Source organism: Paraburkholderia nodosa DSM 21604 (assembly GCF_000519185.1).
Classification (GTDB): Bacteria; Pseudomonadota; Gammaproteobacteria; order Burkholderiales; family Burkholderiaceae; genus Paraburkholderia; species Paraburkholderia nodosa.
In genome coordinates, this window is record NZ_JAFA01000027.1 from 57,214 (window position 1) to 112,961 (window position 55,748).

Annotated in this window: 54 protein-coding genes (1 of these 54 running past the window's edge); 36 read left to right on the top strand and 18 right to left on the bottom strand. The window is 66.2% G+C overall.

The window, feature by feature from the left end; translation table 11 throughout:
- Positions 1-94 carry the beginning of an FAD-dependent oxidoreductase gene (locus tag A3CW_RS0130755; protein WP_028206987.1) on the bottom strand. It extends 1,202 nt beyond the left edge of the window, so 94 of the gene's 1,296 nt are visible here — the first part of the coding sequence; the start codon lies at positions 92-94; its stop codon lies off the left edge, out of view.
- Positions 95-436: 342 nt separating this feature from the next.
- Between A3CW_RS0130755 and purL the strand changes: the two genes are divergently transcribed.
- Together purL and A3CW_RS0130765 are read left to right on the top strand one after the other, a co-directional pair.
- Positions 437-4,513 carry a phosphoribosylformylglycinamidine synthase gene (purL, locus tag A3CW_RS0130760; protein ID WP_028206988.1) on the top strand — a complete coding sequence of 1,359 codons (4,077 nt, stop codon included), beginning with the start codon at positions 437-439 and terminating at the stop codon, positions 4,511-4,513.
- A gap of 219 nt (positions 4,514-4,732) precedes the next feature.
- Complete coding sequence (locus A3CW_RS0130765) at positions 4,733-5,848, top strand: Fic family protein (RefSeq protein ID WP_028206989.1); 1,116 nt, start codon at positions 4,733-4,735, stop codon at positions 5,846-5,848.
- Between the two features lie 91 nt (positions 5,849-5,939).
- On the opposite strand, the gene A3CW_RS0130770 is transcribed toward A3CW_RS0130765, so the two are convergent.
- From A3CW_RS0130770 to A3CW_RS0130790, 5 genes are all read right to left on the bottom strand, one after another.
- Positions 5,940-6,719, bottom strand: a complete 780-nt coding sequence (locus tag A3CW_RS0130770; protein WP_028206990.1) for a peptidylprolyl isomerase — start codon at positions 6,717-6,719, stop codon at positions 5,940-5,942.
- A gap of 69 nt (positions 6,720-6,788) precedes the next feature.
- On the bottom strand, positions 6,789-7,097 hold the full coding sequence (locus tag A3CW_RS0130775) for a BolA family protein (RefSeq protein ID WP_028206991.1): 309 nt from the start codon (positions 7,095-7,097) through the stop codon (positions 6,789-6,791).
- Positions 7,094-7,627, bottom strand: coding sequence for a septation protein A (locus A3CW_RS0130780; RefSeq protein ID WP_028206992.1), 534 nt, complete (start codon positions 7,625-7,627; stop codon positions 7,094-7,096). The genes A3CW_RS0130775 and A3CW_RS0130780 overlap by 4 nt, the downstream gene beginning before the upstream one ends.
- Positions 7,628-7,729: 102 nt before the next feature.
- Positions 7,730-8,149 carry a peptide-methionine (R)-S-oxide reductase MsrB gene (gene msrB, locus A3CW_RS0130785; protein ID WP_028206993.1) on the bottom strand — a complete coding sequence of 140 codons (420 nt, stop codon included), beginning with the start codon at positions 8,147-8,149 and terminating at the stop codon, positions 7,730-7,732.
- A gap of 50 nt (positions 8,150-8,199) precedes the next feature.
- On the bottom strand, positions 8,200-9,798 hold the full coding sequence (locus A3CW_RS0130790) for a protein adenylyltransferase SelO (protein WP_028206994.1): 1,599 nt from the start codon (positions 9,796-9,798) through the stop codon (positions 8,200-8,202).
- A 156-nt stretch (positions 9,799-9,954) separates the two neighbouring features.
- On the opposite strand from A3CW_RS0130790, the gene A3CW_RS0130795 reads away from it, so the two are divergent.
- The 9 genes from A3CW_RS0130795 to A3CW_RS0130835 all read left to right on the top strand — a co-directional run bounded on the left by A3CW_RS0130795 (position 9,955) and on the right by A3CW_RS0130835 (position 19,962).
- Positions 9,955-11,643, top strand: a complete 1,689-nt coding sequence (locus tag A3CW_RS0130795; RefSeq protein WP_028206995.1) for a 3-(methylthio)propionyl-CoA ligase — start codon at positions 9,955-9,957, stop codon at positions 11,641-11,643.
- Positions 11,644-11,888: 245 nt separating this feature from the next.
- The gene (locus A3CW_RS0130800; RefSeq protein ID WP_028206996.1) at positions 11,889-13,970 is read left to right on the top strand and encodes a 3-hydroxyacyl-CoA dehydrogenase NAD-binding domain-containing protein; all 2,082 of its coding nucleotides are present in this window, start codon (positions 11,889-11,891) and stop codon (positions 13,968-13,970) included.
- 46 nt (positions 13,971-14,016) lie between these two features.
- Positions 14,017-14,652 carry a bifunctional nicotinamidase/pyrazinamidase gene (gene pncA, locus A3CW_RS0130805; RefSeq protein WP_028206997.1) on the top strand — a complete coding sequence of 212 codons (636 nt, stop codon included), beginning with the start codon at positions 14,017-14,019 and terminating at the stop codon, positions 14,650-14,652.
- Positions 14,653-14,705: 53 nt separating this feature from the next.
- Positions 14,706-15,884 carry an acetyl-CoA C-acyltransferase gene (locus A3CW_RS0130810; protein WP_028206998.1) on the top strand — a complete coding sequence of 393 codons (1,179 nt, stop codon included), beginning with the start codon at positions 14,706-14,708 and terminating at the stop codon, positions 15,882-15,884.
- 174 nt (positions 15,885-16,058) lie between these two features.
- Entirely contained in the window at positions 16,059-16,361 is a 303-nt protein-coding gene (locus A3CW_RS0130815) for a Dabb family protein (protein WP_028206999.1), read from the top strand.
- An 8-nt stretch (positions 16,362-16,369) separates the two neighbouring features.
- A complete protein-coding gene (locus tag A3CW_RS0130820) occupies positions 16,370-16,897 on the top strand; it encodes a PaaI family thioesterase (RefSeq protein WP_081771883.1) in 528 nt (175 codons plus the stop codon).
- A gap of 110 nt (positions 16,898-17,007) precedes the next feature.
- The gene (locus A3CW_RS0130825) at positions 17,008-18,006 is read left to right on the top strand and encodes an NADP-dependent oxidoreductase (RefSeq protein ID WP_028207001.1); all 999 of its coding nucleotides are present in this window, start codon (positions 17,008-17,010) and stop codon (positions 18,004-18,006) included.
- Between the two features lie 88 nt (positions 18,007-18,094).
- Positions 18,095-18,976 carry an SDR family oxidoreductase gene (locus A3CW_RS0130830; protein ID WP_028207002.1) on the top strand — a complete coding sequence of 294 codons (882 nt, stop codon included), beginning with the start codon at positions 18,095-18,097 and terminating at the stop codon, positions 18,974-18,976.
- 23 nt (positions 18,977-18,999) lie between these two features.
- Positions 19,000-19,962 carry an alpha/beta hydrolase gene (locus tag A3CW_RS0130835; RefSeq protein WP_028207003.1) on the top strand — a complete coding sequence of 321 codons (963 nt, stop codon included), beginning with the start codon at positions 19,000-19,002 and terminating at the stop codon, positions 19,960-19,962.
- A gap of 7 nt (positions 19,963-19,969) precedes the next feature.
- Here the strand turns inward: A3CW_RS0130835 and A3CW_RS0130840 are convergent, their stop codons facing one another.
- Together A3CW_RS0130840 and ygfZ are read right to left on the bottom strand one after the other, a co-directional pair.
- Entirely contained in the window at positions 19,970-20,824 is an 855-nt protein-coding gene (locus A3CW_RS0130840; RefSeq protein ID WP_028207004.1) for an NRDE family protein, read from the bottom strand.
- Between the two features lie 91 nt (positions 20,825-20,915).
- A complete protein-coding gene (gene ygfZ, locus A3CW_RS0130845; RefSeq protein WP_028207005.1) occupies positions 20,916-21,935 on the bottom strand; it encodes a CAF17-like 4Fe-4S cluster assembly/insertion protein YgfZ in 1,020 nt (339 codons plus the stop codon).
- A 77-nt stretch (positions 21,936-22,012) separates the two neighbouring features.
- On the opposite strand from ygfZ, the gene mltG reads away from it, so the two are divergent.
- The 10 genes from mltG (at position 22,013) to A3CW_RS0130895 (ending at position 32,411) form a co-directional block, all read left to right on the top strand.
- Positions 22,013-23,023 carry an endolytic transglycosylase MltG gene (mltG, locus tag A3CW_RS0130850; RefSeq protein ID WP_028207006.1) on the top strand — a complete coding sequence of 337 codons (1,011 nt, stop codon included), beginning with the start codon at positions 22,013-22,015 and terminating at the stop codon, positions 23,021-23,023.
- Positions 23,024-23,644 (top strand): dTMP kinase, encoded by a 621-nt coding sequence (gene tmk / locus A3CW_RS0130855; RefSeq protein WP_028207007.1) that lies wholly within the window; start codon positions 23,024-23,026, stop codon positions 23,642-23,644.
- 87 nt (positions 23,645-23,731) lie between these two features.
- Positions 23,732-24,775 carry a DNA polymerase III subunit delta' gene (locus tag A3CW_RS0130860; protein WP_028207008.1) on the top strand — a complete coding sequence of 348 codons (1,044 nt, stop codon included), beginning with the start codon at positions 23,732-23,734 and terminating at the stop codon, positions 24,773-24,775.
- Between the two features lie 53 nt (positions 24,776-24,828).
- Positions 24,829-25,614: a TatD family hydrolase gene (locus tag A3CW_RS0130865; RefSeq protein ID WP_028207009.1), complete on the top strand. Its 786-nt coding sequence runs from the start codon at positions 24,829-24,831 to the stop codon at positions 25,612-25,614.
- Positions 25,615-25,681: 67 nt separating this feature from the next.
- Complete coding sequence (locus A3CW_RS48080; protein WP_051481823.1) at positions 25,682-26,407, top strand: ankyrin repeat domain-containing protein; 726 nt, start codon at positions 25,682-25,684, stop codon at positions 26,405-26,407.
- A gap of 85 nt (positions 26,408-26,492) precedes the next feature.
- Positions 26,493-26,855 carry a Rap1a/Tai family immunity protein gene (locus A3CW_RS0130875; protein WP_028207010.1) on the top strand — a complete coding sequence of 121 codons (363 nt, stop codon included), beginning with the start codon at positions 26,493-26,495 and terminating at the stop codon, positions 26,853-26,855.
- A 205-nt stretch (positions 26,856-27,060) separates the two neighbouring features.
- Positions 27,061-28,368 carry a mechanosensitive ion channel family protein gene (locus A3CW_RS48085; protein ID WP_081771884.1) on the top strand — a complete coding sequence of 436 codons (1,308 nt, stop codon included), beginning with the start codon at positions 27,061-27,063 and terminating at the stop codon, positions 28,366-28,368.
- Between the two features lie 45 nt (positions 28,369-28,413).
- A complete protein-coding gene (gene otsA / locus A3CW_RS0130885) occupies positions 28,414-29,820 on the top strand; it encodes an alpha,alpha-trehalose-phosphate synthase (UDP-forming) (protein ID WP_028207011.1) in 1,407 nt (468 codons plus the stop codon).
- A 103-nt stretch (positions 29,821-29,923) separates the two neighbouring features.
- Positions 29,924-31,090, top strand: a complete 1,167-nt coding sequence (locus A3CW_RS0130890) for an AAA family ATPase (RefSeq protein WP_028207012.1) — start codon at positions 29,924-29,926, stop codon at positions 31,088-31,090.
- A 253-nt stretch (positions 31,091-31,343) separates the two neighbouring features.
- Positions 31,344-32,411, top strand: a complete 1,068-nt coding sequence (locus A3CW_RS0130895; protein ID WP_028207013.1) for a glycosyltransferase family 4 protein — start codon at positions 31,344-31,346, stop codon at positions 32,409-32,411.
- Positions 32,412-32,434: 23 nt separating this feature from the next.
- Here A3CW_RS0130895 and A3CW_RS0130900 read toward each other — a convergent pair whose 3' ends face one another.
- The 3 genes from A3CW_RS0130900 to A3CW_RS0130910 all read right to left on the bottom strand — a co-directional run bounded on the left by A3CW_RS0130900 (position 32,435) and on the right by A3CW_RS0130910 (position 34,249).
- Positions 32,435-33,022 carry a BPSL1445 family SYLF domain-containing lipoprotein gene (locus tag A3CW_RS0130900; protein ID WP_028207014.1) on the bottom strand — a complete coding sequence of 196 codons (588 nt, stop codon included), beginning with the start codon at positions 33,020-33,022 and terminating at the stop codon, positions 32,435-32,437.
- A gap of 127 nt (positions 33,023-33,149) precedes the next feature.
- Positions 33,150-33,593 (bottom strand): hypothetical protein, encoded by a 444-nt coding sequence (locus tag A3CW_RS0130905; protein ID WP_028207015.1) that lies wholly within the window; start codon positions 33,591-33,593, stop codon positions 33,150-33,152.
- Between the two features lie 338 nt (positions 33,594-33,931).
- A complete protein-coding gene (locus tag A3CW_RS0130910) occupies positions 33,932-34,249 on the bottom strand; it encodes a PsiF family protein (RefSeq protein ID WP_028207016.1) in 318 nt (105 codons plus the stop codon).
- A gap of 205 nt (positions 34,250-34,454) precedes the next feature.
- On the opposite strand from A3CW_RS0130910, the gene A3CW_RS0130915 reads away from it, so the two are divergent.
- Positions 34,455-34,751: a YciI-like protein gene (locus tag A3CW_RS0130915; RefSeq protein WP_028207017.1), complete on the top strand. Its 297-nt coding sequence runs from the start codon at positions 34,455-34,457 to the stop codon at positions 34,749-34,751.
- 52 nt (positions 34,752-34,803) lie between these two features.
- Here A3CW_RS0130915 and A3CW_RS0130920 read toward each other — a convergent pair whose 3' ends face one another.
- On the bottom strand, positions 34,804-35,469 hold the full coding sequence (locus A3CW_RS0130920; RefSeq protein WP_028207018.1) for a phosphoribosyltransferase: 666 nt from the start codon (positions 35,467-35,469) through the stop codon (positions 34,804-34,806).
- A 271-nt stretch (positions 35,470-35,740) separates the two neighbouring features.
- Between A3CW_RS0130920 and A3CW_RS0130925 the strand changes: the two genes are divergently transcribed.
- Positions 35,741-35,962 carry a hypothetical protein gene (locus tag A3CW_RS0130925; RefSeq protein ID WP_028207019.1) on the top strand — a complete coding sequence of 74 codons (222 nt, stop codon included), beginning with the start codon at positions 35,741-35,743 and terminating at the stop codon, positions 35,960-35,962.
- A gap of 15 nt (positions 35,963-35,977) precedes the next feature.
- On the opposite strand, the gene A3CW_RS0130930 is transcribed toward A3CW_RS0130925, so the two are convergent.
- Positions 35,978-36,835 carry a LysR substrate-binding domain-containing protein gene (locus tag A3CW_RS0130930; RefSeq protein WP_028207020.1) on the bottom strand — a complete coding sequence of 286 codons (858 nt, stop codon included), beginning with the start codon at positions 36,833-36,835 and terminating at the stop codon, positions 35,978-35,980.
- 138 nt (positions 36,836-36,973) lie between these two features.
- On the opposite strand from A3CW_RS0130930, the gene A3CW_RS0130935 reads away from it, so the two are divergent.
- From A3CW_RS0130935 to A3CW_RS0130945, 3 genes are all read left to right on the top strand, one after another.
- The gene (locus tag A3CW_RS0130935) at positions 36,974-38,134 is read left to right on the top strand and encodes a 2-aminoethylphosphonate--pyruvate transaminase (protein WP_028207021.1); all 1,161 of its coding nucleotides are present in this window, start codon (positions 36,974-36,976) and stop codon (positions 38,132-38,134) included.
- 54 nt (positions 38,135-38,188) lie between these two features.
- Complete coding sequence (phnX, locus tag A3CW_RS0130940) at positions 38,189-38,992, top strand: phosphonoacetaldehyde hydrolase (protein WP_028207022.1); 804 nt, start codon at positions 38,189-38,191, stop codon at positions 38,990-38,992.
- A gap of 97 nt (positions 38,993-39,089) precedes the next feature.
- Positions 39,090-39,407, top strand: coding sequence for a YnfA family protein (locus A3CW_RS0130945; protein ID WP_028207023.1), 318 nt, complete (start codon positions 39,090-39,092; stop codon positions 39,405-39,407).
- A gap of 12 nt (positions 39,408-39,419) precedes the next feature.
- Here the strand turns inward: A3CW_RS0130945 and A3CW_RS0130950 are convergent, their stop codons facing one another.
- Entirely contained in the window at positions 39,420-39,863 is a 444-nt protein-coding gene (locus A3CW_RS0130950) for a thioesterase family protein (RefSeq protein WP_028207024.1), read from the bottom strand.
- A gap of 163 nt (positions 39,864-40,026) precedes the next feature.
- Between A3CW_RS0130950 and A3CW_RS0130955 the strand changes: the two genes are divergently transcribed.
- The 6 genes from A3CW_RS0130955 to A3CW_RS0130985 all read left to right on the top strand — a co-directional run bounded on the left by A3CW_RS0130955 (position 40,027) and on the right by A3CW_RS0130985 (position 43,866).
- Positions 40,027-40,668 (top strand): GNAT family N-acetyltransferase, encoded by a 642-nt coding sequence (locus A3CW_RS0130955; RefSeq protein WP_028207025.1) that lies wholly within the window; start codon positions 40,027-40,029, stop codon positions 40,666-40,668.
- A 439-nt stretch (positions 40,669-41,107) separates the two neighbouring features.
- Positions 41,108-41,473 (top strand): hypothetical protein, encoded by a 366-nt coding sequence (locus A3CW_RS0130965; RefSeq protein ID WP_154678077.1) that lies wholly within the window; start codon positions 41,108-41,110, stop codon positions 41,471-41,473.
- Between the two features lie 4 nt (positions 41,474-41,477).
- On the top strand, positions 41,478-42,050 hold the full coding sequence (locus A3CW_RS0130970; protein WP_154678078.1) for a cupin domain-containing protein: 573 nt from the start codon (positions 41,478-41,480) through the stop codon (positions 42,048-42,050).
- Positions 42,051-42,118: 68 nt separating this feature from the next.
- Complete coding sequence (locus A3CW_RS0130975; protein WP_051481824.1) at positions 42,119-42,562, top strand: PRC-barrel domain-containing protein; 444 nt, start codon at positions 42,119-42,121, stop codon at positions 42,560-42,562.
- A gap of 137 nt (positions 42,563-42,699) precedes the next feature.
- A complete protein-coding gene (gene ppk2, locus A3CW_RS0130980) occupies positions 42,700-43,521 on the top strand; it encodes a polyphosphate kinase 2 (protein WP_028207029.1) in 822 nt (273 codons plus the stop codon).
- 90 nt (positions 43,522-43,611) lie between these two features.
- Positions 43,612-43,866, top strand: a complete 255-nt coding sequence (locus A3CW_RS0130985) for a hypothetical protein (RefSeq protein WP_028207030.1) — start codon at positions 43,612-43,614, stop codon at positions 43,864-43,866.
- A gap of 114 nt (positions 43,867-43,980) precedes the next feature.
- On the opposite strand, the gene arcC is transcribed toward A3CW_RS0130985, so the two are convergent.
- The 4 genes from arcC to arcD form a co-directional block, all read right to left on the bottom strand.
- On the bottom strand, positions 43,981-44,910 hold the full coding sequence (gene arcC / locus A3CW_RS0130990; RefSeq protein WP_028207031.1) for a carbamate kinase: 930 nt from the start codon (positions 44,908-44,910) through the stop codon (positions 43,981-43,983).
- 65 nt (positions 44,911-44,975) lie between these two features.
- On the bottom strand, positions 44,976-45,986 hold the full coding sequence (locus tag A3CW_RS0130995; protein ID WP_028207032.1) for an ornithine carbamoyltransferase: 1,011 nt from the start codon (positions 45,984-45,986) through the stop codon (positions 44,976-44,978).
- Positions 45,987-46,035: 49 nt separating this feature from the next.
- Positions 46,036-47,295: an arginine deiminase gene (arcA, locus tag A3CW_RS0131000; RefSeq protein ID WP_407669779.1), complete on the bottom strand. Its 1,260-nt coding sequence runs from the start codon at positions 47,293-47,295 to the stop codon at positions 46,036-46,038.
- A gap of 13 nt (positions 47,296-47,308) precedes the next feature.
- Positions 47,309-48,676 carry an arginine-ornithine antiporter gene (gene arcD, locus A3CW_RS0131005; protein ID WP_051481826.1) on the bottom strand — a complete coding sequence of 456 codons (1,368 nt, stop codon included), beginning with the start codon at positions 48,674-48,676 and terminating at the stop codon, positions 47,309-47,311.
- 722 nt (positions 48,677-49,398) lie between these two features.
- Here arcD and A3CW_RS0131010 point away from each other — a divergent pair.
- The 4 genes from A3CW_RS0131010 to A3CW_RS0131025 form a co-directional block, all read left to right on the top strand.
- Complete coding sequence (locus A3CW_RS0131010; protein WP_028207035.1) at positions 49,399-51,393, top strand: acetoacetate--CoA ligase; 1,995 nt, start codon at positions 49,399-49,401, stop codon at positions 51,391-51,393.
- Between the two features lie 79 nt (positions 51,394-51,472).
- Positions 51,473-52,477, top strand: a complete 1,005-nt coding sequence (locus tag A3CW_RS0131015; RefSeq protein ID WP_028207036.1) for an AraC family transcriptional regulator — start codon at positions 51,473-51,475, stop codon at positions 52,475-52,477.
- A gap of 217 nt (positions 52,478-52,694) precedes the next feature.
- Entirely contained in the window at positions 52,695-54,485 is a 1,791-nt protein-coding gene (locus tag A3CW_RS0131020) for an acyl-CoA dehydrogenase (protein ID WP_028207037.1), read from the top strand.
- Positions 54,486-54,528: 43 nt separating this feature from the next.
- A partial coding sequence (locus tag A3CW_RS0131025; protein ID WP_035514486.1) for an NAD(P)/FAD-dependent oxidoreductase occupies positions 54,529-55,748 on the top strand: 1,220 nt, incomplete at its 3' end.

Sequence of the window (55,748 nt, forward strand, 5' to 3'; positions counted from 1 at the left end):
GGCGTTCGATCACGCAGACGCGATGCCCGGCCGCGCGCAGCTGCCAGGCGGTAGCGATGCCGGCGATTCCGCCGCCGATGACGATGACATCCATGACGATACGATCTGCAGGCAGGTGGCGCTCGCTCGGGTGAGGGCGTCCTGCCGAAGGTGGGGCGTGCAGCGCGCCGAAGCCATGCCCGGGTGCGCCGATCAGACGAAACGCGCAATCATAGCAGCGAAAGCGTCCGCATCGCCATGCGCGAGGCCGGCTTGCCACACGCGTGGTGCACGGCCGCCGGGGCGGTCAGGACAAGCCTTCCGGGTTATAATCGCGGTCTCCCTTCGCCTGACCGTCGCCATCCCCCGCGCGACGCATCGCCACCTTGCGACGTGTTTCGCGCGAGGCGAAGCCGCGACGCAACTCTGACGCAACCTCGACGCAACGCCCCAGTCCATGGCCCACTTCTCGTGTTTCCCCGGCGCTTCGGCCCTTTCCGACTTCCGTCAGACCCGCCTGCTCGAGACGCTTCAGCGTATCGACGCCAACATCGTCGGCGTGTACGGCCAGTATCTGCATTTCGTCAATTCGGCCACGGAGCTCTCCGCTGACGACAGCGCGAAGATCGAAGCGCTGATGCACTACGGCGCGCCGTTCGCGGCATCGCAGGAGCGCGGCAGCGCGCTCACGTTCCTCGTCGTGCCGCGCTTCGGGACGGTGTCGCCGTGGGCGAGCAAGGCCACGGACATCGCGCACCATTGCGGCCTCGAGAAGGTGCGCCGCATCGAGCGCGGCGTCGAATACACCGTGGTGCTGAAGTCGGGCCTGCTCGGCGGCAAGAAGACGCTTTCGGTTGAGGCGCACGCCGCTGTCGCCGCGGCGCTGCACGATCGCATGACGGAAAGCGTGGCGCCTTCGCGCGACGCGGCGCTGCATCTGTTCGACGAACTGCCGGCCCGCCCGATGCAGACGGTCGACGTGCTCGGCCACGGCCGTGCGGCGCTGGAAACGGCCAACGGCGAACTGGGCCTCGCGCTCGCCGACGATGAAATCGACTACCTCGTCGAAAACTTCAAGAAGCTCGAGCGCAACCCGACCGACGTCGAGCTGATGATGTTCGCGCAGGCCAACAGCGAGCACTGCCGCCACAAGATCTTCAACGCGAACTGGACGATCGACGGCCAGGATCAGGATATGTCGCTCTTCGCGATGATCCGCAACACCGAGAAGATCAGCCCGCAGGGCACGATCGTTGCGTACTCGGACAACTCGTCGATCATGGAAGGCGCGGTCGCGGAGCGCTGGTTCCCGCGTAAGAACAACGCCGACGGCACGCCTGGCGAACAGTACGGCCGCCACACCGAACTCACGCACACGCTGATGAAGGTGGAGACGCACAACCACCCCACGGCGATCTCGCCGTTCGCGGGCGCGGCAACGGGCTCGGGCGGCGAAATCCGCGACGAAGGCGCGACGGGCCGCGGCGCGCGTCCGAAGGCCGGCCTCACGGGCTTCACGGTTTCGAACCTCGATCTGCCCGACGCGCGCGAAGCATGGGAAGACGCCCGCGATGCGGCCGTGCCGCTCGCGCTGCGCAACCCCGCCGACACGCGGGGCGCCTACGGCCGCCCGGACCGTATCGCGTCGCCGCTGCAGATCATGATCGACGGCCCGCTCGGTGGCGCCGCGTTCAACAACGAATTCGGCCGGCCGAACCTCGGCGGCTATTTCCGTACCTACGAGCAGAACGTGGCGGGCACCGTGCGCGGCTATCACAAGCCGATCATGATCGCGGGCGGCATCGGCAACATCAGCGCGCAGCACACGCACAAGCACGACCTGCCGGCCGGCACGCTGCTGATCCAGATCGGCGGTCCGGGCATGCGCATCGGCATGGGCGGCGGCGCGGCCAGCTCGATGGCCACCGGCACCAACACCGCCGAACTCGACTTCGACTCAGTTCAGCGCGGCAACCCGGAAATCGAGCGTCGCGCGCAGGAAGTCATCAATTCGTGCTGGCAGCTGGGCGAGCGCAACCCGATCCTGAGCATTCACGACGTGGGCGCGGGCGGCCTTTCCAACGCGTTCCCGGAACTCGTCGACGGCGCGGACAAGGGCGCGCGCTTCGAGCTGCGCAAGGTGCAGCTCGAAGAGTCGGGTCTTTCGCCGCGCGAAATCTGGTCGAACGAATCGCAGGAACGCTACGTCCTCGCGATCGCACCCGCCGATCTGGCGGAGTTCCAGGCGATCTGCGAGCGTGAGCGCTGCCCGTTCGCCGTCGTGGGCGTCGCGACCGACGCGCGCGACCTGAAGCTCATCGACGCCGACGAGCAGGCGCTCGCGGCCAACGGCGGCCACCAGCCCGTCGACATGCCGATGGACATCCTGCTCGGCAAGCCCCCGCGCATGCACCGCAATGTCGAGCATGCGAGCATGCCGCTCGCGCCGGTCGAAGTCACGGGCGTCTCGCTCGACGAAGTCGCGAAGAGCGTGCTGCGCCACCCGAGCGTGGGCAGCAAGTCGTTCCTCATCACCATCGGCGACCGCTCGGTGGGCGGCACGACGGTGCGCGACCAGATGGTCGGCCCGTGGCAGGTGCCGGTGGCCGACTGCGCGATCACCGCGCTCGACTACGCCGGCTACAAGGGCGAAGCGATGACGATGGGCGAGCGCACGCCGCTCGCCGTGATCGATGCGCCCGCATCGGGCCGCATGGCCGTGGGCGAGGCGATCACCAACATCGCCAGCGCTCCGATCCTCTCGCTCGACAAGCTCAAGCTCTCCGCGAACTGGATGGCCGCGTGCGGTGCACCGGGCGAGGACGCCGCGCTGTACGACACCGTGAAGGCGATCGGCATGGAGTTGTGCCCGGCGCTGGGCATCGGCATTCCGGTAGGCAAGGATTCGCTGTCCATGCGCACGAAGTGGAATGAGGAAGGCGTGGCAAAGGAAGTGGTCGCGCCGGTCTCGCTCATCATCTCGGCGTTCGCGCCGGTCGACGATGTGCGCCGCCATCTCACGCCGCAACTGCGCCGTGCCGACGAAGTGGGCGAATCGGTGCTGATCGCGATCGATCTGGGTCGCGGCAAGAACCGCATGGGCGGCAGCATTTTCGCGCAGGTCACGCAGCAGGTCGGCGACGCGGTGCCCGACGTGGATAGCGCTGAAGACCTCAAGCAGTTCTTCACGGCCATCCAGCAACTGAACGCGAACGAGCAACTGCTCGCGTACCACGACCGCTCGGACGGCGGCCTGTGGGCGACGGTCTGCGAAATGGCCTTCGCGGGCCGCACGGGCGTGTCGCTGAACGTGGACATGCTCGCGCTCGACAGCGAGCACGAGTCCGACTACGGCGACGCCAAGGACTGGGCGAAGCAAACGAGCGGCCGCCGCGAAGACCGCACGCTGCGCGCGCTCTTCTCCGAAGAACTCGGCGCCGTGATCCAGGTGCCCGCACAGCAGCGCGACGTCGTGATGGGCGTGCTGCGCCAGCACGGCCTCTCGGTCTGCTCGCACGTGATCGGCACGCTGAACCCGCGCGACTCGATCGAAATCTACCGTGACGCCAAGCGTATCTACGGAGCGCCTCGTGCGGAACTGCAACGCGTGTGGAGCGAAGTGAGCTGGCGCATTGCGCGTCTGCGCGACAACCCCGCGTGCGCCGATTCCGAATACGACGCGCTGCTCGACGCCGCCGATCCGGGCATGCAGCCGCATCTGACGTTCGATCCGGCCGAGGACATCGCCGCGCCGTTCATCGGCAAGGGCGCGCGCCCGCGCGTGGCGATCCTGCGCGAGCAAGGCGTGAACTCGCACCTCGAAACCGCGTACGCGTTCGACCGCGCCGGCTTCGACGCGCACGACGTCCATATGAGCGACCTGCTCGAAGGCCGCGCCACGCTCGCCGACTTCGCGGGCGCGGTGGCCTGCGGCGGCTTCTCGTACGGCGACGTGCTGGGCGCGGGCGAAGGCTGGGCCAAGACTATCCGCTTCAATGCGAAGCTCGCGGACATGTTCGCGGCGTTCTTCGCGCGCGAGGACACGTTTGCGCTCGGCATCTGCAACGGCTGCCAGATGATGTCGAGCCTCGCCTCGATGATCCCGGGCGCCGAAGCCTGGCCGAAGTTCACGCGCAACAAGTCGGAGCAGTTCGAAGCGCGCTTCTCGCTGGTGGAAGTGCAGGGCTCGCCGTCGATCTTCTTCAGCGGCATGGACGGCTCGCGCATTCCGGTGGCGGTCGCGCACGGCGAAGGTTTCGCGGACTTCTCGCAGCAGGGCGACATCTCGAAGGTCGCGGTGGCGATGCGCTACGTCGACCATCGCGCCCAGGCGACCGAGGCCTACCCGTTCAATCCGAACGGCTCGCCGCAAGGCATCACCTCGGTCACGACGCCCGACGGCCGCTTCACGGTGCTGATGCCGCACACCGAGCGCGTGCAGCGCACGGTGACGATGAGCTGGCACCCCGAAGCCTGGGGCGAGGCAAGCCCGTGGATGCGTGCGTTCCAGAACGCGCGCAAGTGGGTGGGCTAACGCGCCCGGCGAAGCACGCGGACGTTTGACGCCAGGGCACGCCAAAGGCAACTCGCCCCGGCGGAAAATCCCGGTCATGCCTCGATTGCGAGTGCGGGCCGGGGTTTTTGTCTTTTGGGCGCCGATCGACGCGGCCTTGCGGCAAATAGCGGCGTTAATCACCGCATTTGTTGCGGTGATTAACTTGTGCATGCGGCGAATACGTCTCATAATCGCCGCATGAATAGCGGCGAATACACCTATATCTGGCAAGCCGGCGACTGGCCTCAGTGGCGCTTCGATCTGACGGCGCTTGCCGAGCCCATGGCCGAGGTCAGCCGCGCCCAAGGCGTGCTGGTGGGCAGGCTGGCCGATGTCGGCCTGGCGCTGCGCGATCAGGCGAGCCTCGCAGCCCTGACGGAGGACGTGCTCAAGACCAGCGAGATCGAGGGAGAGCAACTCGACGTCGCCTCCGTGCGTTCGTCCATCGCGCGTCGAATGGGCGTGGACATCGGGGCGCTCGCGCCGGTGGACCGCCACGTGGAAGGCGTGGTGGAGATGGTGCTCGACGCGACCACCAACAGCCGCGCGCCGGTTACGCGCGAGCGCCTGTTTGGCTGGCACGCCGCGCTATTTCCTACGGGCTACGCGGGCCTGTCGCGGATCAACGTCGGTGCATGGCGCGACGATGCGAGCGGGCCCATGCAGGTGATCTCGGGGCCGATCGGCCGTCAACGCGTGCATTTCGAGGCGCCGCCCGCGAACCGGCTGGAAGCCGAAACGCGGGGCTTTCTCGACTGGCTCAACGGCCCGGCGCAAGCGCCGCCGCTGATCAAGGCCGCTCTCGGCCACTTGTGGTTCGTCACGCTGCACCCGTTCGACGACGGCAACGGCCGCGTGGCAAGGGCCATCGGCGACTTGCTGCTCGCGCGCGCGGACGGCAGTGCGCAGCGCTTTTACAGCCTCTCCGCGCAGATTCAGCGGGAGCGCAAAGGCTATTACGACATTCTCGAGCGCACGCAGCGCGGCTCGATGGATGTCACGCTGTGGCTCGCCTGGTTCTTCGACGCGCTGCATCGCGCCGTCGATCAGGCGCAAATCACGCTGGACGCCGTGCTCGCCAAGGCGCGCTTCTGGCGCGAGTGGGCCACGACGCCGTTCAACGAGCGCCAGGTCAAGCTCCTGAACCGCTTGCTCGACGGCTTCGACGGCAAGCTCACGAGCGGCAAATGGGCGGCCATCGCCAAATGCTCGTCCGATACGGCGTTACGCGACATCAACGACCTGGTGACGCGCGGCGTGCTGCGCAAGGCGGAGGGGGGCGGGCGCAGCACGAGCTACGAGCTCAACGCGTAGCCGCAAACAAAAACCCCGCGCCTTCGAAGGTCGCGGGGTTTTTAGAGCAGCGAAAGCGGCAAATGCGCGGCAAACGAGCCGCCATGCAGCCTTACTGAATCTTCGCTTGCTTGCGCAGATTCTCTTCGAACGCCTGCAGCTTTTCCTGCTGGATCTGCTGGACGATCTGCGGGCGCACCTGTTCGAGCGGCGGCGGCGTGACCGGGCGGATGTCGTCCACGCGGATGATGTGCCAGCCGAACTGCGTGTGCACCGGCGTATCGGTCATCTGGCCTTTCTGGAGATGCGTGGCCGCGGTCGCGAATTCCGGCACATAAGCCTTCGGATCGGACCAGTCGAGGTCGCCGCCGTTCTTGGCCGAGCCCGGGTCCTTCGAGTACTGCTTCGCGAGGTCTTCGAAGCTGGCGCCAGCCTTGATCTTCGCGATCAGGTCCTTGGCCTGCTGCTCGTTGTCCACGAGGATGTGGTGCAGGTGGTATTCGCTGCCGCCCGCATCCTTGGTCAACTGGTCGTAGCGCGCCTTGACTTCGGCGTCGCTCGGCTGGTTGTTCTTCACGAAGTTCTGAATCAGCGCGCGCAGCACGACGGTCTGCTGGGCCACGGCGATTTGCGCCTTCACATCGGGGTTGTTCGGAATGCCTTCGCGAATGGCTTCCTGCATGAGGATTTCGCGGTTCACGAGTTCTTCGCGTACCGCCATTTGCAGTTGCGGCGAATCCTGCTGGCCTTGTTGGACAAGCTGCTGGACCAGCGCATCGGCGCGCGCTTTGGGAATCGGCGTGCCGTTCACGACGGCGATGTTCTGCGCAAAGGCGGGAGCCGCCGCGCACGCAGCCAGCAACACCCAAAGATGGGTTTTCTTCAAGGTCATCGGAAAGTCCTAACGGGGCGAACCAAAATGGCGAACAAAAGGATCAAGCAGGTCGAAATCCAACGTGGGCTACCGGGGCAGCGCCGCGGCTTCTTCGGGCGTGAGCGCCGTGATCGCGAGTGCGTGGATGCCGCGCTGCATGGCCTCGGCCAGCGCATCATACACCATGCGATGCCTTGCCACGCGGGCTTTCCCCGCGAATGCGCCCGCAACGATCGTGACATGATAGTGACCGCCGGCAGCGGCGCCCGCGTGTCCGGCGTGCTGCGCGCTGTCGTCGCGCACGTCGATGGAAACGGGGGCGAGCGCCGCGGTCAGGCGCGTTTCGATGAGCGCCATACGCTCGGCGGGGCTGGCGTTGAGAAAGACGTCGCTCATTCTTCTTCCTTCATGTAACGCGAAAGCCACAGGCTCTGGCCGACGATGAACACCACGAGGATGCCGGTCGCGCCGAACAGCTTGAAGTCGACCCACGCGTCGGTGGAAAAGTGAAACGCCACGAAGAGATTGAGAATGCCGAGCAGCGCGAAGAAGATCGACCAGACGAAGTTCAGTTGCGTCCAGATGCGCGACGGCAGGGTGATCTGCTTGCCCATCATCGCTTCGATGAGGTTCTTGCCGAATGCCACTTGCGAAACGAGCAGCACGACCGAGAACGCCCAGTAGAGCACGGTGGGTTTCCACTTGATGAAGGTCTCGTCGTGCAGCATCAGCGTGGCGCCGCCGAACACGACGACGATGCCGAGCGAAAGCCACAGCATCGGGTCGACCTTGCGGTGACGGAATGCGACCCACGCGATCTGCACGAGCGTAGCTCCAATCGCCACGGCCGTAGCCGTAAAGATGCCCCACAGCTTGAAGGCGACGAAAAAGAGGATGATCGGGAACAGATCAAACAGGAATTTCATTATCGGCCTGAGAGTTGACGAATTGAGCCCGGCAAAAGAGGGCACGACGCTGTCAAGGCCGCATTGCGCCCCGCGCTGGGCGCGGGGCTGCCTTGCCAACGTTCACTTGGGCTCGAATTGTAGCGCAGCCGAATTGATGCAATACCGAAGGCCCGTCGGGGCCGGACCATCCTCGAACACGTGGCCGAGGTGCGCGCCACAGTTCTTGCAGCGCACCTCGATGCGCAGCATGCCGTGCGCGCGGTCGGTTTTCTCCTCGATCACCTCGCCGTTGATCGGGCGGAAGTAGCTCGGCCAGCCACAGCCCGCGTCGAATTTCGTGTCGGACTCGAAGAGCGGCGTGCCGCAACACACACAGTCATAGACACCCCGATCGAAGTGGTCCCAGTACTTGCCCGTGAACGCGCGCTCGGTCGCGGCGTGGCGTGTGACCTGATACTGCGCGTCGTCGAGCTGCTCCCGCCATTGCTCGTCGGCTTTGTAGCCCGGGTAGGCGGTGGAGTTATGGTCGTCCTGGCTCATGTTGGGTTCCTGTCGGGTGGGAAACAAGGATCACGTAGATGGGGGCGCGCTCACGAAGAGCAACTGACTTCGAGCGAACTCGCCCAGTCGGGCGGCAGCCCTGCGTACGACGCGTTTTCGGGCTGCTCGTCGAATGGCCGCTCCAGCACCTTGGCGAGCCGCTCGACTTCGCTGAAGTCCTTTTGCGCGGCGCGCTCGATCGCCGTTTGCGCGAGGTGATTGCGCAGCACGTATTTCGGATTCGTGCGGTTCATCGCTGCTGCGCGCGCGGCGTCGTCGCGTGTTTCGTGCGCGAGGCGCGCGCGGTAGTCGGCGGCCCAGGCGTCGAAGGCGGCGCGATCGAGAAAAAGATCGCGCACCGGCGTGTCGCCGCTCGCGTCATGCTTCGAAACGCCCGCGAGATGGCGATATGTGAGCGTGAAATCGGCACGGTTCGCATGCATGATTTCGAACAGCTTGTTCGCGAGCGCGTCGTCGCCTTCGCGCTCGTGTTCGAGGCCGAGTTTCGCGCGCATGCGCGCTTCGAGCGCGGGCGCGAAGTGCCCCTTGAAGCGTTCGAGCACACCTTGCGCGTCGGCCACCACGCGTTCGCCGCGCTTCTTTTCGTCGGCGATCTCGTAGTGCGCGCCGAACAGCGGCACGAGCGCCTGCGCGAGGCAGAAGAGATTCCAGTACGCGATCTGCGGCTGCATGCGGTACGCGTAGCGGCCCTGCGAATCCGAATGATTGCAGATGTGGTTGGCGTCGAAGCCGTCCATGAAGCCGAACGGACCGTAATCGATCGTGAGGCCGAGGATCGACATGTTGTCGGTGTTCATCACGCCGTGGCAGAAGCCCACGGCCTGCCATTCGACCATCAGCGCCGCCGTGGTGCGCACCGCTTCGTCGAGCAGGGCGAGGTACGGGTCGTCGGCGTCACGCAGTCGCGGATAGAAGCGCGCGATCACGTGGTCGGCGAGCGCGCGCAGTGCGTCCACGTCGTCGTGCGAATAGAAGTGCTCGAAGTGGCCGAAGCGTACGAAGCTCGGCGACACGCGCGTGACGACCGCAGCCGTTTCCATGTCTTCGCGGCGCACGGGCTGATCGGAGCCGGTCACCGTGAGTGCGCGCGTAGTCGGTATGCCGAGATGGTGCATGGCCTCCGAGCACAGAAATTCGCGGATCGACGAGCGCAGCACCGCGCGGCCGTCGCCCATGCGCGAGTAGGGCGTGCGCCCCGCGCCTTTGAGCTGGATCTCGTTGCGCCTGCCCTCGTGCTCGACCTCGCCGAGCGTGAGCGCGCGGCCGTCGCCGAGCTGGCCCGCCCACACGCCGAACTGGTGGCCGGAGTAGACCGTTGCGTACGACATGGCCGAAGGCGAGCGCTCGCGCGTGAAATTTCCACTGAAGAACGCGGCGAACGCGGGATCGGCAACAGCGGACGCATCGAGCCCGAGTTGCGCGGCCATGGCCTTCGAAAAGCCGACAACGTAAGGCGAAGGCAGCGGCGCGCCGGGCAGCCGCGTGTAAAAGCGGGCGCCGAGTGCGGCGAAGGCGTCGTCGCGCGGCACGATCAATGCGCGTTCGAAGTCGGCGAGCGGACCGGTGGCGGGCGTGTGCGTAGCGGACGAGCCGCCTTGGGAGTCGGGAGTGCCTGGTGAAAACGACATATTGAGGGCCTGTTGAATAGTCGATATTGTAAGTCCGCACCCGCCGGCGTGCTGGGGCGCGTTCGAAGCTTGCCGGCGCGCCGGCCACAGACGCGAACGTAGTACGCGAAAGACAACGACACCGAACGCCGATCAAACGCGAGGAGACCGCTACCGATGAGTGCGCCGCTGCTGGGACAGATGATGGATGTGCCGCTCACGCTCCCGTCGTTGATCGCGCATGCGGCGCGCCATCATGGCAGCGCGCAGATCGTCTCGCGCCGCGTCGAGGGCGATATTCATCGTTACACGTACCGCGAGTGCGAGGTGCGCTCGAAGCAGCTTGCCGAGGCGCTCATGGCGCTGGGCGTGGCGCCGGGCGAGCGCGTCGGCACGCTGGCCTGGAACGGCTACCGGCACCTCGAAGCCTATTTCGGCGTGACCGGTTTCGGCGCCGTGTGCCACACCATCAATCCGCGGCTCTTTCCCGAGCAGATCGCGTGGATCGTCAACCACGCCGACGACCGCTACGTCCTGTTCGACATCACGTTCGCCGCGCTCGTCGATACGCTCGCGCCGCAATGCCCGAACGTGCGCGGCTGGGTCGCGCTGTGCGACGAGTCGCACCGGCCGCCAATGCGCACGGAAGTGCTCTGCTACGAAACGCTGCTCGCCGCGCAGGACGCCAACTACGCGTGGCCCGAACTCGACGAGCGCAGCGCCTCGAACCTTTGTTACACGTCCGGCACCACGGGCAACCCGAAAGGCGCGCTCTACACCCACCGCTCGTCGGTGCTGCATGCGTATGGCGCGTCGCTGCCCGACGCAATGGGGCTTTCCGCGCGCGATGCGATCTTGCCGGTCGTGCCGATGTTCCATGTGAACGCATGGGGCATTCCGCATGCGGCACCGCTCACGGGCGCGAAACTCGTGCTGCCCGGCAAGGATCTCGACGGCAAGTCGCTCTACGAACTCATGGAAGCGGAAGGCGTCACCACCTCGGCCGGCGTGCCCACGGTCTGGCTCGGCTTGCTGGCGTATGTGCGCGGAGCCGGCGTGCGTTTTACCACACTCCAGCGCACCGTGGTCGGCGGCTCGGCCTGCCCGCCGGCGATACAACGAGCCTTCGAAGACGACTACGGCGTGCAGACCATCCACGCGTGGGGCATGACGGAGATGTCGCCGCTCGGCACGCTCTCGAGGCTCAACTGGGAGCAGTCGGAGCGCCCGCGCGAAGCGCAGCAGGCGCTGCTCGAAAAGCAGGGTCGCGTGATTTTCGGCGTGGACATGAAGATCGTGGGCGAAGACGGGCGGGAATTGCCTTGGGATGGCGTGACGTTCGGCGACCTGCACGTGCGCGGGCCGTGGGTGATCGACCATTATTTCCGCCAGGAAAGCGGCTCGCCGCTCGTGGACGGCTGGTTCCCCACGGGCGACGTCGCCACGATCGACCCCGATGGCTTCCTGCACATTACCGACCGCAGCAAGGACGTGATCAAGTCGGGCGGCGAGTGGATCAGCTCGATCGACCTGGAAAACATCGCAGTGGCGCATCCGGCCATCGCGGAGGCCGCGTGCATTGCCTGCGCGCATCCGCGGTGGACCGAACGGCCGCTCATCGTCGCGGTCAAGAAGCCCGGCGCCGCGGTCACGCGTGAAGAACTGCTCGCGTACTTCGAAGGCAAGGTCGCGAAGTGGTGGCTGCCCGACGACGCCGTGTTCGTCGACGAATTGCCCCATACGGCAACGGGCAAGCTGCAAAAGCTCAAGCTGCGCGAGCAGTTCCGCGCATACGTGCTGCCGACTGCGCTCGCGGTGGAGGGCTGTCCGTTCGACCCGGCGCAAGACGCCGCGAAGCACGGGTAGGCCGCCCCGAGCCGCCCGCGCAGCCGCGCAAGGTTCTCCGGCGCAGCCATCTGGCTGCGTTTTTTTTCTTCCGACTTTTGCCCGCCGACCCGCCAGATTCGTACGTTCAGTACAAACCCTGGCGTCCGCAGCGCAGCAAAAAATTGAACGAACGTTCTTTTTTGGGTATTCTGCCTGCTGACCGGGAATGTCGGACAATGAAACCGACGACGCACATCGCGGCCCGCAAGCATGGAGGCAGGCAAATGGCAGTGGACTACACGACTCGCGACGGCGTCGCCGTCATCACGCTCAATAATCCGCCCGTCAACGGCCTCGGGCATTCGACCCGCGCAGGCATTGTCGAGGGCCTCGCGCGCGCCGCGATCGATCCGGCCGTTGCGGCCATCGTGATCACGGGCGCCGGCAAGGCGTTCTCGGGCGGCGCGGATATCACCGAATTCAACACGCCCAAGGCGATGCAGGAGCCCACGCTCCACACCGTCATCAAGGAAGTCGAAAAAAGCGCGAAGCCGGTCGTGGCCGCGATCCACAGCGTGGCCATGGGCGGCGGTCTCGAACTGGCGCTCGGCGCGCACTACCGCATCGCCGCTCCCGGCGCGCAGATCGCGCTGCCCGAAGTGAAGCTCGGTATTCTGCCGGGCGCGGGCGGCACGCAGCGTCTGCCGCGTGCGATCGGCCTTGAAGCCGCGCTCAACATGATCGTCACGGGCGCGCCGGTGATGAGCGAAAAGCTCGCGAATTCGGGGCTCTTCGACGCCATGGCGCAAGGCGACCTGCTCGACGAGGCGATCGCATTCGCGCGCAAGGCGGCCGACAAACCGGGCCCGCATCCGCTCGTACGCCACCGCAAAATCGAACATGCGAACGCCGAAGGCTTCCTGCAGTTCTCGCGCAACACCGTGGGCGCGATGGCGAAGAACTACCCCGCGCCGGTCAAGTGCGTCGACGCCATCGCGGCGGGTGTGAAGCAGGGCTTCGAAAAGGGCCTCGCCTTTGAGCGCGAATGCTTCCTCGAACTCGTGCAGACGCCGGAAAGCCGCGCGCTGCGCCACGCGTTCTTCGGCGAGCGCGCCGCGAGCAAGATTCCCGATGTGCCGTCGAGCACGCCCACGCGCGACATCCAGAAGGTCGCGGTGATCGGCGCGGGCACGATGGGCGGCGGCATCACGATGAACTTCCTCAACGCGGGCGTGCCGGTCACGCTGCTGGAAACGAAGCAGGAAGCACTCGAACGCGGCCTCGCCACGATCCGCAAGAACTACGAAGCGCAGGTCAAGAAGGGCAAGCTCACGCAGGAGAAGGTAGAAGCGCGCATGGCCCTCATCAGCCCGACGCTCTCCTACGACGACCTCAAGCAAGCCGATCTCATCATCGAAGCCGTGTTCGAAGAACTCGGCGTGAAGGAGCAGGTGTTCAAGCGCCTCGACGAAGTCGCCAAGGCTGGCGCGATCCTCGCCTCGAACACCTCGACGCTCGACGTCGACAAGATCGCGGCGTTCACGAAGCGTCCGCAGGACGTGGTCGGTCTGCACTTCTTCAGTCCTGCCAATGTAATGAAGCTGCTCGAAGTCGTGCGCGGCAAGGAAACGGGCAAAGACGTGCTCGCCACCGTCATGCAGGTCGCGAAGAAGATCCGCAAGACGGCCGTGGTTTCGGGCGTGTGCGACGGCTTCATCGGCAACCGCATGATCGAACAGTACGTGCGTCAGGCGCTCTACATGCTCGAAGAAGGCGCGCTGCCCGCGCAAGTGGACCGGGCGATCGAGAAGTTCGGCTTCGCGATGGGTCCGTTCCGCATGAGCGACCTGGCGGGCAACGATATTGGCTGGGCCATTCGCAAGCGCCGTTATCAGGAACACCCGGACATGAAGTACTCGAAGATCGCCGACCGTCTGTGCGAGACCGGCCGCTTCGGGCAGAAGACCGGCGCGGGCTGGTACGACTACAAGGCGGGCGAGCGCAACGCACTGCCGTCGAAGCTCGTCGACGAGATGATCGTGGCGTACTCGAAGGAAGCCGGTGTGGAGCGCCGCAAGATCAGCGACGAGGAAATCGTCGAGCGTCTCGTGTTCTCGCTCGTCAACGAAGGCGCGAAGATTCTCGAGGAGGGCATCGCTTCGAAGGCGTCGGACATCGACATGGTCTATCTCACGGGCTACGGCTTCCCGCTGTGGCGCGGCGGCCCGATGCTGTATGCCGACACGGTCGGCCTCTACAACGTCGAGCGCGCCATGCGCCGCTACGCGCAGCAGCGCAATGGCGAGGCGTGGGAAGTCGCGCCTTCGATCGTCGAACTGGCTGCCACGGGCGGTACGTTCAACTAAGCATCATTCACGGACGCAAAAGCGGACGAACAGGCGGACGAACATCATGAGAAGCGCAGACGACGTGCTCCTGCTGATCGACCTGCAATACGACTTCATGCCGGGCGGGGCGCTTGCTGTCGCGCATGGCGATGAAGTCGTGCCGGTCGCGAACCGGCTCGCGCAGGGCTTCAGCCACGTGGTGCTCACGCAGGACTGGCACCCGGCGCAGCACGTTTCGTTTGCGGCCAACCACGCGGGGCGCGCGCCGTTCGAGACGACGGCGCTGCCCTACGGCGAGCAGGTGCTATGGCCCGTGCATTGCGTGCAGGGCACCGAAGGCGCCGCGCTGCATCGCGACCTGAACGTGCCGCACGCGCGCGCGGTGATCCGCAAGGGCCATCACGCTGACGTGGACAGCTACTCCGCGTTTCTCGAAGCCGACCGCAAGACGCCCACGGGCCTCGCGGGTTATTTGCGCGACGTGGGCGTGAAGCGCGTGTACTGCTGCGGCCTCGCGACCGACTATTGCGTGGCGTGGTCGGCGCTCGACGCGCGCACCGCGGGCTTCGAAACCGTGCTGATCGAAGACGCCTCGCGCGCCATCGACCTGAACGGCTCGCTTGCCGCCGCGTGGCAGCAGTTGCTGGCCGCCGGTGTGAAGCGCGCGCAATCGGCCGAGGTGCTGGCATTGTCCGCCTGAACGTCCAATCAAAGCCATCCTCTGGATTCAATATTCGTAGTGGGAGACATCGCATGACTGACGCCGTAATCGTATCGACCGCCCGCACGGGCCTCGCCAAATCCTGGAAGGGCGCCTTCAACATGACGCACGGCGCCACGCTCGGCGGGCACGTGACGCAAGCCGCCGTCGAGCGCGCGAAGATCGACCCCGCGCGCGTGGAAGACGTGATCATGGGTTGCGCGAACCCCGAGGGCGCAACGGGCGCGAATATCGCGCGCCAGATCGCGCTGCGCGCGGGCCTGCCCGTGAGCGTGCCGGGCATGACCGTGAACCGCTTCTGTTCGTCTGGACTCCAGACGATTGCGCTTGCCGCGCAACGCGTGATCGCGGGTGAAGGCGACGTGTTCGTCGCGGGCGGGGTGGAATCGATCTCGTGCGTGCAGAACGAGATGAACCGCCACATGGTGGCCGAAGGCTGGCTCAACCAGCACAAGCCTGAAATCTACTGGAGCATGCTGCAAACGGCCGAGAACGTCGCGAAGCGCTATGAAATCTCGAAGGAACGCCAGGACGAGTACGGCGTGCAGTCGCAGTTGCGCGCGGCGGCCGCGCAGGCAGCGGGTCTCTTCAACGACGAAATCGTGCCGATGACGGTGCTCGCCGGGGTTGCCGACAAGGCGACGGGGCAGCTCGTCACGAAGGAAGTGACGATCGCAGCCGACGAAGGCATTCGCGCCGACACCACGCTCGAAGGCGTTGCGAAAATCCGCACGGCGATGCCGGGCGGCGTCATCACGGCCGGTAACGCGAGCCAGTTCTCGGACGGTGCGAGCGCCTGCGTCGTCATGAACGCGAAAGTCGCGGAGCGCGAAGGCCTGCAGCCGCTCGGCATCTTCCGAGGCTTCGCCGTGGCGGGCTGCGAGCCGGACGAGATGGGCATCGGTCCCGTGTTCGCCGTGCCCAAGCTGCTCAAGCAGACGGGCCTGAAGGTCGAGGACATCGGCCTGTGGGAGCTGAACGAAGCGTTCGCGGTGCAGGTGCTGTATTGCCGCGACAAGCTCGGCATTCCCGCCGACCGCCTGAACGTGAACGGCGGCGCGATTGCCGTCGGTCACCCATATGGCGTGTCGGGCGCTCGCCTCACGGGCCATGCGCTCATCGAAGGCAAGCGCCGCGGCGCGAAGTTCGTCGTGGTGACGATGTGCATCGGCGGCGGGCAGGGCGCTGCCGGCCTCTTCGAAGTCGTCTGACGCCAGGGCGCGGCAGTGGACATGCCCGCTGCCGCACTCACGATTTCATCGCTTTCCCGCTGCTTTACGCGCGCCGGGCCGCCCTCGCGCTCGAGTCGCTGCGGGTATCATGACGGCTGTCGGCGCGCACACGGTGCGGCGCCTGTTCCCATGCAGACTGAAAGAGGTGAGTTCGTGATTCGTCATATCGTGATGTGGAAGCTCAAGGAGTCGGCCGAAGGCGCGACGCGTGCCGAGAACGTCGTGAAGTTCAAGGCGCTGCTCGAAGCCTGCCGAGATCTCGTGCCGGGCACGCTGCACCTCGAAGTCGGAGTGGCCGGCCCGGGCCTCGCTTCCACGTTCGACCTCGTGCTCGTTTCCGACTTCGCCGATCAGGCCGCGCTCGACGGCTATCAGGACCACCCCGAGCATCTCGTCGTGAAGCAGTTCGCGAAGCTCGTGGTCGAGTCGCGCCAGTGCGTGGATTACGTGGTCTGAAACGCATCATGACCGGTACCGCAGATCAATCCCAGGGCGGCGGCGCGCCAAAAGGCGAAGACGCTCGACAACCGCAACCATCGCTCACGATCATCGAGAGTCCGTTCGTCGAGCATCTCGGCGCGCAACTCGTGAGCGCGCGCGACGGTGCGAGCGAAGTCGTGCTGCCGCTCGCCGAGCGGCATCTGAATACGTGGGACGTCGCGCACGGCGGCGTCACGATGACGCTCGCCGACATCGCGCTCGCCATGGCGGCGCGCAGCGTCGCCGCCGACGGCGTGGGCGTCGTCACCGTCGAAATGAAAGTGAACTTCATGCAGCCGGGGCGCGGCGAATTGCGCGCCACCGGCCGCGTGCTGCACCGTTCCACCACGATGGCCTATTGCGAAGGCGAGATTCGCGACAGCGAAGGCCATTTCGTCGCCAAGGCGCTCGGCACCTTCAAGTACATGCGCCGGCTTGCAGTGGGCCGCGACGTGACGCGTCAGCGTCTGCGCAGCGACCCCAGCGCGCGGCCGGGGCCGAGCGACGGTTAAACGCGCAATCGGGCGCGTGCGAGGGCTTTGCTCGTGCGCGCCCGGTTGCTGTTCTCTCGCGCGGCAGGCGTGCAACGCCTCGCCGCGCCCAACGAAGCAACACGGACGCCATGACCCAGACCAATCGCCAGATCCTGCTCGCTTCGCGCCCGGAAGGCGCCGCGAGCGTCGATAACTTCCGCCTCGTCAAAACGCCGCTCGCACCGCTCGAAGAGGGCCAGCTGCGCGTGCGCAACCACTACCTCTCGCTCGATCCGTACATGCGCGGGCGGATGAACGACAGCAAGTCGTATGCGGCGCCGCAGCCGCTCGACTCGGTGATGATCGGCGGCACGGTGGGCGAGGTGGTCGAGTCGCGCAACGCGAAGTTCAAGGTCGGCGACAAGGTCGTGGGCATGTTCGGCTGGCAGGAGTTCGGCACTTCGGACGGCAGTGACCTGCGGGTCGTCGATACGACCCATGTGCCGCTTTCCGCGTACCTCGGACCGGTGGGCATGCCGGGCGTCACCGCGTGGTACGGCCTGAACCGCATCATCGAGCCGAAGGCAGGGCAAACCGTCGTCGTGAGCGCGGCGAGCGGCGCGGTGGGCAGCGTCGTCGGCCAGCTCGCGAAGCGCGCGGGTTGCCGCGCGGTGGGTATCGCGGGCGGCGCAGAAAAATGCCGCTATGTCGTGGATACGCTCGGCTTCGACGCATGCGTCGATTACAAGGCCGGCAATCTCTATCAGGACCTCAAGACCGCGACGCCGGACGGCGTGGACGGCTACTTCGAGAACGTCGGTGGCGCGGTGCTCGACGCTACGCTCGCGCGTATGAACGCGTTCGGCCGCATCGCGCTATGCGGGATGATCGCCGGTTACGACGGCGAGCCGATGCCGCTCAAGTATCCGCAACTGCTGCTCACGCAGCGCCTGCTCGTGCAGGGCTTCATCGTGAGCGAGCACATGGAAGTGTGGCCGCAGGCGCTTACCGAACTGGGTACGCTGGTCGCGAAGCAGCAGCTCGCGTATCGCGAGACCGTGGCAGAAGGGCTCGAGAACGCGCCCAGCGCGTTCCTCGGCATGCTCAAAGGCCAGAATTTCGGCAAGCAGCTCGTCAAGCTGATCTAACGGTTTCACTGTCAGCGCAAGCGCCCGAAAAGGGCGCTTCGCTTTTCCGTGCTCAGTATTCACCGCAATTTTCACCCCAGGATTCGCAATGTCCGAACCGTTTGAGTTCGACGGCCGCGTGGCCGTCATCACGGGCGCGGCAAGCGGCTTTGGCCGCGCGTTCGCGCAGCAGGCCGCAGCGCTCGGCATGAAGCTCGTGCTCGCCGATGTCGATCAGACGCTGCTCGACGAAACCGTCAACGCATTGCGCGAAGGCGGCGCGCAGGCCATCGGCGTGCGCACCGACGTGCGCGATGCGGCGCAGGTCGACGCACTCGCGAAGGCCGCGCTCGACACCTATGGCAAAGTCCATCTGCTCTTCAACAACGCAGGCGTCGGCACCGGCGGCTTCGTGTGGGAAAGCAGCGCGCAGGATTGGGACTGGGTGTTCGGCGTGAACGTGATGGGCGTGGCCAACGGCGTGCGCAGCTTCACGCCAGCCATGCTCGCGCAGGGCGAGCGCGCGCATATCGTCAACACGGCTTCGGTAGCGGGGCTGCTTTCGCCGCCCGCCATGGGCGTGTACAACGCGTCCAAGCATGCCGTGGTCTCGCTCACCGAGACGCTCTATCACGACCTGAAGAACGTGACCGACAAGGTGAGCTGCTCGCTGCTGTGTCCGGCCTTCGTGTCGACCGGCATTGCGAACGCCGAACGCAGCCGCCCCGACGATCTGCGCAACCAGGCGCCGCCCACGCGCTCGCAGCAAGCCGCCGATCTGCAGTTGCAGCGCGCGGTGCGTTCCGGCAAGCTCACGCCCGACGACGTCGCGAAGGCGACCTTCGACGCCGTGCGGGAAGGGCGCTTCTATATCCTCACGCATCCGCAGATTCTTCCCTCGGTGAAGTTGCGTCATGAGGACATCGAAACATTGCGCAACCCGACCGATCCGCTCTCGCTCAAACCTGAAGTCAAGAAAGCGCCGCAATAAACGCGGCGCACGGGGTCCGTGCCATGCCACTCACCGCGAAGATCGCACTCGTGCTCGACATGGTGGCCCGCACGGGCCGCGCGCCTTACCACGAGCAGACGGCGCACCAGGCGCGCGCCGAGTATGAAAAGAGCGCGTCGGTGCTCGAAATCCCGTCTGCGCCGATGCATGGCGTGGAAGACCTGCAGGTGCCGATGCGTGACGGCGCGACGATCCGCGCGCGCCTTTATCTGCCGGTCGAGCCGCACTGGGCGGAACCGCTGCCCGTGCTGGTCTACTATCACGGCGGCGGCTTCACGATCGGCAGCGTCGACACGCACGATGCGCTCTGCCGCATGTTCGCGCGCGACGCGCGCTGCGCCGTGTTTTCCGTGGATTACCGTCTCGCGCCAGAACATCGTTTCCCGACCGCGGTGCATGACGCCTTCGACGCCTACGCGTGGCTCCGCGCGCACGCGGCCGAATACGCGCTCGACGCCTCGCGCTTCGCCGTGGGTGGCGACAGTGCGGGCGGCACGCTCGCCACGGTCTGCGCGGTGCTGGCGCGCGACGCGGGTATCGCGCCGGTGCTGCAGCTGCTGTTCTATCCGGCGGTGAGCGCGCATCAGCAAAGCGAATCGCACCAGCGTCTTGCCGACGGCCACTTGCTGACCGCGCCGACGATCCAGTGGTTCTTCGACCACTACGTGCGCAACGACTCGGACCGCGACGACTGGCGCTTCGCGCCGCTCGACGGCACGCGCGGCGAGCCCGATTTTCGCGGCGTCGCGGCCGCATGGATCGGCGTGGCCGAATTCGATCCGCTCGTGGACGAAGGCGAGGCCTATGCGCAAAAGCTGCGCGAAGCCGGCAACGAGGTCACGCTCGTGCGTTACGACGGCGTGATCCACGAGTTCATCAAGATGGGCGCGTTCATCGACGAGGCGCGGCGCGCACAGCAGCAGGCCGCCCACGCGCTGCGCGTGGCGTTCGGCACGGGCGACTGAAACGCGCTCAGCCTCTTTCGACGGTGTAGGTCTCGTGGCGCTCGAAGGCGCCCGGGCGGACGACGCGATGCGCGCCGTCGTCGTCGCTGCGCTCGAGCGCTTCCACATCCAGCAGGGCGCCGCGCAGCGTGACGCGCAGCGCCGTGGTGCCGCGCGTCCCATAGTCGGGCGTTTCGATGAATGCCGCGGAAAGCGCGCGTTCGCGTTCGAGCGAAATGCCCGTGGCGGGCAATTCGCGGTCGGGCGCGACCTGTGGGTCGCGCATCATGTCCACGAGCCGCGCGAGTGGGACTTGCGCGTCACCCGTCGCGAGCTGCGCGAGTTCCGCGCGCTTGCGTACGAGCTTGGGCCACGGCGTGTCGAGCACGGCATTCGAAATGCCGTGCGTGCCTTCGGGCAGCAAGGCCGGCGCGCGGTCCGCGCGATTGCAGTACCACGCCAGCTCGCGCCGCGTCCAGTCGCCGACGATCAGATTGAAGCCGTTGTAGAGATCGCCCGAGCGCGCGATCTCGTCGAGATAGCCCACCGGCGTATCGGGCAGACCTTGCGCGCCGGTCAGCCAGCGCGAGACGAGCGTGCCGCGCGTGGGCGCGTCGGGGCGCATGTCGTTCGGCGCGCGATAGTTCGTGAGCGCGGCGAAGCGGCCGCTGCGCGTCATGCCGAGCCACGTGCCGCCGCCCACGAGATCGCGGCCCGCCAGCACGCCCGTTGCCGAACTGCCCGGCGACGTGACGTCGTCCGCGGCGTCCCACCAGTGCAGCGGCTCGGCGGTGCGGCGCAGGAACTCGTCGCGGTTCGCCGCGAGCGTGAAAAGCGTGCCGGCGCTCGCGCGCGGACGCCAGTCGAACACGATCAGGCACATGGAGCTGGCCCTTGCAGGGTCGGGTCTGGGGCCGCGCCCACGCAACGCGAGGCGCCTGGCGCCTCGCGCGCGATGGACGCGGTGCGCAGCGTCAAATTTCGGCCGGCAACGCGTACGGCAGCGGCAACACACGCAGCGCGGGGCCGTCCGCAGCGCCGAGATGCACGCTGCCCGTTTCGAGCGCGGCAAGCTTGATCTCGGCGAGCAGATCGACACCGCCCTCGGGCGCGGCGGCGGCGTTCACGACCATGCCGCACGGCTGGCTCGGGTCGTCCGAATGAAAGAGTTCGGCGCCCGCATGTGCGGCGTCCAGATTCGCGGCCACATTGGCGAGCGCGGTGCGGCGCTTGATCGTGCCGCGATACTGGCTGCGCGCGACGATTTCCTGGCCAGGGTAGCAGCCCTTGCGGAAGTTCACGCCGCCCAGCACGTCGTAGTTGACCATCTGCGGCACGAACTGCTCGCTCACGGCCTGCGTGATGCGCGGCTCGCCCGCGCGAATGTCGAGCCAGTCCCACACCGCCGGCGACACGCGCTTGACCAAACCGTCGAGCTTCGCGAGGCGCTCCTGCACCGCTTCCTTCGGGCCGACCCACAGATAACGCAGCACGCCGGCCGCGTCGGGCACGCGGATCAGCGTGCCCGCGGGGTCGTCCACTTTCACGTGCACGCCGTCGGGCAGCGCGTCGAACACGCTCGCGAGCGCGCCGCGCACGTCGCCGGCGAGGCCCACCACGAGCAGCTTGTCGCTGTCGTCGGTGAGCTTGGCCTTGGCGCGCAGCACGAACATCGACAGGCGTTTTTGCACCGATGCCTGCACGTCCTTCGAGATCAGGAGACGGATCGTGTCGCCGGTCTTCCAGGTCAGGAACGAGGCGAGCAGACGGCCCTTGGGCGAGCAGTAGCCCGCGAGGCGCGCGCCGGCCACGTCGAGATGCTGGACGTCGTTGGTGAGCTGGCTGTGCAGGAAGGTCGCGGCGTCGTCGCCATTGGCGTCGATCACGCCGAACTGCGGCAGGATTGCGTAGGCGCCGCCTTTCAGAACGGCGTCGAAGTCGGCCGTGGATTCAGGAACGGAAAGCGTGGAAGCGGGATCGAGCGGTGAGTTCATGGATTCGGGGAACAGTCAATCCTGACTTTAGCGAGGGCAAGCAGTTATTATATGAGGTCCCCCTGAGTCGTGTTTCCATGTCCCTTCTGAAGAAATGCCTTGTTGCCGGCGCCGCGCTAGTCGTGATTGGCGCCGCCGCGGCAGGCGGTGTATGGCGCTGGGCCACCACGCCGCTCGAACTGGCCGCCCCACAGCTCGACGTCACCATCAAGCCGCACAGCACCGTGCGCAGCGTCACCCTGCAATTGCGGCGCGGCGGCGTGCCTGTGCAGACGCAACTTTTCGTGCTCATGACGCGCGTGCTCGGCTTGCAGAGCCAGCTCAAATCGGGCAACTACGAGTTCAAGGCGGGCATCACGCCCTATGACGTGCTGCAGAAGATGGCGCTCGGCGACGTGAACGAGTCCGTCGCCACCATCATCGAAGGCTGGACCTTCAAGCACATGCGCGCCGAACTCGACGCGAACCCCGCGCTGCGCCACGACACGGCCGGCATGAGCGACGCCGAACTGCTCGCGGCGATCGGCGCGCCGCCCGCGCCGAACGGCAGCGGCGAGGGGTTGTTTTTCCCCGACACCTATCTGTTCGACAAGGGCTCGAGCGATCTCGACGTGTACCGGCGCGCCTACCGTCTGATGCAGACGCGCCTGAACGAAGCGTGGACCGCGCGTGCGCCCGGCTTGCCGCTGAAGTCGCCCTACGAGGCGCTGACGCTCGCGTCGCTCGTCGAAAAGGAGACGGGCCGCGCCGCCGACCGCGCGCTCGTGGCGGCCGTGTTCTCGAACCGCCTGAAAGTGGGCATGCCGCTGCAGACCGATCCGGCCGTGATCTACGGACTGGGCGACAACTACGCGGGGCATTTGCGCAAGCGCGATCTGCAGTCGGACACTCTTTACAATACCTACGTGCGCCTCGGGTTGCCGCCAACGCCCATTGCACTGCCCGGCGTCGCGGCGATCCAGGCGGCGCTCAATCCGGCATCGACGGCTGCGCTGTACTTCGTGGCGCGCGGCGACGGCAGCAGCGTCTTTTCTGACAATCTTGTCGACCACAACAAGGCCGTCGACAAATACATCCGGGGAAATTAAATGGCGCGGGGCCGATTCATCACGTTCGAGGGCATCGACGGCGCGGGCAAGACCACGCATCTCGCCTGGTTTTGCGATCAGCTCGCCCAGAAACTCGCGCCGACAGGACGTACGGTCGTCATGACGCGCGAACCCGGCGGCACGCCGCTTGGCGAGTCGATCCGGGAACTCGTGCTGCATCAACCGATGGACCTCGAAACCGAAGCGCTCCTGATGTTCGCGGCGCGCCGCGAGCACCTCGCCAAAGTGATCGAGCCCGCGCTCGCGCGCGGCGACTGGGTGCTGTCCGACCGTTTCAGCGACGCCACCTTCGCCTATCAGGGTGGCGGCCGCGGGTTGCCGCGCGACAAGCTCGAAACGCTGGAGCGCTGGGTGCAGGGCGGTTTCCAGCCGGACCTGACGGTGCTGTTCGACCTGCCGCCGGACACGGCGAGCGAGCGGCGCGGCGCGGCGCGCGAACCCGATCGCTTCGAAAGCGAATCCGACGCGTTCTTCAAGCGCACGCGCACCGAATACCTGCGCCGCGCCGAAGAGGCGCCGTATCGTTTCGCGATCGTCGATTCGTCGCAGGGCATCGATGCGATTCGCAAAAAACTCGAACATGTGATCGCAGCGCTTTGATTTCAAGGCGATATTTGGCGTTCTTATAGGGCTGTGCGATCTGCAGGTGAATTCTGCTGAAGATCCCTTAACCGATTGATTCCGAAGATGATCTATCCCTGGCAAACCGACGACTGGCAACGCCTGCAGCAACTGCGCAGCCACTGGCCGCATGCGCTGCTGCTGCATGGCCAGGCGGGCATCGGCAAGCTCCAGTTCGCGCAGCATCTCGCGCAGGGGCTGCTCTGCGAAGCGCCGCAGGCGGGCGGCGAGCCATGCGGCGCCTGTGCGGCGTGCAACTGGTTCGTCCAGGGCAATCATCCGGACTACCGCATCGTCGTGCCCGAGGCCTTGGCGGGCGAAATCGGCCAGGCCGGCGACGATGACGCCAAAGCCGAAAAGGCGGACAAGGCCGACGGCGAAGAGGGCAAGAAGGGCCGCGCGCCAAGCAAGGAAATCCGTATCGAGCAAGTGCGTGCGCTGCTCGGCTTCACGGGCGTGGGCTCGCACCGCGGCGGCCTGCGCGTGGTCGTGCTGTATCCGGCCGAGGCGCTCAACGTCGCCGCCGCGAACGCGCTGCTGAAGACGCTCGAAGAGCCGCCCGCAGGCGTGGTGTTCCTCGTGGTGTCGGCGCGCATCGACCGCCTGCTGCCGACCATCATCAGCCGCTGCCGCCAGTGGCCCATGGGCACGCCCGCGCCCGAAGCCGCCGCGGCCTGGCTTGCACAGCAGGGCGTGGACGACGCGCCGGCGCTGCTCGCCGAAGCCGGCGGCGCGCCCCTCGCGGCGCTCGCGCTCGCGCACGACGAAAACCGCACGCTGCGCGACTGGACCCTGGCCCAGCTCGCGGCGGGCCCCGCCTGCGACGCCTTTGCCTGCGGCGAGACGCTGCAAAAGCTGCCGGTGCCGCTCGTGCTCGGCTGGCTGCAGCGCTGGGTCTACGATCTGCTCGCCGAGCGCACGGCGGGCCGCCCGCGCTACTTTCCGCAGGCCGCCGGCGGCCTCGCGCGCTGCGCCGCGAAGCTCGACGCTGCGGCGCTGGCGCGCTACCTGAAGACGGTCACACGCCAGCGCGCCGTGGAAAACCATCCGCTGAATGCGCGCCTCGTGTTCGAGGAACTCTTTCTCGGCTATCGTGAACTGTTCGCCTGACGTGCACGCCGACGCCCACGATCAGGCCCGAATCCTCCATCGCAGGACCACCCATGTTTGTCGATTCACATTGCCACATCAACTTCGAGGGCCTCGGCGACCGCCTCCCGCAGGTGCTCGAGAACATGCGCGCGAACGCCGTCACGCACGCGCTGTGCGTGTCGGTGGACCTCGAAACGCTGCCTTCGGTGCTCGATATCGCGAGCCGCTACGAGAACGTCTATGCGTCGGTCGGTGTGCATCCCGACCACGAGCACATGCGCGAGCCGACGGTGGCCGAGCTGGTCGAGCTGGCTGAGCACCCGAAAGTGGTGGCGATCGGCGAAACGGGGCTCGATTACTATCGCCTGGGCGAGCGCACGATCGCCGACATGGAATGGCAGCGCGAGCGCTTTCGCACGCACATTCGCGCGGCGCACGCCACCGGTAAGCCGCTCATCGTCCATACGCGAGCCGCTTCGGACGACACCCTGCGCATCATGGAAGAAGAGCGCGCGGGCGAACCGGGCGGCGTGATGCATTGCTTCACGGAGCCGTGGGCGATTGCCGAGCGCGCGCTCGCGCAGAATTTTTACATCTCGCTTTCGGGCATCGTGACGTTCAAGAGCGCGACCGATGTGCAGGAGGTGTCGCGTCGCGTGCCGATCGAGCGCCTTTTGATCGAAACCGATTCGCCGTACCTCGCGCCAGTGCCATTTCGTGGCAAACCCAATGAACCTGCGTACGTGAGCCATGTCGGAAGATTTATTGCACAGCAACGCGGATTGCCGGACGCCGAACTTGGCGCTGTCACCACGCAGAACTTTTTCCGGCTCTTCAAGATCCAGCCGCAGGCCTGAATCGCGAACCGCATGCTGTCAATGATGGTAAATATCAACGAGATAGCAGATAACGTTAAGGCTTGACATGAACTCGAAACCGCTCCCGCACGCCGCCAACCCTGTTCGCCGTACTGCCGCCGCGCTCGTGCTCGGCGTCGCCGCCACCCTGTTCGGCGCCGCGGCGCATGCCGCTCCGATGGACTCGCTCGTCAAGAGCGTCAAGTTCGACGACGACAAGGGCGTGCAAAAAGCGCTCGCGGGCGGCATGGACCCGAACGCCACCGACGACCAGGGCATGCCGCTCCTCGTGCTCGCCGCGCGCGAGAAGTCCGACAAGGTCGGGGCGCTGCTGCTCGACAACCCGAAGACGAACATCGCCGCCGAAGACCGCGCTGGCGAAAACGCGCTGATGCTCGCCTCGCTCAACGGAGACGTGGACTTCGTGAAGCTCCTCATCACCAAGGGCGCCGAGGTCAACAAGAAGGGCTGGACGCCGCTGCACTACGCCGCCGCGAACGGCAACGACGACGTCGCGAAGCTGCTGATCGGCTATTCGGCCGACGTCAACGCGCTGTCGCCCAACGGCACGACGCCGCTCATGATGGCCGCGCGCGGCGACCATCTCACGACGCTCCAGATGCTGCTCGAGCACGGCGCGACGCTTGGCGCGAAGAACCAGATCGGCATGACGGCGCTCGATTTCGCGCGCCAGTACAAGGCGCCGGACGCGATCAAGGACCTCACGGCGCGCATGACCCAGGCTGGCCTCTCCACGGCGAGCCCGGCAGCGCCGCAAAACAGTGCAAAATAATGGGGATGAAGACGGCCGCACTGGACCAACGCGGCCGCCCGGCGGCGCTAGATGCGCCGCTCCCCACGACAACTCAAGGAGAACCATGCTGCGGGTTCTGATCTGTGCGGGCGCGATGGCGTTGCCGCTCTCCGCTTTCGCATTCACGGCAAGCGACCTCAACCGGCTCTGCACGAAGACGGATGTGGCTTCGCGCAGCGCGTGCGCTGCCTATATCGAAGGTGCCGCGGACGGCATCTTCAACACCATCGACGCCATCGGCGGCACTACCGGACCGCGCGTGGGTCAATACTTCTGCCTGCCGCCCGATGCGCGCTCGGCGCAACTCACCGACGCGGTGCGCAAGTACATCGCCGACAACCCGAACGTGGCCGGCTACAACGCCAGTACCGCCATTTCGCTCGGGCTGGGCAAGGCGTTTCCCTGCAAGACCGGCAACGGCAGTTGAAGCCGGCGGGTTCAAGTCGTAACCCGTAGCGCGTAGATAGACATAGCTGGAACCACGGCGCGGCACCGACCACCGCCGCGCCGTTCATCTTCGAAGCCGCAGCGAGGCCAGCTGTCACCATCGCCGTGGCCGTCCGCGGGCCTGCGCCCGTGCCGTTTCCAGGCGTCGCCCTTTGCTCAGGATGCTCAGGAGGAACTGGCCGCAGATGCCGACACTCGACGATCTCTCCCGTTTCACCGACGCGCCGCTGCAGGACTGGCTCGGCACGTTGCTCGTGAGCGCGCTCGCGCTCGTTTTCGCGTTCGGCCTGCACTGGGTCGGCGGACGCGTCTTGCTGCGCGTCGCACGCCCGTATCCGCGCGTCAGCGTGTTCCTGCGCCATATCCGCAAGCCGGCGCTCGCCGTGCTCGCCATTCTCGCGATCGAATTCGTCTGGTGGCAGGCGCCCGATACGCTCCGGCACATCGGCGGTCTGCGCGAGCTGTGCGCGTTCGCGCTGATCGCCGCGATCACCTGGCTTTCAGTGCGCTGCGCGGCGGCGATTGGCGAGGCCATCATCGCCGCCCATCCGCTCGACATCGCCGACAACCTCCAGGCCCGCCGCATCCACACTCAGGCCCGCGTGCTCGCGCGCACGGTGATGGTGCTCATCATCATCGTGGGCGTGGGCTCGGCGCTCATGACCTTCCCGAACGTGAGGCAGATCGGCGCGAGCCTGCTGGCTTCGGCTGGTGTTGCCGGTCTCGTTGCCGGTATCGCGGCACGCCCCGTGCTAGGGAATCTGATTGCCGGTTTGCAGATCGCGCTCTCGCAGCCGATCCGGCTCGACGACGTGGTCGTGATCCAGGGCGAGTGGGGGCGCATCGAGGAAATTACCGGCACCTATGTTTCGGTGCGGATCTGGGACCAGCGGCGGCTCATCGTGCCGCTGCAGTGGTTCATCGAGAATCCGTTCGCGAACTGGACGCGCAGCAGCTCGCAGATCATCGGCACGGTGTTTCTGTGGCTCGACTACCGCATGCCGCTCGCGCCGCTGCGCGAGGCGCTCGCGCGCATCGTCGACGGCGCGCCCGAATGGGACCGCCGCGTGCAGGTTTTACAGGTCACCGACGCCAACGAGCGCGCGATGCAGGTGCGCGTGCTGGTGAGTTCGCGCGACTCGGGCCTGAACTTCGATTTGCGCTGCCGCGTGCGCGAAGGGCTGCTCGATTTCGTCAACGAGCACTATCCGCAGTTCCTGCCGCGCGCACGCGCCGAGGTTTCGGCGGAGCTCGAAAGCAGCACCGGGGAACTGCCGTCCTTCGTACGGCGCCCGGCGCGGCAGGCGGCGGCGAGCACGGCGGCACATACTGAGGCGGATCCCGTGACGGGCACGCGCGTGCCGGGGGACGGCGAGGAGCTGGAGACGCACCGCCCGGTGCGGCCGGCGTCCGAAGCGGCTAAGGGAGAGGACGCAGCGCAAGCCAATGACGCCCGCGAGCCGGCAACTGAAAGCCGCCGCGCCAATAGTTGATAACCGCTGATAGCGGTCGTGAGGGAAAGGAGGAGGAACAGCAAGATGGGCAGACTGATAGTCGTCTCGAACCGCGTGGCGACGCCGACGGAGACCAAGGGCTCGGCAGGCGGCCTCGCAGTCGGCGTATTCGGCGCGCTGAAGGACGCGGGCGGCGTGTGGTTCGGCTGGAGCGGCGACGTGGTGAGCGAGACGGTGGCGAACGCGGGGCCGACGCTCGTCGAAGAAGGCCACGTCACCTTTGCGACCGTCGGCCTCACGCGCAAGGACTACGATCAGTACTACCGCGGATTCTCGAACGCCACGCTCTGGCCGGTCTTCCACTACCGCAACGACCTCGCGCGCTACGAGCGCGACGAATACGCGGGCTACCGCCGCGTGAACGCGTGGCTCGCGCACAAGCTCATGAAGCTGGTCCACCCGGACGACAACATCTGGGTCCACGACTATCACCTGATTCCGTTCGCCGAGGCGCTGCGCTCGGAAGGCGTGCGCAACCGCATCGGCTTTTTCCTGCATATTCCGTTTCCTTCACCGCAGGTGCTGCAGACCATTCCGCCGCACGACGAACTCGTCAGGTCGCTGTGCTGTTATGACCTGCTAGGCTTCCAGACGCAGAACGACCAGCAGGCGTTCCACGACTACATCGCGCGCGAGGCGCGCGGCAAGGTCAGCGAGCGCGTCGGCAATCCGGAGCACGGCGAGGTCGAGGCGTATGGCCGCAAGCTGCGCACGGGGGTCTACCGCATCGGCGTGTTTCCGGACGAGATCGCCGAGCAGGCCGCACGTTATGAAAGCCGCCAGCACGTGCTCGACCTCAAGCAGAGTCTGGAAGGGCGCAAGCTCATCATGAGCGTGGACCGGCTCGACTATTCGAAGGGTCTCGTCGAGCGTTTCCATGCGTTCGAGCAGTTGCTGGAAACGTCGCCCGAATGGCGCGGCAAGGTCACGCTCGTGCAGATCGCGCCGCCGACACGCTCGGATGTCGCGAGCTACAAGGTGATACGCGAGGAGCTGGAGCGCGAGGCCGGGCGCATCAACGGCCGCTACTCGGGCCTCGATTACACGCCGATCCGCTATCTGAGCCAGCAGTACGACCGCTGGAAGCTGATGTCGCTCTTTCGCGAGTCGCAGATCGGCTACGTGACGCCGCTGCACGACGGCATGAACCTCGTCGCCAAGGAGTATGTGGCCGCGCAGAATCCGAACGATCCGGGCGTGCTCGTGCTGTCGATCTTCGCGGGCGCGGCGGCCGAACTCTCGGGCGCATTGCTCGTGAATCCTCATGATGCGACCGGCATGTCGGAGGCGCTGGAACGCGCGCTCTCGATGCCGCTCGAAGAGCGCCAGGCGCGCTACCAGACCAACATGGAGGCGCTCAGACGCAACGATCTCGGCGTCTGGCGAGACACCTTCCTGCGCGATCTCGCGGCGGTGCCCCAGCCGCGCTGATCGATACCGGGCATAGGCGGTTCGCGCGCCGGCACGATTGCGTATGATGCGTGGCTGATCCAGGCACCCGCCGCGCAACTGCCACGCAACCCCGCGCACCTCCATGCTGACTACACTCGCAATCGCCAACTACCGCTCGCTGCGCGAGCTTATCGTGCCGCTCGGTGCGCTCAATGTCGTGACCGGTCCGAACGGCAGTGGCAAGTCGAATCTCTATCGCGCGTTGCGTCTGCTAGCGCTCACCGCGCGCGGCGGCGTGATTCCGTCGCTGGCGCGCGAGGGCGGCCTGCAATCCACGCTGTGGGCGGGCCCGGAGCGCTTCTCGCGCGCGGTCGCGGCGGGGGAATACGCGGTACAGGGCACGGTGCGCAAGGATGCGGTGAGCCTGCGCCTGGGCTTCGCGGGCGACGCCTTCGGTTACGCGATCGATCTGGGATTGCCGCTGCCTTCGTCCACTTCGCAGTTTTCGCTCGACCCGGTGATCAAACGCGAGTGCATCTGGAGCGGGCCGATCCTGCGGCCCTCAGCGTTGCTCGTGGACCGCCAGGGGCCGATGATCCGCATCCGCGACGCCTCGGGCGAGTGGACGACACTCGCGCAGCCCGTGGCGAGCTTCGACAGCATGATGACCGAGTACGCCGACCCGCGCAGCGCGCCCGAAATGATCGCCGTGCGCGAGCAGATTCGCTCGTGGCGCTTCTACGACCACTTCCGCACGGACGAGCACGCGAGCGCGCGCCAGGTGCAGATCGGCACACATTCGCCAGTGCTCGCCGACGACGGCGCAAACCTCGCCGCCGCGCTGCAGACGATCCGCGAGATCGGCGACGGCGAGGCGCTCGATACCGCCATCGGCGACGCCTTTCCGGGCGCGCGCGTCGAAATCGTGAATCACGAAGGCCGTTTCGAGGTGGCGCTGCGCCAGGAGGGGCTATTGCGGCCGCTGCGCGGCGCGGAACTGTCGGACGGCACCTTGCGCTACCTGCTGCTCGCGGCGGCGCTGCTGAGCCCGCGGCCGCCCGGCCTGCTGGTGCTCGACGAGCCCGAGACGAGCCTGCATCCGGACCTGCTGCCGTCGCTCGCGCGGCTCATCGCGCGGGCGTCGCTGCACTCGCAGGTCATCGTCGTCTCGCACGCGGCGCGGCTCGTGGCGGCGCTGGAGCGCGAGGCCGGCAGCCAGTCGGTCGTGCTCGAACGGCGCCTCGGCGCAACCGGGTTCGCCGATCCGGACACGCTCGAGGTGCCGGCCTGGAAATGGCCCGCCAGGTAGGCCGGTAGGGCAAACGCAGGGGTTGTTTCGGCATGTAACACCGTATAGAAATTGAAAGACTGGCGGCGCGCGCGCCCGGCTTGCCGAATAATGGGACAACTGCTGCGTCGCCGCTGGCCGCCAGGACCCGACCCCGCATGAATCGATGCGAATCCGTGCTAACCCGAAGGAAGCCCGGAGCGCCGGACGCCTGGCTTAGAATGACCGGCACCGCAAGAACGGGCAACGCGGCCCCGTTTCCTGGAGAGACTCGATGAGAATTGCGCAGATCGCCCCGCTGACCGAATCGGTCCCGCCGAAGCTCTATGGCGGCACCGAGCGCGCCGTGTCGTATATCACCGAAGCGCTGGTCGAACTCGGGCACGACGTCACGCTGTTCGCGAGCGGCGATTCGCTCACGAGCGCGAAGCTCGAGCCCGTGTGGCCCCGTGCGCTGCGGCTCGACCCCGGCATCCGCGACCGCATTGCACCGCACATGCTCCTCATGGAAATGGTGCGCCGCCAGGCCGACCAGTTCGACGTGTTGCATTTCCATATGGACTACTACTCGTTTTCGGTGTTCAAGCGCCAGGAAACGCCGTTCGTGACGACGCTGCATGGCCGTCTCGACCTGCCCGAGCAGCAGCCGGTCTTCGATACGTTCAACACCGCGCCCGTCATCTCGATCTCGAATGCACAGCGCCAGCCCATGCCGCAGGCGCGCTGGCTGCGCACCGTCTACCACGGCCTGCCCGAGGCGCTCTACACGCCGCAGCCCGTCGAGCCGCGCTATCTTGCGTTTCTCGGCCGTATTTCGCCTGAAAAACGCGTCGACACGGCGATACGCATTGCCGGGCGCTGCGGGCTGCCCATCCGGATCGCCGCGAAGGTCGACGAAGCCGACCGCGAGTATTTCGAGCGCGACATCAAGCCGTTGCTTGCGCTGCCGCACGTCGAGTACGTGGGCGAGATCAACGATAGCCAGAAGGCCGAATTCCTCTCCGGCGCCCATGCGCTGCTGTTCCCGATCGACTGGCCGGAGCCGTTCGGCCTCGTGATGATCGAGGCGATGGCGTGCGGCACGCCGGTGATCGCGTTCAATCGCGGCGCGGTGCCGGAGGTGGTGGAAGAGGGCGTGACGGGCTTTATCGTCGAGGACGAGATCGGCGCCGTGGCGGCGGTGAACCGCATCGCGCGCGTTCCGCGCGCCGGCGTGCGGCGCCGCTTCGAAGAGCGTTTCACCTCGCACCGCATGGCGCAGGAGTACGTGCAGGCGTATGAGGCGGTGATTCGCGCGAACAAGCGCTCGCGCTTCAAGGTGATCGATACGTCCGCGAGCTGAGCACGCGGACGCTCGCGCTGCGCTTAGAGGTCGAGCTTCGTGATCTTCGTGCCGCCGAGCGAGAGGTCGCCGATCAGCCCGCTGTTGGTGAGCACGAAGACCTGCACGGGCTTGGTAGCCGTGGTGGTGTCGATCGAGCCGTTCGCGCCGACCTTCACGAGCGCGACCGATGCGTCGCCGCCTGCCGACCAGCCGCTCGAATTGCGGAATTTCGCCAGCGCGTCTTCGGTCATGAAGAGATAGATGACGGACTTCGACTGCACGCCTAGCGTTGCGCCGACCGAAGCCGACGACGTGCTGTAGAAGCCGACCGTGCTGCCGCCCACGCGCAGCGCGCCGTCGCCGTGTTCGCCGCCGACGCCGATGCCCGCCTGGATCACACGCGGAAACACGAGAATGCCGCGAGCCTTGCCGACCAGCTCGCGCGAGCCCGGAACGGTCTGATAGAGGCGCGACAGGGTGGCGTCGACGTCGGAGTTGATTGACTGGGCGCGCGACGCGTCGGTCGCGGCGTTGGGGGCCTGGCTGCCGGTGGTGGTGCAGCCCGAGAGTGCCGCGACGCCGACGGCGATTGCGACAGAAGCCTTCAAAAGCATGCGAGATGCGGTCATCTTGTTCTCCGTTCTTGTTGCCGGGCGCCGCGATGCACGGCGTCCAGTCGTTATACCCGAACGTCCCGACCCGCACTTTGAGGCTGCGCAGCACAAACGCTGCGCGCTGGAGCATGCACGAAAAGCGCTAGCGCTCCTGCACTGGCTTGGCCGTGGGCCGCCGCAGGGCGCGCTTCACGCCGCCGAGCAGCACGCCGATCGCGAGCAGCACTGCAGCGGGCACGACCCAGTAACCGACGAACGCGTGCCACAAGTAGCCCGCGAGCGTCGTGCGCCGCACGGCGTATTCGTCGCGCGCTTCCTGCTGGCGCTGCGCGTTCGCCGCCAGCACCCCGGCGGGGCAGCCGGCTGCACGCGCGGTTTCGGGCGTGCCGTGGCAGCGCAGCGGGGCGCCGGCGTCGCGCTCGGCGTCGGTGAAGGTCCAGGTGGTCAGCGCGCGCTGCAAATCCGCGCGGTTATACGCCATCTCGTCCTGAACCTCGCGCACCACGACGATCATCACCGGCACGAGCCAGAAGGTGATCACCATGAGCCAGCGGCGAAACCAGCGGTTCTTGTGTCTCCATGCCATCTGCGCCTCCGTTCGATGCCATGGGCATCAACGTCAACGCGGCAGCCCGATGGCTAATGTGTGATTTCTCGGGGAGGGCCGCCGCTGCAGCCATCATAGGAGAAAAACGGCACGTCCGAACGCGGGCGATGACGCAAATCCGCGCAAACCTGCACGATTTCGCATACGTCGACGATGATTCGCACAACCGAAGACACAGGCGCGCAGAGATCGAACAACCGCTGCAACGCACAAAACCGGCGCATAAAAAAACGCGCCACAGCAAACGCTGCGGCGCGCGGATCCTGCCGATGCGAAAGGGTGCAAAACGGTGCGGGAGGATGCCCGAACCCCTTCGCTCAGCTCTTCGTCGAGAGGCAGGTCTTCATGAATGCCTTGCGGTCGTCGCCTTTCTTGTCGGCGGCCTGGGCGTTGCACGCCTTCATGCGCTCCTGCTGGGTCATGGTCGGAGCGGGGGCGCCGGCAGCCGAAAGGCACTGCTTCATGAATGCCTTGCGATCGTCGCCTTTCTTGTCGCCGGCCTGGGTGTTGCATGCCTTCATCTTGTTCTGCTGGCTGTTCGCCGCCGGCGCAGCGGGTGCGGCGGTCTGTGCGAACGCCGGCGCGGCCAGCGCGCCGCCCAGCACGATTGCAGCAATGACGGATTGCATTTTCATCGTTCACTCCCTTGACTTTGGACGTTCTCAGTTGACGTGCGGCCCGCCGTGAATGGCCGGTGCGACTCTCGCGCGCCGCCATTATGGCAAAGCCGCCATTAAAACGACGCAGCAATGTGTTCGGTTGACGCGTGGGCTGCTGCACAATGTTCGCTATCGGCCGTCGACCCTGTCCGGCGCGGCGGCAACAGCACGGAGAACGCGGATGCATTACCTCTTGATGTACGAACTCGCAGACGACTACCTCGAACGCCGTCCCGAACACCGCAGCGCGCATCTGAAGCTGGCATGGGCCGCCGTCGAACGCGGCGAGTTGCTGCTAGCGGGGGCGATTGCCGATCCCGTCGACAATGCGCTGCTGCTTTTTCAGGGCGACAGCCCGGCCGCGGCCGAAGCGTTCGCGCGCGCCGACCCGTATGTGCTCTCGGGGCTCGTGAAGCATTGGCGCGTGCGGCCCTGGCAAACGGTAGTGGGCGAAGCGGCGTCGAATCCGGTGCGATAGGGCGCGAGGGCAGCGGTTGTGAGAGCGGCGGCACGACCGGCGCGGCCTGGCTCTACGCCTCGCCGTTCGCGTCGTCAGCCGCCGCTTGAGCCAACAGGTCGCGCACGGTGTCGTCGCTAACCTGATCGAAGTCGAGATAGAACTGGCCGACGCTGTAGAACGCCTCGGGCATGCGCGCGCAGACGAACTCGTCCACGGTCCCGCCGAGCCGGTCCTGCGAGCCCGCCGGCGCGACCGGCAGCGCCGCGACGATGCGCGCGGGGCCCAGCGTGGCGAGCGCAAGCGCCGCTGCCTTGAGCGACGCGCCGGTGGCCATGCCGTCGTCGACGACGACCGCCACACGGCCCGCGACCGCCAGCGGGGCACGCTCGCCGCGATAGCGCGCCTCGCGCCGTCCAAGCTCGATGCGCGCGAGCGCCATGGCACTCTGCAACTGTGCCTCGCTCACGCCGGCGCTGCGCACGAGCGCGCTGTCCACGTACTGCGCGCCGTTCGACGACAGCGCGCCCATGGCGAGTTCCGTCTGCCAGGGCAGGCCGAGCTTGCACACGGGCAAGACATCGAGCGGCACATGCAGCGCCTTCGCGACTTCATAGGCTACCGGCACGCCGCCGCGCGGCAGCGCGAGGACGATGACGTCGCGTCTGTCCGCGTAGGCCGAGAGCGGGCCGGCGAGCAAACGGCCCGCCTCGCGGCGATCGGTAAAGGGGCGTTCCATGAAGAGGTCCTCCCATCTCGTTGCAGGCAAACAGGCGAATGGCCGCGCAACGATGCGTTCAGTTTGCCACTCGCGGCCACACGCTGCTGGTAAAAGAGCCACCCCCCGCAGGCCCCCACGAAGCGGCGCGCGGCGCGAGCGGGGCGTGCATGCCACTGCCCGCGCGATCCAATGCGGGGCGGCGCTCATTTGCATACGCGGATTTCTCGTTTGGCGCGGGCGTGTCGCGTCGCTACGATGAAGTCGATCCCGCCACCGACGAGGTCTCGCCATGTCCGAATTCGCCTCCTTCAAGCCGCGCGTCGTCGAACCCGTCGTGCCCGATGCGCCCGACGGCCTCGGGCTCGCCGTCGAACTGTGGCTCGCGCGCCCGGTCGACGGCATTGCGGGCCGGGCGTTGCGCATTCACCTGCGCCACGGCGCGCGCATGGAGCAGGCCGAAACGCTGCGCGATCTGCTCCATGCCGTCGGCACCGCCATCGTGGTGTCCTGACGGCCCTCCCGCCGCTCAATCGAGCGGGGTGGCGAAGAGCGCGTCAAGCAGATTCGACGAGGACGTGTCGGCGAGGCGCGTGAGCGATTCGACCATGCGCACCTGGCAGTCCACGAGCGGCAGCATGCGAATGCGCCGCGACTCGCCGAATTCCGCATGCGCGATCACGCCCACTCCCACTCCCTGCGCAATGGCCGTTTGCAATGCCTCGCGGCCGTCCACGTAGAGCACGGGCTGGACCTGCAGTCCTTTACGCACGAGTTCGGCTTCGAGCAACTGCTGCGTGACCGAATGCGTTTCGCGAAACACCATCGGCTCGAGCACGAGCTCCTCGTAAGTCATACGGCGCTTTTTCGCGGCGGCACTCTCAGCGGGCACGACCGCGACGAGCGGTTCCTCGCGCAGCACCCGCACCTGCAGCCGGCTGTGCACCTGGCGCGCGGCCGTGATCGCGGCGTCGGCTTCGCTCGCGAGGACGCGGCGCATGCATTCGGTCGCATTCGCGATCGAAAGCTTGATCACCACCCCCGGATAGCGCCGCCTGAACGCGCCGATCAGCTTGATGGCGAGGTCGGGCGCGTCGGCGGCGAGGGCGAGTTCGCCCGATTCGAGCGCCCCCGCCGCTTCGAGCAGCCGCCGCGCGTCGCGTTCGCACCCCACCATCTGACGCGTCACTGCAAAGAGTCGTCGCCCCAGTTCCGTGAGTTCGACACCGCGAGGCCCGCGCTCGAAGAGTTTGACCCCGAAATCCTGTTCGAGCCGCCGCACATGGTCCGAGACGGCCGGCTGCGTGAGTGAGAGCGCCTGCGCGGCGCGTGAGAACCCGCCGTGTTCGGCGACCGCGTGAAAAGCCCGCAACTGCGCGTATTGCATGTCGAAGCGCTCCGGCAATAGGGGATAAAACAGGGGATAAGTTTAACTTATATCGACATCGATTATATCGATTTTACCGATGGAGAGCGCTGCGTTAACGTGTCGGAATTGACTGTCCCGACGCCCACTGGAGCCCGCATGACCACCCCCGCCGAGCCGTATCTCCTGACCCCCGGACCGCTTACCACTGCGGCTTCGACCAAGGCCGCGATGCAGCGCGACTGGGGCTCGTGGGACGCCGACTTCCGTGCCATGACCGCGCAATTGCGCGCCGCGCTGCTTCAGATCGCGGGCGACGAGCAGGGTGAATACGACTGCGTGCCGTTGCAGGGCAGCGGCAGCTATTGCGTCGAGGCGATGCTCGGCAGTTTCGTGCCGCGCGACGGCCACGCGCTCGTGCTCGCCAACGGCGCGTATGGCAAGCGCATCGCCACGACGCTGCGCTACCTGGGCCGCCGGCACACCGTGCACGATACCGGCGACTACCTGCCGCCGCGCGCCGAAGACGTCGAGCAACTGCTGATCGCGAACCCGGACATCACGCATGTCGTCGCCGTCCACTGCGAGACCAGCTCGGGCATTCTGAACCCGATCGAAGCGATCGCGGCCGTGACGGCCCGCCAGGGGCGGCGCCTTCTGGTCGACTCGATGAGCGCGTTCGGCGCGGTGCCGCTCGACGTGCGCACGCTGCCTTGCGACGCGTTCGTCTCGTCGGCGAACAAGTGCATCGAGGGCGTGCCGGGCTTCGGCTTCGTGATCGCGAAAAAAGCAGTCCTGAACAAAGCAAAGGGCGTGAGCCACTCGCTCGCGCTCGATATCTACGATCAGTGGGAGGTCATGAACCGCACCGGCCAGTGGCGCTTCACGCCGCCCACGCACGCGGTGGCCGCGTTCATCGAGGCGCTGCGTTTGCACGCGCTCGAAGGCGGTCAGCCGGGGCGCCTCGCGCGCTATGCGCGCAACCGCGACGTGCTCGTCGAGGGTATGCGCGGGCTCGGTTTCGAGCCGCTGCTGACCGAAGCCTGGCGCTCGCCCATCATCGTCACGTTCTTTTCCCCGGCCGATCCCGCATTCGAGTTCGCGCGCTTCTACGAACTGATGAAGACGCAGGGTTTCATCATCTATCCGGGCAAGCTGACTAGCGTGGAGAGCTTTCGCATCGGCTGCATCGGCGCGCTCGACGAAACCGTCATGCGCCGCGTCGTGGCCGCGTGCGGCGACGCGCTGCGCACGCTCGGCGTGGCAAGTGCTGCGCCCGCGCCGCTCGACCTCGGCGCACGCGAAGCGCTCGCCGCTTGATGCGCGCACACCGTTAAGACTCCCCACCATCCATTTTTTAGCAGGACACATGCAATGAAACACGTCAAGGCAGTGATCTTCGACTGGGCCGGCACCGTGGTCGACTACGGCTCGCGCGCGCCCATGGGCGCCTTCGTCGAGACCTTCGAGCAATTCGGCGTGCCGATCACGATCGAGGAGGCGCGCGGGCCGATGGGCATGGCCAAGCGTCCGCACATCGCGGCGCTGATGGCGTTGCCGCGCGTCGCGGCGGCATGGGAAGCGCACTACGGCCACGCGCCGGGCGAAGCCGATATCGACGCCGTGTATGACGTCTTCGTGCCGAAGAACATCGCCGTGGCCGCGCAGTACAGCGACGTGATTCCGGGCGTGGCGGCCGTGACCGCCGCGCTGCGCGCCGATGGCGTACGCATCGGCACGACCACGGGCTACACGCGCGAGATCATCGACCAGATCGTGCCGGGCGCGAAGGCGCAGGGCTTCGAGCCGGACAGCATTGTTTGCACGGGCGACACGCCTGAGGGCCGGCCTTCGCCGTACATGATTTATCGCACGCTGCCGCAGCTCGGCGTGTGGCTCGCACGAGACGCGATCAAGGTGGACGATACCGAGGTCGGCATCGAGGAGGGCATCAACGGCGGGACGTGGGCGGTGGGTGTCGCGGTGAGCGGCAACGCGTTCGGCCTGACCGAGGACGAAGTCCACGCGCTCGCGCCCGACGAATTCGCGCGCCGCCGCGCCGCGGCCGTGGAACGCCTGCGTGCGGCGGGCGCGCACTATGTGATCGACAGCGTCGCCGATCTGCTGCCCGTGGTGAGCGAGATCGAAGCGCGGCTTGCCCGTGGAGAGCGGCCCTGAGCCCACCTGAAGGGAACTGAGCGGCACGTTGCGAAGATCGCGCGGGCGGCGTGGCCGCTTGCGTTACCATGGGCGCCCCAGCCACTAGCCGCCGCCCATGAAGACGTTTGTGCTTTTCGTCGTGACCGCGTTCGCCGAGATCATCGGCTGCTATCTGCCTTACCGCTGGCTGCGCGAAGGCGCGAGCGCCTGGCTCCTCGTGCCCGCCGCGGCCTCGCTCGCGCTCTTCGCGTGGCTGCTCACGCTCCACCCCACGGCCGCCGGTCGCACCTATGCGGCCTACGGCGGCGTCTATGTCTGCGTGGCGATTCTCTGGCTCTGGGCCGTCGAGGCGATCCGGCCGAGCCCCTGGGACTGGGCCGGCATCGGCTTCACGCTGGCCGGCATGGCGCTCATCATGTTCCAGCCGCGCTGAGCGAATCCAGGCTCAGCCGACCGTATTGACCTGCGGAAACTTGTCGCGGAAAGCCTGCGGCATCGGCACGACCTTTTTCGCTTCGTAGTCGAAGAACACGAAGCCCGATTTCGCCATGGCGATGAGCGCGGCATCGGCGGGCCGTGTGATGCGGAAGATGATGTCGCCGCCGTACTTGTTGAAATCCATGATGCCCACCTCGAAGCACAGCGCGTCGCGCGCGTAGGCTTCGGCGCGATAGGTCGTGGCGAGGTCGGTGACGATGATGCTCGTGTGCGCGTCCTTCATGTCCTCGATGCCCGCGTCGAACAGAAAACGCGCGCGCGCCTCGGAAATCATCGAGATCATCGAATCGTTGGCGAGGTGATTGGCCGAATTGATGTCGGTGACGCGCACCGTGAGGTGCGTCGAGTAATAGAACTGGTCTTCGGGAAAGTGGAGCTCGATGCGGGCCATGATGCGATGCGAAAAAATGGGGACGGGCAGCGCCACCGGGCTTGCGCGGCGTGGGCGCCGGGCCCGATTGTAACGGCAGGCGCGCCGCCGCCGGCGCCAGCCCGGCGCTAGAATGCGTGGGCGTTCTGCCCCCAGGCGGCCCTACATTCCATCGATTCCCGTCATGACCGACTTGCCCGGCCGCGCATCCCCAACCGCCGCCGAAGCCATTCCGGCACCGCACGATCTGCCCACCCTGAACGGCCGCACCGTCGCACTGCACCCGCTGTGCGCGCAAGACGCGCCGCGCCTCGTCGCCGCGGCGGCGGACGGCGAACTCTGGAACCTGAAGGTGACGGTGGTGCCTGGGCCCGCGACCGTCGACGCCTGGATCGCCAGGGCGCTCGATGGCGTGAGCGCCGGCACCGTGATCCCGTTCACGATCCGCCTGCGCGAAAGCGATCGCGTGGTGGGGAGCACGTGCTTCTGGAAGGTCGACCGGGAGAACCGCAAGCTGGAGATCGGCTCCACGTGGCTCGCGGCCTCGGCGCAGCGCACCATCGTGAACACGGAGGTGAAGTTCCTGATGCTGAGTTACGCCTTCGAAACGCTCGGCTGCGTGCGCGTGCAGTTCACGACCGACGTGCTCAACGCGAAGTCGCGCGCCGCGATCCTGCGCCTCGGCGCAAAAGAAGAGGGTGTGGTGCGGCGCGAACGCATCATGCCGGACGGCCGCAAGCGCGACTCCGTGCGCTTTAGCATCATCGAGGACGAATGGCCCGAGGTGAAGGCGGGCCTGTTGCGCCGGCTGCTGGGCGCCGGCTGAGCGCTGCCGCATCATGGCGGCCGGGAACGCTAGCGCAGGCGCTCGGGTGGCGCTTCAGGCGGCGGATCGCCTGCCGGCACGGGCGGCGGCTCGACGTCCGGCACCACCGGAGGCGATGGCGGCCGACGCGGATTGTCGGGCTCCTCGGTCGGCAGATGAGCCTCGGGGCCGCGTCGAACACGGGCGGCGAGAAGGAAATTCGAACGCATAGACCTCTCCGGGATGCGCGAAGCGTGCGCCTGATGTGGCACCGCGGTACCTCGGCGCCGCGTTCGCACGAATCCATTTGCCCGGCTGGCCGCAAACGCCGTGCCGGGCTCGGGCCTGCCCGGGCCGGTACGCGGGTTGCTGCTTTTTAAGCAGGGACCTGCGCGGTCAGCTCGCTTCGACTTTGCGGGGGTCCTCGCACCCGGGCTCGCATCGTATTGAAGGAGGACCGATGACCAGGCACACCCCACCGACGAAGGGTTTCATGGCCGGCGCGCTCGCGCTGGCAGTCGTCCTGGAAGGAGCACCGGCGGGCGTGGCGCTCGCGCAGGACAACACCGGCGCGGATCGACCGACCACGGCGCCCGCCACGGCGCCCGCCACGGAGTCGAACGGGGCGAAGGCCAACGGCGTGTACCCGGCGCCGACCCAGGGCGTCGAACAAGGCGTGCCCGCCAACAAGGACGCGCAGGCCACGCGAACGACGCATTCCTCGAAACACAAACCGCATCACGCGAAGCAGCCGGTAAAGGGCGCGGCAAAAGAAACGACAAACGGCGCAGCGAACGCGTCGGCTGCCAGCGATGCGAGGGAGTAAGACGATGCACGAAAATCGCGCCTTTCGTTTTCCGCGCCATCTGCGCGAAAGCCGTCCGGCCCAAGGCAAAAGCGGTGTGGAAACTTTCTTCCTGGCCGGGCACGGATGGGTGCCGAACAACGCCCGGCTTCCCGTCATCGTCTATCGGCGCGCGCTGGCGCCGGGCCCCCATGACCTTGCACGGGCGTTCAACGAGCGCTTCGAGACGAACGGCTGGCCGGTGCAATGGCTCGACGGCGTGTTCGACTATCACCATTTCCACTCCACGGCGCACGAGGTGCTCGGCGTGTTCGCTGGCACAGCCGAACTGATTCTCGGCGGCCCGGGCGGACGCGTGCTGCGCGTGCATGCCGGCGACGCGCTGCTGCTGCCGGCCGGCACGGGCCATTGCCTGCTTTCGCTGGCCGGCGGCTTCCGCGTGGCGGGCGGCTATCCGCGCGGGCAGCAGTGGGACATCCGCCGCGACGCGCTGACTTCGGCGGAGTTGCGCGCCATGCAGGCGCTCCCGTATCCCGCTAGCGATCCCCTTTACGGCGAACGCGGCCCGCTGATCGAGCACTGGCTCGCGCAAGCCTGAGTGCGCCGGGCACAGCGCTTGCATTCGCGCGGTATTCACCGTGCATTCGTACAAGGGAGGGGGATACCATGACGACACAATCGAATCGCCCACTGAATTTGTGTGACCTGGCCTGCCGCCGCGCAACTGCGCTCGTTGTCGCGTTTGGGTGCGTGTTCGGCTGTGCACTGGGCGTGCCGTCTGCCGCGCTCGCGCAGGGGGCTCCGCAATCGATCGCCGTGCAGCGCATGGCGACGGTGCAGTCGGGCACCGGCTTTCGCGCCTCGAAGCTCGTGGGCTCCGATGTCTACGACAATAGCGGCAGCAAGATCGGCGCGATCGACGACATCGTGCTCGAGTCGCCTAACCAGGGCGCCTTCGCGATTCTCTCCGTGGGCGGCTTCCTCGGTTTGGGCAAGCATCTCGTGGCCGTGCCGTTCAACGACCTGCGCATCGACCGCAAACAGATCGTGCTGCAGGCCGACAAGGACCAACTGAAGGCCATGCCCGAGTTCAACTACGCGCACGAATGACGCGCTCGTACGCGAGCGTGATTGCCGGACGTCAAGACGGCCAGTGCCTGAGTCTAAAGTCTTATTGCGCGCCCCTCGTCCACACACCATAGTGGATGGATGCCTTGTGTGAGGCGTCTGAAGCGGGGAGCGATGCAATGGCGAAGAAAGAGGAAGTCAAGGCCGCGAGCACAGCCGTGCCGACGGAAAAACTCAGCGAAAAGGCCTATCAAAAGGAGCTCGAGCGCCTGCATGGCGAACTCGTTCGCTTGCAGGAGTGGGTGGTCCAGAAGCGCCTCAGGGTATGCATCCTGTTCGAAGGCCGCGACGGCGCAGGCAAGGGCGGCACGATCAAGGCGCTCACCGAACGGGTCAGCCCGCGCGTGTTTCGCGTCTTCGCGCTGCCCGCGCCCACGGAGCGCGAGAAGTCGCAAATGTACTTCCAGCGCTACCTGCCGCTGTTGCCCGCCGCGGGCGAGATCGTGGTGTTCGACCGCAGCTGGTACAACCGTGCGGGCGTCGAGCGCGTGATGGGTTTTTGCACGCCGGAACAGGCGACGGAATTCCTGCGCGGGGTGCCGCTCATCGAGCGCGCCATCATCGACTCGGGCACGATCCTCATCAAGTTCTGGCTCGAAGTGAGCCAGAAAGAGCAGACCCGGCGCCTCGAAGGTCGCATCAACGATTCGCGCAAGATCTGGAAGCTTTCGCCCATGGACCTCCTGTCGTATAGCCGCTGGTACGACTATTCACGGGCGCGCGACGAAATGTTCGACATGACGGATACGCCGGAATCCCCATGGTTCGTTGTCCGATCCGATGACAAGAAGCGTGCGCGTCTGAACGTCATCAGCCATATTCTGAACACCATTGCGTACAAAGCGCTGCCGCGCGAGAAGGTCACGCTGCCCGAGCGCCAGAAGCCACAAGGCTACCGCGACCCGGACTATCCTTACCGCTACGTGCAGGAGAAGTACTGAGCGGCATGGCGTTCGATCCGGCGCAGCCTGTCGTCGCGCCGGATCAAACCACACTATCATCACGATTGAACGCTCACGAGGGGTTAGACCATGGCCGAGCTGCTGCTGGGTAATATCGACGAACACGTCACGGACGCCGAAATCAACGAGTTTCTGGAGCGCTACGGTTTTCCGCCCTACGACGCGATTCAGCGCATCGAGGGGGCGGGCCGTCCCGGCGCGCTGCTCACCTTCCACGCCGCGAGCGAGGAGGGGCTGCGCAGGTTGCAGGGCCGCATTAACAACCTGTTCTGGCGCGAGCACACCATCAGCGCCCAGGTCATGCCGCCGCCACGCGAGGAGTAGGCGCCACGCAAACGCACAACAGGGCGCGCACCGCGGCTTCGCCAGCTGCGGTGCGCGCCCTGCATTTTCAGGCGCCGTTTCGAGGCGCCTGCTCTCAGGCCGAACAGGCCAGCCTTAATGGAAGATCAAGCCCGGCCTGCTCGTGCTCACGCGCGTGCCCGCCTTGCCCTGGGTAATCGCTACGATATCGGCCAGCGCGCCGATCACCGCATCCTTGCCGGTGTTGCGCGCGAACTCCGCGGCCGCCATGACCTTCGGTCCCATCGACCCGGCCGCGAAGCCCAGCTTCTCCAGTTCGTCGGGATGCGCGCTCGCAATCGCCTTTTGCGACGGCTTGCTCCAGTCGACATACGTGGCGTTCACGTCGGTGGCGATGATGAGCATATCGGCCTCCAGCTCCTGCGCGAGCAGGGCGGAGCACAGATCCTTGTCGATCACGGCCTCCACGCCGCCCAGCTTGTGGCCTTCGCCGTAGAGCGTCGGGATGCCGCCGCCGCCCGCGCAAATCACGATCGTGCCGCGCTCCAGCAGCCATTTCACGGGGCGGATCTCGAAGATGTGCTTCGGCCGCGGGCTCGCCACGACACGGCGGAACTTGTCGCCGTCCGGGGCGATGGCCCAGCCGCGCTCGGCAGCGAGCGTCTCTGCCTGCTCCTTCGTGTAGACCGGGCCGATCGGCTTGCTAGGATGCTGGAACGCCGGATCGTTCGCGTCCACTTCGACCTGGGTGAGGATGGTCGCGAAGGGCACCTCGTACGGCAGGAGATTGCCGAGTTCCTGCTCGATCATGTAGCCGATCATGCCCTCGGTCTGCGCGCCGAGCACGTCGAGCGGGTAGCCGGGCACGTCCTTGTAGGCCTCGCCCTGCAGCGCGAGCAGGCCGACCTGCGGGCCGTTGCCGTGGGCGATCACCAGTTCGTTGCCCTGCGCGATTTGCGAGATCTGGCTGGCCGCGAGGCGCACGTTCTCGCGCTGGTTCTCCGCCGTCATCGGCTCGCCGCGACGCAGCAGCGCGTTGCCGCCAAGCGCAATCACGATTCGCATGTCTGACTCCCAAGGTGATGCGTGTCGGTGAAGCGGGGCGCATGCGCCCCGTCAATCGGTACGGCTCAAATGTCGGCGAGCGTCGAAACGAGAATCGCCTTGATCGTGTGCATGCGGTTTTCCGCCTGTTCGAAGGCCAGATTCAGCGGCGACTCGAACACTTCCTCCGTGACCTCGACGCCGCCCTTGAGCTCCGGATACTTATCGGCGATCTGCTTGCCGATCACCGTGTCGCTGTTGTGGAAGGCGGGCAGGCAGTGCATGAAGCGCGTATGCGGCGTGCCGCTCGCCTTCATGAGCGGCATGTTCACCTGATAGGGAAGCAGCGCCTTGATGCGCTCGCCCCAGGCTTCCATGGGCTCGCCCATCGAGACCCACACGTCGGTGTGCACGAAATCCACGCCCTTGACGGCAGCCTTGGGGTCCTCGGTCAGCAGGATGCGCGCGCCGCTTTCCTCGGCGAACTTCTTGCAGTCCGCCACGAGATCGTCGTGCGGCCAGAGCGACTTCGGCGCCGCGATGCGCACGTCCATGCCGAGCTTTGCGCCGATGAGCAGCAACGAGTTGCCCATGTTGTTGCGGGCGTCGCCGAGATACGCGTAGCTGATCTGCGTGAGCGGCTTGTCCGAATGCTCGCGCATGGTGAGCACGTCGGCGAGCATCTGCGTGGGGTGGTATTCGTCGGTGAGGCCGTTGAACACCGGCACGCCAGCGAACTTCGCCAGTTCCTCGACGATCTCCTGCTTGAAGCCGCGATACTCGATCGCGTCGTACATGCGGCCCAGCACACGCGCCGTGTCCTTCATGCTTTCCTTGTGGCCGATTTGCGAAGAGGTCGGGTCGATATAGGTGACGTTCGCGCCCTGGTCGTAGGCCGCGACTTCGAACGCGCAGCGCGTGCGCGTGGAGGTCTTCTCGAAGATCAGCGCAATGTTGACGCCCTTGAGGTGCTGCTGCTCGGTCCCCGTGTACTTGGCGCGCTTGAGGTCGCGCGAGAGGTCGAGCAGATAACGCAGCTCGCGGGTGTTGTGGTGCATCAGACTAAGCAGGCTGCGGTTGCGCAGGTTGAAAGCCATGTCGTTTCTCCGTTGCGAATGCAGTGGGAATGCGGATAGGGGGCGACGCTCAGAGATCGACGGCGTCGCGCACGATCGGGCACGTCATGCAGTGGCCGCCGCCACGCCCGCGGCCCAGTTCGCTCGCCGTGATCGTGATGACCTCCACGCCGGCCTTGCGCAGCAGCGTATTCGTATAGGTGTTGCGGTCGTAGCCAATCACGACGCCGGGCTCGACGCACACCACGTTGTTGCCGTCGTCCCATTGCTCGCGCTCGGCCGCGAACGCGTTGCCGCCGGTCTCGACGATGCGCAGGCTCTTCAAACCCAACGCTTCGGCCACAACGTCCACGAAGGGCTTTTCCTCGCGGCGCAGGTCGAGCTTCGAGGGGCTCTTTTCGTCGGGGCGAATCGAGAACGGCACGATCTCGTTGACCACTTCGGGGAAGATCGTCACGAGGTCGCGGTCGCAGAAGCTGAATACCGTGTCGAGGTGCATGGCCGCGCGCGACTTGGGCAGGCCCGCCACGACGATGCGCTCGGCGCCGCCCTTGGCGAAAATGTTCTGCGCGAGACGGCCGATTGCCTGGCGGCTCGTGCGCTCGCCCATGCCGATCAGCACGACGCGGTTGCCGATCGGCATCACGTCGCCGCCTTCGAGCGTGGCGGCGCCATGGTCCTCGTCGGGGTCGCCGTACCACACCTGAAAGTCCTTGCCCGCGAACTCGGGGTGATACCGGTAGATGGCTGTGGTGAGCAGCGTTTCCTGCCGGCGCGCCGGCCAGTACATCGGATTGAGCGAAACGCCGCCGTAGATCCAGCAGGTCGTATCGCGTGTGAAGGTGCTGTTGGGCAGCGGCGCGAGCACGAAGCTCGAATAGCCCAGATAACGGCGAAATTCCTTGAGGATCTTGCTTTGTTCGGTATCCGGAATATCTTCGGCAACCACGCCGCCAATGAGGAATTCCGCGGTCTTGCGCGGCTCGAGCCCTTCGAGCCAGCTGCGCACCTCGCCGGCGAGCGAAACGCCCACGGTCTCGGGGCGAACCTTGCGATCGAGGATGTACTTGAGCCCTTCGGGGTGTTGCACCGTTTCCGTGAGCAGATTGTGCATCTCGAGGACGTCCACGCCGCGCTCCCGCATCTTCGTCACGAAGTCGAAGTGGTCGCGCTTCGCCTGGCTGACCCAGATCACGTCGTCGTAAAGCAGCTCGTCGCAGTTGCTGGGTGTGAGGCGTTGATGCGCGAGACCCGGCGCACATACCATGACCTTGCGCAGCTTGCCTGCCTCGGAATTGACGCCGAAGGCGACAGTGTCCGTACTCATCATGAGACTCCTCGAATCAGAGGGTGAGAAAGCCCTTGTACAGGCCGAAAGCCGCCAGCAATGCGCCAATCAGCACAGCGGCGAAAACGAACTTCTCGATGTTGGTGAGCACGGGCTGGCCGACCTCGCGTTTTGCGCGTGCGAACAGCACGATGCCCGGCGCGTAAAGCAACGCGGAGAGCAGCACGTATTTGAGGCCGCCGGCGTAAATGAGCCAGACCGCATAGATCACGGCGATGCCCGCGACGACGAGGTCCTTGTTGCGCTCGCCGCTGTTGGCTTCATACGTTTCGCCGCGCAGTGCGAGCAGGAATGCGTAGGCTGCCGACCAGAAGTAGGGCAGCAGGATCATCGAGGTCGCGAGATAGATGAGCGAGAGATACGTGCCCTTCGAGAACAGCGTGATGACGAGGAAGATCTGCACCATGCCGTTCGTGAGCCACAGCGCGTTGGCGGGCACGTGCTTCGCGTTTTCCTTGCGCAGGAAGTTTGGCATCGTGTGGTCGCGCGCGGCCGAAAAGATGATTTCGGCGCACAGCAGCACCCACGAGAGCAGCGCGCCCGCGAGCGACACGACGAGCCCCACGCTGATGAGAATCGCGCCCCAGTGGCCGACCACGTTTTCGAGCACGCCCGCCATCGAGGGATTCTGCAGGGCCGCGAGCTTCGGCTGCGTGAGCACGCCGAGCGAAAGGATGTTCACGAGCACGAGCAGGAGCAGCACGCCGACGAAACCGATGACGGTGGCCTTGCCGACATCGCTGCGCTTTTCCGCGCGCGCGGAGAAAATGCTCGCGCCCTCAATGCCGATGAACACCCACACCGTCACGAGCATCATGTTGCGGACCTGGTTCGTCACGCTGCCGAGCTTGGGATTCATGTGTCCCCAGAAGTCGGCCGTGAAAGTGCCGGAGCGGAACGCAAACGCGCAGATGACGATGAAGAGGCATAGCGGCACCAGCTTCGCGACCGTGGTGATCTGGTTGACGATCGCAGCCTCCTTGATGCCCCGCAGCACGAGAAAGTGCAGCGCCCAGAGCAGCACCGAGGCGCAGATGATGGAGATCGGCGTGTTGCCCTCGCCGAACACCGGGAAGAAGTAGCCGAGCGTGCTGAACAGGAGAACGAAGTAGCCGACGTTGCCGAGCCACGCGCTGATCCAGTAGCCCCAGGCCGAGCCGAAGCCCATGTAGTCGCCGAAGCCGGCTTTCGCGAAGGCATAGACCCCGCCGTCGAGTTCGGGCTTGCGTATGGCCAGCGACTGGAACACGAACGCCAGCATGAGCATGCCGACCGCGGTGATCGCCCAGCCGATCAGCACTGCGCCGGCGTCGGCGCTGGCCGCCATGTTTTGCGGCAGGGAAAAGATACCGCCGCCCACCATCGAGCCCACGACGAGGGCGGTGAGCGCGCCGAGGCGAAGCCTGTTGGCGGCGGCTGGCGTGGCGGCGCTATCGGGCTTGGCGGCGGGGTGAGGCGTAGACGTCGATTCGGACATGCGCGATCTCCTGTACTAGCCGGCTGGGTTGCAGATCTCGCGCTGCGCGCGAGCCCATCAACATGCTTGTGCCTGAGTCTGCAGCGCGGATCGCATGCCGCGAGAGCGGAACCCGTGCCGCTACGCGCTCAATCTGATAGGGGGCGCGCAATCTGACAATAAGACCTTGGTCCGATAGGGAGAGGCAAATCGGCGGCAATTAGCCAAATTAAAGGCGTCAGTGGATTGCAGTTTTATGACGGGCCTTATGCCAATTGCGTACGGAATGGGCCGTATTGCCGGACTTTCCCGGTAAAACAGGTGTTGCGCGGCGCAAGGTAAATTAGCGGTTCGATCTATTTGTGCAGGACAACCCGGCATGTGAATTTCGATTTATCTTAGATTAAATCGGGAAGCAAAATATTGATCGCGCGTAAGTGTTCAATTACCGCTTTTATTCGAAATACTGGAAATAATCACAACGTGACATGTCATTGCGCGCGACGTTAGCGGACATCGTCGTCAGCAAACGCGGTTGGAAACCTCCCACTGGTTTCCCTGAATTGTTCGAGGCGCACCGGCTCCGGCACCATTAGGTCAAACGAACCCGCACGAGCTCACGCAACGAGATGAACGAAACTGTTCCCGCATCCGCTCCGGCCTGGACGCCGGCGCCGCAGCAAGTCGAATCAGCGCGCGTAACCCGGTTCATGAAATGGCTCGGCGAGACGCGCGGTCTCGCGTTCGACGACTACGACGCGCTTTGGCGCTGGTCCGTCGAGGACATCGACGGTTTCTGGTGCGCGCTGTGGGACTGGGCGCAGATTCCCTCGCGCGAGCCGCGCGGCGTGGCGCTCGCCGATGCGGCGATGCCCGGTGCACGCTGGTTTCCGGGTGTCGAATTGAACTACGTCGAGCGGGCCTTTCAGCTCGCGAGCGACGCGCGGCCCGCGATCGTTTCGCGCAGCGAGAGCGGCCCCATGGCGGGGCGCACGCGCGAATTGAGCTGGGCGGAGCTGCGCCGCCAGGTTGCGGCTTGCGCGGCCACGCTGCGGTGCATGGGCGTGACGCGCGGCGACCGCGTGGCGGCTTTCATGCCGAACACGCCCGAAACCGTCGTGGCATTCCTCGCCTCGGCGAGCGTGGGCGCGATCTGGTCGGTGTGCTCGCCCGACATGGGGCCGCTCGCGGTGCTCGACCGCTTCCGGCAGATCGAGCCGAAGGTGCTGTTCGCCGTGGACGGCTATCGCTACGGCGGCAAGCCGCACGACCGGCGCGAGCTGATTCACCATCTGCTGCGCGAATTGCCGAGCGTGGCGCACCTCGTGTTCGTCCCGCAGCTCGACCCGGACGCCGACGCGAAGGCGTACCCGCAGGCCACGGCATGGCGCGACGCCATCGCTGGCAACGTCCCGCTGCAGATCGAACACGTGCCGTTCGATCATCCGTTGTGGATCGTCTATTCGTCGGGCACGACGGGCATGCCCAAGGCCATCGTGCATTCGCACGGCGGCATCGTGGTGGAGCACGTGAAGCTCACCGCGCTGCATCTCGACCTGAACCCGGGTGACCGTTTCCACTGGTACGCCAGCACGAACTGGATCATGTGGAATTGCCAGGTGGGCGGCCTGCTCGCGGGCGCGACGCTCTGCCTCTACGACGGCAACCCCACGTATCCCGACGCGCCGGCGTTGTGGCGCTTCGTGGGCGAGACGGGCGTGACGTTCTTCGGCGCGGGGGCGGCATACTTCCAGGGGTGCCTGAAGACCGGCGTCGAGCCGCGTGCGGCGGCCGATCTCTCGCGCCTGCGCGCGGTCGGCTCGACCGGCTCGCCGCTGCCGCCCGAAGCGTATGCCTGGATACTCGAGCAGGTGGGGCCCGTCTGGATCGATGCGATTTCGGGCGGCACCGACTTCGCGGGCTGCTTCCTCGCCGGCGTGCCGACCTTGCCGGTTTATCTCGGCGAAATGCAGTGCCGGTGCCTTGGCGCGCGCGTCGAGGCATTCGATGACGCCGGGCACGCGCGCATCGACGAAGTCGGCGAACTCGTGTGCACCGCGCCGATGCCTTCGATGCCGCTTTACTTCTGGCGCGACGAAGCGAACCGGCGCTACCGCGAAAGCTACTTCGACATGTTTCCTGGCATCTGGCGCCACGGCGACTGGCTGCGCATCACGCCCCGCGGCGGCGCGGTCATCTACGGCCGCTCGGACGCCACCATTAACCGCCACGGCATCCGCATGGGCACGAGCGAGCTGTATCGCGCGGTGGAGTCGGTGCCCGAGGTGCTCGACAGCCTCGTGGTCGATCTGGAGTACCTGGGGCGCAGCTCGTCGATGCCGCTCTTCGTGGTGTTGCGCCCGGGTGTCGATCTGGGCGACGCGCTCGCGCAGCGCATTCGCGCGCGCGTGCGCGAGGCGCTCTCGGCGCGCCATGTGCCCGATGAGATCCATCAGGTTCAGGCCGTTCCGCGCACGCTATCGGGCAAGAAGATGGAGGTGCCGATCAAGCGGCTTCTGCTCGGGCAGCCGCTCGAGAAGGTGGCCAATCCGGACACCATGGCCAACCCGGAAAGTCTCGCGTGGTTTGCGGAGTTTGCGCGGACGAGGGGCCCGGCCGCGTGATTCTGGCCGCGCCGATTTAAAATGGCGCGCGGACCGACGCCGATGTCCGTCCGTTTCCGCGGCCTTCCATCGTCAATGCATGCCATCGCCTAGCGCCACCGTTCCCATCTCGCTCGTCAACGGCTTTCTCGCCGGCGCGGGCGCCGAGCCCACCGTGATCCGCCGCTATCTCAACGAGGCGGGCATCGCGCTGGAACTGCTCGCCAAGCCGGGTGGCCGTGTGACGGAAGAGCAGTTCTCCACGCTCTACCAGACGCTCGCTATCGAACTCGACGACGAGATGCCCGGCATCTTCAGCCGGCCGCTGCGCAGCGGCACACTCAAGTTTCTCTGCCTGAGCCTGCTCGATGCGCGCAACCTCGAAACGGCGCTGCATCGCTTCGACCAGTTCTTCCACATCGTGCTCGACGACTTCCGGCTCGAATCGCGCCGTCAGGGGCTGGTGGCCCAGGTGGCATTACGCGCCAACCCGGCGTATGGCGCGATCGGGCCGCTCGGCCAGGAGCTGACGCTCAAGCTCGCGCATGGCGTGTCGTCCTGGCTGATCGGCCAGCGTATTCCGCTCCTGCAAGTCGATTTCGCCTGCGCGCAGCCGCCGCACGCGCTCGATCACCGCTACTTCTTCTCCGGGCCCGTGCGTTTTGGCTGCGAGGCCACGTTGATGCGCTTCAGCGCGGCCTATCTCGACATGCCGATCCGGCAGAGCAAGCGCAACCTGCGCGCGTTTCTTGCGCGCTCTCCCGGCGACTGGATCTTCGAGACTTTCAGCGAGCAGCTCGTGAGCCACAACGTGCGTCAGTACCTGGCCGCGCAACTGCCCGATCTGCCGACCATCGAAGCGGCGGCCGACAGCCTGCACTGCTCGGTGCGCACGCTGTGCCGGCGCCTCGCCGCGGAGGAGACCACCTTCCAGGCGCTCAAGGACGAACTGCGCCGCGACGTGGCAATCCAGCGCCTTACCGACACCCAGGACACGATCGCGGCCATCGGCGGCGATCTGGGTTTCGACGACCCCAGCGCCTTTCACCGCGCCTTTCGCCACTGGACGGGCAGCACGCCCGGCACCTACCGGCGCCGCGCCTGAGCGTCGCCCGGCGCAAAGTGCGGACACCCACCCATGATGGGTGGGCACAGCGGCCGACAGCATGGCCAGAATTGTCACCATGTGGTCCGGTTTGGACAGTGGTTTTGCGACCCATTGACGCTACGATCCGTCCTGTACTGCCGCAAGGTGGCCATCCAGGTATCCCTGGCCCGGCGGCGCATCCAATTTGACCCCTGAGTGACTGGAAGGACCGATCATGAGCTACAACGCCCCCGTCAAGGACATGCTGTTCGTGCTGCAAGAGCTGGCTGGCATCGACGCCGTCGCAACCCTGCCGGGTTTCGAAGACGCTGGTTTCGACACTGCGCAGGCCGTGCTCGACGAGTGCGCGAAGCTCTCCGGCGAAGTCATCGCGCCGCTGAACGTAGAAGGCGACCGCGCGCCCAGCAGCTGGCGCGACGGCGAGGTCACGGCGACGCCTGGCTTCGCCGGGGCGTTCCGCCAGTATGTCGAGGGCGGCTGGCAGGGGCTGCAGCATCCGTCCGAATTCGGCGGCCAGGCGCTGCCCAAGCTGATCGCTACGCCTTGCATCGAGATGCTCAACGCGGCGAACCTCTCGTTCGCGCTGTGCCCGCTGCTCACCGACGGCGCCATCGAGGCGCTGCTCACCGCGGGCAGCGACGAGCTGAAGGCGCGCTACGTGCCGAAGCTCATCTCCGGCGACTGGACCGGCACGATGAACCTCACCGAGCCGCAGGCCGGCTCCGACCTCGCGCTGGTGCGCTCACGCGCCGAACCGCAGGGCGACGGCACCTACAAGGTCTTCGGCACGAAGATCTTCATCACGTGGGGCGAGCACGACATGGCGGAGAACATCGTTCACCTCGTGCTCGCGCGTACGCCCGACGCCCCCGAAGGCGTGAAAGGCATTTCGCTCTTTGTCGTGCCGAAGTTCCTCGTCAACGACGACGGCTCGCTCGGCGCGCGCAACGACGTCCATTGCGTATCGATCGAACACAAGCTCGGCATCAAGGCGAGCCCGACGGCCGTGCTCCAGTACGGCGATCACGGCGGCGCGATCGGCTACCTCGTGGGCGAGGAGAATCGCGGCCTCGAATACATGTTCATCATGATGAACGCGGCGCGCTTCGGCGTGGGCATGCAGGGCGTGGGCGTGGCGGAGAGCGCGTACCAGAAGGCCGTGGCGTACGCGAAGGAGCGTGTGCAGAGCCGCCCCGTGGACGGCTCGCTCAAGCAGTCGGCGACCATCATCCATCACCCGGACGTGCGCCGCATGCTCGGCTCGATGCGCGCGATGACCGAGGGCGCACGAGCGCTCGCGTATGTCGCCGCTGCCTATAGCGACCATGCTCACTACCACGCCGACCCTGAAGCGCGTGCGCGCAATCTCGCGATCTACGAATTCCTCGTGCCGATCGTGAAGGGCTGGAGCACCGAAATGGTCAACGAAGTGACGAGCCTTGGCGTCCAGGTGCATGGCGGCATGGGCTTCATCGAGGAAACGGGCGCGGCTCAGTACTACCGCGATGCGCGCATTCTCGCCATCTACGAAGGCACCACGGCGATCCAGGCGAACGACCTGGTGGGCCGCAAGACGGTGCGCGACGGCGGCGCGGTTGCGAAGGCGCTGCTTGGCGAGATCGCCCGGACTGCTGAGGAACTCGGTCAGGTGGGCGGCGCGGCGGCGGCATCGATGCGCGAGCAGTTGGAGAAGGGAGCTCGTGCGCTGGCGAATGTCGTCGACTACGTGGTTGCAAACGTAAAGCGCGACCCGAACGCGGTGTTCGCGGGCAGCGTGCCGTATCTCAAGCTCGCGGGCATCGTGCTGTGCGGCTGGCAAATGGCGCGCGCGTTGCTCGTCTCGCAACGCGAACTCGCGAACGACGCCGAGTTTTACGGCGCGAAGATCGCGATCGCGCAGTTCTACGCCGAGCACATTCTCGCGCAGGCAGGCGGCCTCGAGACGTCGATCCTGGCCGCAAAGGGCGACGCTGGCGTGCTCGCGCTGAGCGAAGTGCAGTTTTGATCGAGCGGCTTAGGGCGCTCAGTTAGCAAGCAAGGAAGAGGATATGTCGTCGAGTGATCTGATTACACAGTACGGTCCACGCGAGTCGATGGAATACGACGTCGTGATCGTTGGCGGCGGCCCCGCCGGGCTGTCTGCCGCGATCCGCCTGAAGCAGCTGGCCGCGGAGAAAGGCACTGAAATCGGCGTTTGCGTGCTGGAGAAAGGCTCGGAAATCGGGGCGCATATCCTCTCGGGCGCGGTCATGGATCCGCGCGCCTTGAATGAGCTGATCCCGGACTGGAAAGAGCAAGGCGCACCGCTGAACGTGCCGGTTACCGAAGACAAGTTCCTGTTCCTCACGGAAACCGGCGCGAAGGGCGTGCCGAACTGGGCGCTGCCCGACAACTTCAAGAACCACGGCAACTATGTCATCAGCCTCGCGAACGTCACGCGCTGGCTGGGCCAGCAGGCCGAGGCGCTGGGCGTGGAAATCTTCCCGGGCTTTCCGGCCGCCGAAGTGCTCTACAACGACGACGGGTCGGTCAAGGGCGTCGCCACCGGCAACATGGGTGTCGGCAAGGACGGCGAGCCTACCGAGAACTTCCAGCTCGGCATGGAGCTGCACGCGAAGTACACGCTGTTCTGCGAAGGCTGCCGCGGGCATCTGGGCCGCCAGCTCAACGAGAAGTTCAAGCTGGGCAAGGATTCGGATCCGCAGGTCTACGGCATCGGCATCAAGGAACTGTGGGAAATCGATCCCGCGAAGCACCAGCCCGGCCTCGTGATCCACACCGCGGGCTGGCCGCTGGAGTCCGACACCTACGGCGGCTCGTTCCTGTACCACATCGACAANAACCAGGTGATGGTGGGNTTTGTCGTGGGTCTGGCGTACCAGAACCCGTATCTCTCGCCGTTCGAGGAATTCCAGCGCTACAAGACGCATCCGGAAATCCGCAAGTATCTGGAAGGCGGCAAGCGCGTGTCGTACGGCGCGCGCGCGATCACCGCCGGCGGCCTGATGTCGCTGCCCAAGCTCGTGTTCCCGGGCGGCGCGCTCGTGGGCGACGATGCGGGCTTCCTGAACGCCTCACGCATCAAGGGCAGCCACGCGGCGATCAAGACCGGCATGCTGGCTGCCGATGCGGCATTCGAAGCCGTGCAGGCAGGCCGCCAGAGCGACGAGCTCGCGGCTTACCCGGAAGCGTTCAAGCAGTCGTGGCTTTACACGGAGCTGTACAGGGCGCGCAACTTCAAGCAGTGGATGAGCAAGGGCCTGTACCT

Coding starts and splice junctions, on each gene's coding strand:
- purL (WP_028206988.1), top strand. CDS start 437: ATGGCCCACTTCTCGTGTTTCCCCGGCGCTTCGGCCCTTTCCGACTTC.
- A3CW_RS0130765 (WP_028206989.1), top strand. CDS start 4,733: ATGAATAGCGGCGAATACACCTATATCTGGCAAGCCGGCGACTGGCCT.
- A3CW_RS0130770 (WP_028206990.1), bottom strand. CDS start 6,719: ATGACCTTGAAGAAAACCCATCTTTGGGTGTTGCTGGCTGCGTGCGCG.
- A3CW_RS0130775 (WP_028206991.1), bottom strand. CDS start 7,097: ATGAGCGACGTCTTTCTCAACGCCAGCCCCGCCGAGCGTATGGCGCTC.
- A3CW_RS0130780 (WP_028206992.1), bottom strand. CDS start 7,627: ATGAAATTCCTGTTTGATCTGTTCCCGATCATCCTCTTTTTCGTCGCC.
- msrB (WP_028206993.1), bottom strand. CDS start 8,149: ATGAGCCAGGACGACCATAACTCCACCGCCTACCCGGGCTACAAAGCC.
- A3CW_RS0130790 (WP_028206994.1), bottom strand. CDS start 9,798: ATGTCGTTTTCACCAGGCACTCCCGACTCCCAAGGCGGCTCGTCCGCT.
- A3CW_RS0130795 (WP_028206995.1), top strand. CDS start 9,955: ATGAGTGCGCCGCTGCTGGGACAGATGATGGATGTGCCGCTCACGCTC.
- A3CW_RS0130800 (WP_028206996.1), top strand. CDS start 11,889: ATGGCAGTGGACTACACGACTCGCGACGGCGTCGCCGTCATCACGCTC.
- pncA (WP_028206997.1), top strand. CDS start 14,017: ATGAGAAGCGCAGACGACGTGCTCCTGCTGATCGACCTGCAATACGAC.
- A3CW_RS0130810 (WP_028206998.1), top strand. CDS start 14,706: ATGACTGACGCCGTAATCGTATCGACCGCCCGCACGGGCCTCGCCAAA.
- A3CW_RS0130820 (WP_081771883.1), top strand. CDS start 16,370: ATGACCGGTACCGCAGATCAATCCCAGGGCGGCGGCGCGCCAAAAGGC.
- A3CW_RS0130825 (WP_028207001.1), top strand. CDS start 17,008: ATGACCCAGACCAATCGCCAGATCCTGCTCGCTTCGCGCCCGGAAGGC.
- A3CW_RS0130830 (WP_028207002.1), top strand. CDS start 18,095: ATGTCCGAACCGTTTGAGTTCGACGGCCGCGTGGCCGTCATCACGGGC.
- A3CW_RS0130835 (WP_028207003.1), top strand. CDS start 19,000: ATGCCACTCACCGCGAAGATCGCACTCGTGCTCGACATGGTGGCCCGC.
- A3CW_RS0130840 (WP_028207004.1), bottom strand. CDS start 20,824: ATGTGCCTGATCGTGTTCGACTGGCGTCCGCGCGCGAGCGCCGGCACG.
- ygfZ (WP_028207005.1), bottom strand. CDS start 21,935: ATGAACTCACCGCTCGATCCCGCTTCCACGCTTTCCGTTCCTGAATCC.
- mltG (WP_028207006.1), top strand. CDS start 22,013: ATGTCCCTTCTGAAGAAATGCCTTGTTGCCGGCGCCGCGCTAGTCGTG.
- tmk (WP_028207007.1), top strand. CDS start 23,024: ATGGCGCGGGGCCGATTCATCACGTTCGAGGGCATCGACGGCGCGGGC.
- A3CW_RS0130860 (WP_028207008.1), top strand. CDS start 23,732: ATGATCTATCCCTGGCAAACCGACGACTGGCAACGCCTGCAGCAACTG.
- A3CW_RS0130865 (WP_028207009.1), top strand. CDS start 24,829: ATGTTTGTCGATTCACATTGCCACATCAACTTCGAGGGCCTCGGCGAC.
- A3CW_RS48080 (WP_051481823.1), top strand. CDS start 25,682: ATGAACTCGAAACCGCTCCCGCACGCCGCCAACCCTGTTCGCCGTACT.
- A3CW_RS0130875 (WP_028207010.1), top strand. CDS start 26,493: ATGCTGCGGGTTCTGATCTGTGCGGGCGCGATGGCGTTGCCGCTCTCC.
- A3CW_RS48085 (WP_081771884.1), top strand. CDS start 27,061: ATGCCGACACTCGACGATCTCTCCCGTTTCACCGACGCGCCGCTGCAG.
- otsA (WP_028207011.1), top strand. CDS start 28,414: ATGGGCAGACTGATAGTCGTCTCGAACCGCGTGGCGACGCCGACGGAG.
- A3CW_RS0130890 (WP_028207012.1), top strand. CDS start 29,924: ATGCTGACTACACTCGCAATCGCCAACTACCGCTCGCTGCGCGAGCTT.
- A3CW_RS0130895 (WP_028207013.1), top strand. CDS start 31,344: ATGAGAATTGCGCAGATCGCCCCGCTGACCGAATCGGTCCCGCCGAAG.
- A3CW_RS0130900 (WP_028207014.1), bottom strand. CDS start 33,022: ATGACCGCATCTCGCATGCTTTTGAAGGCTTCTGTCGCAATCGCCGTC.
- A3CW_RS0130905 (WP_028207015.1), bottom strand. CDS start 33,593: ATGGCATGGAGACACAAGAACCGCTGGTTTCGCCGCTGGCTCATGGTG.
- A3CW_RS0130910 (WP_028207016.1), bottom strand. CDS start 34,249: ATGAAAATGCAATCCGTCATTGCTGCAATCGTGCTGGGCGGCGCGCTG.
- A3CW_RS0130915 (WP_028207017.1), top strand. CDS start 34,455: ATGCATTACCTCTTGATGTACGAACTCGCAGACGACTACCTCGAACGC.
- A3CW_RS0130920 (WP_028207018.1), bottom strand. CDS start 35,469: ATGGAACGCCCCTTTACCGATCGCCGCGAGGCGGGCCGTTTGCTCGCC.
- A3CW_RS0130925 (WP_028207019.1), top strand. CDS start 35,741: ATGTCCGAATTCGCCTCCTTCAAGCCGCGCGTCGTCGAACCCGTCGTG.
- A3CW_RS0130930 (WP_028207020.1), bottom strand. CDS start 36,835: ATGCAATACGCGCAGTTGCGGGCTTTTCACGCGGTCGCCGAACACGGC.
- A3CW_RS0130935 (WP_028207021.1), top strand. CDS start 36,974: ATGACCACCCCCGCCGAGCCGTATCTCCTGACCCCCGGACCGCTTACC.
- phnX (WP_028207022.1), top strand. CDS start 38,189: ATGAAACACGTCAAGGCAGTGATCTTCGACTGGGCCGGCACCGTGGTC.
- A3CW_RS0130945 (WP_028207023.1), top strand. CDS start 39,090: ATGAAGACGTTTGTGCTTTTCGTCGTGACCGCGTTCGCCGAGATCATC.
- A3CW_RS0130950 (WP_028207024.1), bottom strand. CDS start 39,863: ATGGCCCGCATCGAGCTCCACTTTCCCGAAGACCAGTTCTATTACTCG.
- A3CW_RS0130955 (WP_028207025.1), top strand. CDS start 40,027: ATGACCGACTTGCCCGGCCGCGCATCCCCAACCGCCGCCGAAGCCATT.
- A3CW_RS0130965 (WP_154678077.1), top strand. CDS start 41,108: ATGACCAGGCACACCCCACCGACGAAGGGTTTCATGGCCGGCGCGCTC.
- A3CW_RS0130970 (WP_154678078.1), top strand. CDS start 41,478: ATGCACGAAAATCGCGCCTTTCGTTTTCCGCGCCATCTGCGCGAAAGC.
- A3CW_RS0130975 (WP_051481824.1), top strand. CDS start 42,119: ATGACGACACAATCGAATCGCCCACTGAATTTGTGTGACCTGGCCTGC.
- ppk2 (WP_028207029.1), top strand. CDS start 42,700: ATGGCGAAGAAAGAGGAAGTCAAGGCCGCGAGCACAGCCGTGCCGACG.
- A3CW_RS0130985 (WP_028207030.1), top strand. CDS start 43,612: ATGGCCGAGCTGCTGCTGGGTAATATCGACGAACACGTCACGGACGCC.
- arcC (WP_028207031.1), bottom strand. CDS start 44,910: ATGCGAATCGTGATTGCGCTTGGCGGCAACGCGCTGCTGCGTCGCGGC.
- A3CW_RS0130995 (WP_028207032.1), bottom strand. CDS start 45,986: ATGGCTTTCAACCTGCGCAACCGCAGCCTGCTTAGTCTGATGCACCAC.
- arcA (WP_407669779.1), bottom strand. CDS start 47,295: ATGATGAGTACGGACACTGTCGCCTTCGGCGTCAATTCCGAGGCAGGC.
- arcD (WP_051481826.1), bottom strand. CDS start 48,676: ATGGTGGGCGGCGGTATCTTTTCCCTGCCGCAAAACATGGCGGCCAGC.
- A3CW_RS0131010 (WP_028207035.1), top strand. CDS start 49,399: ATGAACGAAACTGTTCCCGCATCCGCTCCGGCCTGGACGCCGGCGCCG.
- A3CW_RS0131015 (WP_028207036.1), top strand. CDS start 51,473: ATGCCATCGCCTAGCGCCACCGTTCCCATCTCGCTCGTCAACGGCTTT.
- A3CW_RS0131020 (WP_028207037.1), top strand. CDS start 52,695: ATGAGCTACAACGCCCCCGTCAAGGACATGCTGTTCGTGCTGCAAGAG.